Raw genomic sequence first — 57,671 nt, 5'->3', positions numbered from 1 at the left:
GGACGGTCAGAAACCCACCCGAGACCCCGGCCGGGTAGCGCGACGTCGAGGCCGCTGTTGGTACTGGTTCGCTGTAGGACATGCCGCCAGTGAAGGCGGCGCGGTGTTGCCGATGCGTATGCGGTTTCCGATACACCGACGATATGTGCCGGGCGGGGCGGACAGGGACAGTCCCGGACACCTCGTCAGTCGGCGTTCACCAGCTGATCCCGGCGGCCACCGGCAGATGGTCGCTGCCGGTGGCGGGCAGCGTCCACGAACCGGTCGGCTGCACGCCGCGCACCAGGATCTGGTCGATCCGCGCTACCGGGAACTTCGCCGGCCAGCTGAAGCCGAACCCGTCCCCGGCCGCCTCCTGGGCCGAGTCCAGCTGCGAGGTGATGCCCGCCAGCGCGCGATCGTCCAGGGTGCCGTTCAGATCGCCGAGCAGCATCACCCGCTCACTCCGGTCGGCGGCGAGAACCTCTCCGAGCGCCTGCGCGTTCCGGTCGCGGGAGCCCGTCCAGAAGCCTGCACGGGGATTGAGCCGTACGGAGCCCAGGTGGGCCACGTACACCACGAGCGGCCCCTGATCCGTGGCCACCGTGGTGCGCAGCGCCCGGTTGCCGGCCAGCTGGACGTCGGCCGGTTTGGTGTCCGCGAGCGGTCCGTAGTCCGTCGCGATGTCGACGGGCCGTGTGCCCGACAGCGGCAGCTTGCTCCACACCCCGACCGTGCCCTGCACCGTGTGGTGCGGGTACGTCTCCGCCAGCTCCTTCTCGTATACACGCCGGTCCTCGTCGGTGATCTCCTCCAGGGCCAGCACGTCCACCCCGGAGGCGGCCAGGTCGTCGGCGGTGCCGGCCGGGTCCGGATTCTCGGCGCCGACGTTGTGGGTGGCCACGGTGAGGTCGCCGCCCGGTGCGGACCTGTCGACGAGCAGCCCGCCGAAGAGGCTCAGCCACACCGTGACAGGCAGCACCAGCGCGATCACCGTGGCGACGGAACGGCGCCACAGCGCCCCAGCGGCCAGTACGGGGATGAATATCCCGAACCATGGCAGAAAGGTCTCCACCAGACTGCCGAAGGACCCGACCCGGTTCGGGATCTGGGCGTGCAGGAGCATGACCAGACCCAGTAGGAGCGCCGCTCCCGTGAGTACGGGCCCCCGCTTCCAGACCTCCGGCCGGACAGCCCTACGGAACGCTCCGCGCGGCAGCGGACTCCGCCCTGCCGCTGCTTCCGTTGTCGCCTCGGATTCGGTCTCTGCTTCTCTCCCTGTCTCTGTTCCTGTCCCCGTTGCCGCCGATGGCGCTGGTGCTGGTGATGGCGCTGGTGGTGAGATGTGGCGCATACGGTCAGTGAAGGCGAGACGGTGTTGTCGGCACGTATGCGGTTTTCGATATGCCGACGATATGGGGCGACTCGTAACCTCGACACCATGCGTGTGCTGATTGTCGAGGACGAGCCCTACCTGGCGGAGGCGATCCGCGACGGCCTGCGCCTGGAGGCCATCGCGGCCGACATCGCCGGTGACGGTGACACCGCGCTGGAACTGCTGAGCATCAACACCTATGACATCGCCGTCCTCGACCGCGACATCCCGGGCCCCTCCGGCGACGAGATCGCCGCCCGTATCGTCGACTCCGGCAGCGGCATGCCGATCCTCATGCTCACCGCGGCCGACCGCCTCGACGACAAGGCCTCCGGCTTCGGCCTCGGCGCCGACGACTACCTCACCAAGCCGTTCGAACTGCAGGAGCTGGCGCTCAGGCTCAGAGCACTCGACCGCAGGCGCGCCCACAGCAGGCCGCCCGTGCGGGAGGCCGCCGGTCTGCGCGTCGACCCGTTCCGCAGGGAGGTCTACCGGGACGGCCGCTACGTAGCGCTGACCAGGAAGCAGTTCGCGGTTCTCGAAGTGCTGGTTGCCGCCGAGGGCGGTGTCGTCAGCGCCGAGGAACTCCTGTCACGCGCGTGGGACGAGAACGCCGACCCCTTCACCAACGCCGTCCGCATCACGGTCTCGGCCCTGCGCAAGCGTCTGGGCGAACCGGGGATCATCGCCACCGTGCCGGGCGTCGGCTACCGCATCGACCCGGCACCCGTCACCGAGCAGGCGGGCGGCGACAGTGGATAGGAGACCGGGCCTGAGCGTCCGGCTGAAGCTCACCCTCAGCTACGCCGGTTTCCTCATGCTCGCGGGTGCCCTGCTGCTCGTGGCGGTAGGCGTGTTCCTCGTGCGACAGGGATGGTTGGTCACCAACGAGTGGGGGGCGGTGAGAGCTACTCCGGGCACGATCTTCCTCCGCAGTTTCGCCCCCACGGCAGCCTGGGTCATGGCGTTCCTGCTGGTGTTCGGCCTCGTGGGCGGATGGTTTCTCGCCGGACGCATGCTCGCCCCCCTGGACCGCATCACGGAGGCCACCCGCACGGCAGCGACCGGATCCCTCTCCCACCGCATCCGGCTGCCGGGCCGCAGGGACGAGTACCGCGAACTGGCCGACGCCTTCGACGAGATGCTCGCCCGCCTCGAAGCCCACGTGACCGAACAGCGGCGCTTCGCGGCCAACGCCTCGCACGAGCTGCGCACCCCGCTGGCCATTTCGAAGGCCATCCTCGACGTGGCCCGCACCGACCCGCACCAGGACCCCGGCGAGATCATCGACCGCCTTCACGCCGTCAACACCAGAGCGATCGACCTCACCGAGGCCCTGCTTCTGCTCAGCCGCGCCGGCCAACGCTCCTTCACCCGGGAACACGTCGACCTGTCCCTCCTCGCGGAGGAGGCCACCGAGACCCTGCTCCCCTTCGCGGAGAAGCACGGCGTCACCCTCGAAACAAGCGGCGACGTGACCCCCGCCCTCGGATCACCGGCCCTCCTTCTCCAACTGACCACGAACCTCGTCCACAACGCGATTGTCCACAACCTCCCCGGCCGGGGCAGGGTCTGGGTCCACACCACGCTCGGCCCCCGCACCACGCGGCTCGTCGTCGAGAACACCGGCGACCCGATCAGCCCCCACCAGGCCTCGACCCTCACCGAACCCTTTCAGCGCGGTACCGAACGTGTACACACCGACCACCCCGGCGTCGGCCTGGGCCTGGCCATCGTCAACACCATCACCCAGGCCCACGACGGCACCCTCACCCTCACCCCACGCCACAGCGGGGGCCTCCGCGTCACGGTGGAACTGCCCGCGGCCTCGGCGTACATCGGCAGGTGAGTCACGCAGACCGCACCGAGCCGCCACCGGCTCAGCCCACCGCGGCCAGACGCTCCCCGACGAGGGACTCCAGGCAGCTCCGGCATTGTCCGGGCTCCTGGGCGCGGAAGGCACGTTCACAGCCGTCGCAGGTCTGAGAGGGCAGTACTGCGGGTTGGGGAACGACAACCGGCGAGGGCGGTGCCGGTAGAGGGGTATCCCGAAACGGGAAGGCGAAGACCCCGTCAGGTCGGGCCGGAAACGGTCGAGAAGCCCGGTGGTCAGCAACTCGGTGATCTCCCTCGGCGCGACCCGGCCTCTGCCACTCGCCCACGGCGGGTGCCAGACGACACAGTTCGGGTCCGACTCCGGTGGGTGACCCACGCTGCCTCCGTGGGGCGACTGCCCGCGACCCTGCCCCTCACCCGACCCGCAGTCGAGTCCGGCCGAGGCCTGCTCCTGGTGGGCGTCTTGGCCGCGCGCTGGGGCGCGAGGCCCCGCCGTCCGCTGGGCAAGAGGCTATGGGCGGAGCTGAGCCCTGTGAATGCGGCTGGACTGCAGGCGCCGGAGCTGCGACGGCGTGGACCGGAACGGCTGGCAGGGAACGCAGGCGTGGTGGGGGCCACGCCTTGCTCCTTGGCCCTCCAGCCGACGCTGCCCTCGCTCTCCGGTGTCGTGTCGAGAACGGCGTATCCCTCGCGGCCCGACGTGCACGCACCGCCGCTCTATAGTCACCGTGGACGCAGTCAGCCGGGGGGGGGACATACATGCGACGCACCGGATCGCTGCTCGCGGTCGTTCTGCTGAGTGCTGTCGGCGTGCTGCTGCTCGGCGCGTGCGGGACGCTTCGCGCCGGTTCCGACGGCGCGGCGACTGAGACGGAGCCGACGGAGTCCGGGCGCTGGCAGACGTTCGCGCCGATCAGGGTGACCGCCGCCCGGCTCGCCGACGACCACCGCACGCTCAGCGTCGACGCCGAGGTGCCCGGCCGCGGGAAGACATGCGTGCGCGACGTGAAGGCGGTCGTCACCGACGCCTCGGATCGCACCGTGTGGGTGCAGATGACGTACTCCGCTCTGGCCGGCGGCCCCCCGCGCACCGACTGCCGTACGACCGCGACGGCGACGGCGAAGGTTCGGCTGCCGTCCCCGCTCGGAAACCGGGTACTGTCCGTGGACAACTTCACGACGTTCACGGCGGACGGCGCCGACCCGCCCCACCTGCGCCTGTGTGGCGAACTCGGTTGCCACCCCGCGCCCACGGGCTGCACCCCTGCCTCTTACGACCAGGCGGTCATGGCCCTAGACGTGCCGAACCACACCTCCCGCGGCGATGAGCGCTGCGACGGCAAGTGGCTGGTGTTCAACGTCTCCTCGCGCATGGGCCCGGCCTGCCCCGAGGGCGCCGGTCCCGGCTGTGGGGCGAGCCTCGGTGATCGCTGGTTCTTCCGGGCCGAGAAGTCGGGCTGGAAGCCGATCGCCCGCAGTACGAAGGGCGGATGCACCGATGTGCACGGCATCGAGCCCGACTTCCCGGCCGCCCTGTGCGCCGACCTCCCTCCGCTCAAACGGTCGAAGTAAGCGGAACCACCCAGGCCGCTGAGCTCTGTGGCCCGCCCCTGACCAGCCCCCTTGTCCTCAACCGCGGTTGAGCTGGTGAGGTGCTCGCGATCCCGTCTCCCGAGGAAGCGAGTAGTCGACGTGGACATCACCACACCCGAAACGGCTCTGTCCTCTCCGCGGGCCCGTCCGTCGGCCCTGACCCTTCCGGTGGTGCTGGCCGGTGTCGTCCTGGTGGCCATGTCCATATCTGGGACGGCGGTGGCCCTGCCGGGGGTCGGCCAGGACCTGGGTGCTTCCGGATCGGCCCTGAACTGGGTTGTCGCGGGATACAACCTGGCATTCGCGGCGATGACTCTGGTCGCGGGCTCGGCTGCGGACCGGGTGGGCCGACGCAGGACGTTCCTCGTCTCCGCACTGGTCTTCTCCTGCGGATTCCTGGTCACCGCCGTAAGTCCCTCGATCGTCATCACCGATGTGTCACGCATCGTCTCCGGTGCGGGAGGCGCGGGCGTCATGGCCGCGGGCGGTGCCATCCTCGCCGCCTCCTACGAAGGAGCCGCCCGCAACCGGGCGTTCGCGCTCATGGGCACCATGGCTGGCGTCGGCATCGCCGTCGGTCCTACGCTGTCCGGCCTGTTGATCTCCGCGACGGGCTGGCGGGGCAGCTTTGTGGTGTTCACGGTCGTCGGCCTGCTGATCACGTCGGGCGCGACCCGGATCCGTGAGTCCCGCGCCGCCACCGGACGGGCCGACTGGCCGGGCAGCATCCTGTTCGTGACCGCGCTCACCCTCTTCATGTTCGCCCTCCTGGAGGCGCCCGCCCTGGGGTGGACCCACGGCGCCGTCGTGGCCACGGCGGTCGGCGGCCTCGTAGCGCTCGCGGTCTTCGCCGCAACGCAGCGGCGCAGCACCGCACCCGTCCTGGACCCGGTCCTCATCGCCAACCGCGGCTTCCTGGGCTGGAGTCTGGCCACGCTGACGACCTCGGTTGGCTTCCTGGGCGTACTGGTCTTCCTGCCGACCTACCTACAAGCCGCCGCCGGCCTCACTCCCGCGGCGTCGGGCACGGCGATGCTGCTGCTGACCGCGCCCGTCCTGGTCACGCCGCTCGTTGCGGCGGCCCTCGTCGACAAGGGCGTTCCCGCACGAAAGGTGATCGTGCTCGCTCTCGGGCTGGTCACCGTCGGCAACCTCTGGCTGGCCACGCTCAGCTCTCAGCACACAGTCGTGGGGGTCGCGGGCCCGCTCCTCGCGATCGGCGTCGGCATGGGGGCTTCCTTCGGCATCACCGACGGGCAGGCCATGGCGTTGGTACCGGCCGACTCCGTAGGCATGGCCGCCGGCTTCCTCAACACACTGCGCGGCGCCGCCGAAGCCATGGTGATCGCCGCGTTCGGAGCCGCGCTGCTCGGCCTGCTCGGCAGCCGCCTGGGCGACGGTGACCAGGCGGCGTCCGTCAGTGCCGGGCAGCTGTCCGACGCCTCCCGCCACACCGAACTCGCCGCCCTCACCTGGTCATGGCGCATGACGCAGCTGGGTGTCTCCCTGCTGTGCCTGCTCCTGTCAATCACGGCCGTGGTGCTCATCCGCCATCATGGTGCGCGTCGGAAGACGGTCTGAGCGCAGTACCAGGAACGTCCGGAGGCCACTGTGCAGGTCAACCCCGACGATCTCCTCACGATCGGTGACGTGGTGCACCGCACCGGTGTGTCCGCCTCTGCCCTGCACTTCTACGAACGCAAGGGGCTGATCTTCACCGAACGCAGCGCCACCAACCAGCGCCGCTACCCGCGCCACATGCTTCGGCGCATCTCCTTGCTCATCATGGCCAAGCGCCTCGGTATCCCGCTCGGCGACGTCGCCGCCGTCTTCAGCACGCTCCCCACCGACCGGGCCCCGACCCACGAGGACTGGCAACGTCTGTCTCTCGCGTGGAAGGCTCAGTTGGAGGACCGTCGCCGTGCGATCGAAGCCCTGGAACACGAACTCACCGGCTGCATCGGATGCGGCTGTCTGTCGATGAAGGCATGCTTGCTCCTCAATCCCGACGACTCACTCGGAGAGCAGGGTCCCGGCCCGGTCCGCCTCCAGAACCCCACTCCGACGCGCCGCTCCCGGCGCACGTAGGTCCTGCTCCCGGCGGAGCGCCGGGCCGACATGAGCCGACGACCGGGTCGGCCGGCACGCTCGACGATGCCGAAAGTACCCAGCAAGAGGCTGACGCGGTCGGCGGGGTACGGCCCCCAAATGCAGGTCAGGCCCGGTGCTGATCTCTCAGCACCGGGCCTGACCTGGTGTTTCTCTGTCGGGGTGGCGGGATTTGAACCCACGACCTCTTCGTCCCGAATGAGGTTCGATTGGTGTGCCTGCCAGCTGCGATCACGTTTCCGCAGGTCGAAGGGGTGGACTCGGTTGGTTTCGCGGGGCCTGGAAGGGGTTCGGGGAGCGGGTTGGCTCCCAGGTGGCTCCCAGCCACAGTAGCTGAGGCTGCCTGTCCCGCCGTATTGGCTCACGCCGGATCCAGGGTGCGCGACGCTTGTCCGGAGGGCTCAGATCACCGTCGAGGGAGCGTGCTTGCTCAGGTAGCTCTTGAAGGTCTTCCTGATCTCCGCCTGGAGATAGCCTGCCTGGGGTGAGTGGGGCACCACGTCGGGCTCGAAGCCTCTCTTTCGGGCATCGAGGTACCGCACGATGCTCGACGATCTGGTGTTGGCGACGAAGAGTTCGTTCTGGGTGCGGATGTCGGCACGCAGTCCCTCGAAGTTCCTCGCAAGACCGATGCCGAGGTTGGAGACGTAGTACTTGCACTCGACGATGAGGACGCTCTGACTGCCTCGTGGTGCGATGCCTTGCGCCCGGCTCAGGGCGGCCTCCTCGGCTGGTAGCACCAGCACGTCGCATTCGTGCAGGACGCCCGACGAGCCGGTCACGTAGACGCCGAGGTGGACTTCAAGGGCGGGAGCCCCGTCGAACTCGATCACGGCGTGGGTGAAGGGCTGGCTGTTGCTGTACAGGTGACCAGGCCCCGTACGGAAGACGAGGTTGCTGGCCTTCGACCCGTAGACGTCTTCGTAAGTGACAACGGCGCCATGCCGACTCGCGGTCGCGACGATCAGGGAGAAGATGAAGCCCTCGTAGACGTCGGACGGCTTCGAAGCGGAGTCGTACGACACCGTCCCCGCAGCCAGAAGGCTCCTGATCTCGTTGACCAGGTGATCGACCGTGCTCAACTGGCTACCTCCCTCGTCACTTCGGCCAGTAGCTGACTGACGCGTGTACGTTGCTCAGTCGGGACCCGATCTCCCCGGAACTCAGTTCGGCTGCGGCGCGATCGAGTGCTTTCGTCCGGCTCGAATACGACACCCTCAACCATGCTCCGGCTGCCGGCGTCGCCCTCGGGCTCGGACCGGAGCGTTTTCAGCACCTCCAGTTCCATTTCAGGCAGGTCGACGAGTACGCGCTTTACCGCATCGAGGAGGAGCTGCACACGTTCTTCGTCTGTCATGGCTCGCGTGGCGATGACCAGAGTCCCTCCCTTGCGGGAGGACTCGTACTCTCCGAGGCCAAGCATGCTGCGGTCCACGACCTCGTATCGAGCCGCTGCCGCCGCCGGACTCGTGGCAGGGGAGTCATCGCCGCGGCGCTGCTGGCGTCGGCGGAGGATCTTTTCCTCAGGTACTCCTGCGGCGATTGCCGCGTCGACATCGTCGAGCACCCAACTCAGGGTGGTGTCTTGCAGCGCTTCGCGGAGCTGCTGTTCCAAACGGCGCAGTTCGAACGGGTTCATGTCCCCCTCGCATCAGTAGCCTTCGTCTGATGTAGCCGATCGCTGCTCGGTCTTCCCCGAGCTTTGTTAGAAGGAACCGCAGTCAGCCGTCGAGCAGACTCCGAAGCACCTCAACCGAAAGGCGGGCTTCCGGGACGGCAGCTCCACCGTCGAATCGGACACCCTCGCCCACCAGGACATCCGCGGGTGCGTCCGTGCGGGACGGACCGGTCCACTGGAATCCTGCGCTGACGCGACCGGACGCAGTGAGGACCCGCCACGCGTTGGGGCACTGGTCGCATGTGGCCAGGTGGGTGCCGACGGGAACGGCGTGGCTGCCGATGACGGATGCCACGTCACCGTAGGTCGTCCATCGCCCGGACGGGATGGCCCCCAGCAGGGTGTGGAGAATCGTCCAGTCCTTGCGGGCGCCACTGAGCTGCTTGGCTAGGTCCGCGAGGCTTGCCCCTGCCAGCGCCGCCCATTCATCGGGATCGACCGTACTCGGGACGTCGTTGGTGTCGACGTCCCACCAGGTCGTCCCCTGTATCCCGTCAGGTATCCGGCCGGTCACGCTTTTGAAGATGTGGTTGGCGAGTCCGGTCGGCGTGTACGGCATGCCGTCGGCACCCCAGGTCAGGGGTTTGGCGGTGTTGTTGTTCCAGACGGCCGTTGCGCGTTCCTCATCTTCGCCCACCCAGGCAACGATGGCCTCACGGATGGATTGGGGAGCGCCGTGCCTCGGCGTCAACCGCAGTCTTGTCCCGTCTGGCAACAGGCCAGCGGCGACGAGAACGTGAGCGGCGTTGCGGGCCCGGGAGCGCTCTTCCAGTTTTTTGGCGGCGGCCTTGGCCTCGACCCGGGCAGGAGCGAGGGTGAACTCCTCCACTTCCGGTGTCGGATAGACCTTGGTGAAGCCGACGACGAGGTGGCCTTCCACCTTCCACAGACCCACCTGGACGAGGTCGAAGTCGAGGTTCATCTCCGACAGCCACACCACGGTGTGAGTCACTTGCTTGGGGAAGTCAGCAGCGATGATCACCTGCCGGGGGCGCTGGAGCAGTTCTGGACTCCAGTCTCCGTCCACATGGTCGAGGAGACGCTGCCTGCACGCGTCGAATTCGACTGCCTGGCCCCTGCCGGGCAGGAAGTCGCGGTGTGCCTGTGCCAAGGTGTCGAGGTCGAACCGGGACACGAGGGCGGCGTAGGTGATCGCCTGGAGATGTACATCCCGGTCGGCCGTTCCCCGCTTGAGCTCGACCACCACGAGGCGGCCGGTGGCGTCCAGCCCGAGGACGTCCAGTCGGTCCCGTGCCGGCACACCGTCAGTGTCGGCCCACCGGTCGAACTCGGCGGTGATCACGAGTACCGAATCGCCCAAGACCTGAGGGTTGTCGATCACCCACTCCTGTAGGTGTTGCCGTTCGAGGAGCCCCTCTGCGGCTAGCCCTGTTGGTGAGATTGGTGTTGCCGACCGGCCCGCAACGGCGAAGAGATGATCCATAAGCTCCCTCTCATGCGCCCAGCAATGTCAGATCGGGCGCCCAGAGCCTATGCGCAGGTGAGCCACTTGGGCAGTCGGTTTCTTGGCATTGGACGAGGTCCCGGTTGTTCTCATGCGGCCCGGATACTTCTCGAAGGCCGGCTCCCAAGCGGCTCCACGGACAGGGGCGGTGACTTGAGTAACTGCCGCGCATCCCGAAGCCTTCCTACGTCCGACCGGAGAGGTCGTCCACCAGAAGGTCGAGGGTGACCTCCTCATGGAGTGCGACCCCGAGAGCGGTCATCGCAGGGGCGAGACCCGGGTCCCAGGCCGCGCTGACGGGCTGGCCGTCGAGCGGCAGCTGCGGGATTCCCTCGGCTTGGCTGCGAGCGGCCAGATGCTCGTAGTCCTCGGCGCCCATGCGCCATGGCTGGGCTTCGTAACGGAGGATGATCCGGTTCGCGAGAGCGATGCCCGGCCAGTCGAAGTCGCCGTGGTACGCGAAACGGCAGCCGGTGGCGGCGAGGGCGTCAAGGAGTGTGAGGACCACCGTGGCGGCGCTGCCGGAGGTACACACCACGGGCCGGACGCAACCAGCGTCCGCAGCAGCCTCCACCACGCGCGGATTCTCACAGATGTGGATCACTATCTCGGCAGGCAGTTGCAGTTGCAGCTGCAGGTCGTGCAGATCGCGCGGCGTGAGGTGGGCTTCGGCGTGATGGTCGGCGCGCTGCCGCAGGGCCTGCTCCCGCCAGCCCCCACCGACGGGCCGCAGCCCGTACGTCAGCACGGTGCTGGAGACCTCGTCCGGTGTGACGGAAACCAGACGCCACAGTGCGCGTCGGCCGACCGCGTCGCCGGGGAACTCGGTGCCGTGGGCGAGGGCGATGCCGCGTTGGACGAGGCGTGCGAGCCAGGTGCCATCGTCCAGGCCGTGTGCGGACCCGGTCGCCAGGGCGGCGAGTTCTCCTCGGCCTCGGGTGCCACCCCGTTCCGGGCCGAGCAGTACGGTGAGGACCTGCACTGCCTGCTGGAGCGTGCGTACCGCCGTTTCGGGTGTCACTACTCTCGGTACGCCGGTGCGGCGCAGCAGGTCGTACCACTGCCCGGTCCAGTCCTGTCCGGCGAGCGGAGAAGCGTCCAGCGCCGAGGCGAGCGACGACCAGACGTGCTCGCGCCGTGCCGCGATACCCGCGCGGACGGCACGGCGGTCGGTGAGCGGAGGGCCCAGTTCCTCCAGCACCTCTCTGAGACCGAGTCCGGCCGCCGAAGCGCGCAGCCGCGTGTCGAGGGCGTCGAGGCGCACAGTTACGGCAGCACCTGTGACGGGTTTGCCCAGTAGGAGCGACAGGTCGTTGCGTTCCTGGGTGCTCACCGAGGTCAGCCGGAGGGAGCCGGTGGCCTGCACGCCGTTGCTTTCAAGGCGCTTGCGTACCGCTTCCCAGAGCCTGGTGAGCCCGGGACCGGCCAGCCAGTCCCGTGTCGCCGTGGGCAGTTTGCTCATACGGACACCAGACGCCGGTGTCGGCCGTTCCAGGTGTAGTGCAGGGTGGCCACCCCGCGCACATGGGGATCGCGGAGGCACTCGTAGATGTGCAGGGATGGCACCTCCGGCCAGTTGCCCATGAGCCGTTCGCTGGTAAGGACGAAGTCGAGATCGAGATCGACGAGGATGCGTCCCAGCCTCCCGTGGGTGGGTTCGTCGACCTTGGCGAAGGCGTCGTCCAGGAGGATCAGCCGCGGGGCGTGAGGTGCCGACTCGGCGAGGCTGGTGAAGTGGGCGGCGGCTGCGGCGAAGAGCACGAGGTAGGAGAGCACTCGCTGCTCGCCCTGGCTGAGCCCGGTGCGGCCGGTCAGTTTCCGCCGCCGTCCCGGAGCGGCGTCCTCGACCACGAAGGTGTGGAAGCGGAACCAGTCGCGGTAGTCGAGAGCGGTCCGCAGGTGGGCGGCGTAACCGGCTGAGGGATCGGCCCGCCGGGCGTCCTCGATCCGGCGTTGCAGCACCTCGCGGAGCTGCTCGGTCTGCTCACGCGTGCGCAGGCTCGACGGACTGCGCAGCAAGTCCACGGCCGCCCGCACGTCCGCGTCGACGTCCTCGTCCAGCTTCCACAGCAGTTCCACGCCGAGACCGTGTGAGGTGCGTACGGTGCGCAGGGTGTCGTTGAGTGCCGCGACCAGGTTCGCCGCGGTGATGACCTGGGCCGAGAGATGGTCGCCGAGCTCGCCGGTCAGGAACCGCTGGAACACCTCGCGTTCGCGTTCGGTGAGCCGTCCCCGGGCCTCTGCCGCCTGGACGGCAATCCGCTCGCCCACGGCCGCTACGTCGTGGGAGCCGTGGTCGTCGATCAGGCGGCATACCTTGATTCCGTCGCGTTCGTCCAGTTGCGCGTCGTAACCGCCGGCCAGCTGGTCACGCAGCTCGGTGTGCCGGTTGAGCAGGGTGCTGTCCGACACCTCGCCTTTCGGGCGGCCGAGGGCCTGCTGTACCGCGTCGGCCAGCGCCTTTAGCGCGCGCAGACGGCTGCGGACGTCCGAGCCGGGATCGTCCACCACGTCCTCGGGCAGCGCGGACCGGTCCACCCCGGCGCCGCGCACCACCTCCGGCCGGCCGAGCGCGCCGCGAAGGGCGCCGCCGGTTGCGATGACCGCCGTCTCCTGGGCGGTCAGGCCCTCGCGCAGGCGTTTCTCCTCCTCTTCCGCGCGCACGCGCCGGTCGTGCAGATCGTTCCGGATACGTTGTGCTGCCGGGACGGCCTCGGCGGCGTGCGCGATGCGCTGTCTGGCTTCCTGCTCGCGGGTGAGGATCTCTTCTTCGGTCGCCCCGATGGCCTCCTCGCGGGTGCGCAGGTCCTGTTGCGCGGTACGCAGCCCGGTGAGGTGGATCCGGTAGTTCTCCTCCGCGTCCAGGCGGTCTTTCCGGGCGCGCTCGTACCGTTCGGCATCGGTGTGATGGGCGCCGAGCCGCTCGCCCGTGCTGCCGATCGCCCGTCGAAGATGCCCGATGCCGGTGAGAAGGGCGGCCAGCGCGGTGCGTACGCGTTCCAGCTCGGCGGGGTCGCTGCGCAGGTCATAAGCGGTGGCGGTGGCGTCCGCCTCGGTGCGTGCGGCTACGGCGAGGGCGCGGGCCTCCTCGGCCAGCCGCGCCGCGCTGGTGGCCTTGGCGGTCAGGTCACGCAGCGTCCTCTCGTCCGACTCGGCTCTGCTCCAGGCGTCGGCGAGACCGCGTGCCCGGGGGAAGTCCTGTTCCGCGAACCTGATAGCCCGGCGCCGGGCGTCGGCCTCGGTGAGTTCGTGACGGGCGTCGGTCAGCCGCTGCTCCGTCTGCGTGAGCTGCTTCTCCAGCTCGGCCAGGATGCGCCGCCGGGTCTCGGCGCGTACGGCGGCTCCCACGTACTCGGCGTCGCTCTTGTGGTGCCGGCCGCTGAGGATGCCCAGACGCCAGGTTCCGTCATAGTGCACCGCGTCATGTGCGGTCGTTTCCCCGGCCGGTGCGAGCGCGATGGCGGTCAGCAGGTGCTCCACCTGCTCGGACGTGACCCCGCACCCCGGTTGTGGTGCCGGGCTCAGGGCCGAGGCGAGGGTCGGCCCGTCCGGCGCCGCGGAACCGGGACGCAGCAGAGTGTCACGGGTGCCGGAATCGACAAGGGCGCCGTCCGCGCCGACCCACGCGTCCAGGATTCCGCTGGCTTCCAGCGCTGCTTCCAGACCGGCCCGGTACGCGGGGCTCAACCCATCCACGAAGTCCACCAGCCGGTAGAAGGGCGCCCCGGTGCCTGGTGTCCTTTCGGTAACGCGGTGGTAGGGGACCGGCGGCTCGGGATCAGTACGTCGCTCCCAGTCTCGCTTCTGACTCGCCAGACGACCGAGTTCCTCGTCGAGCCGGCCGACGGTGAGGGCGAGGGCGTCGCGGCGTCCGGTGAGTTCCTCGCCGTACGACTCGAGTGCGGCATGGGCGGCCTGCCACGCCTGGCCGTCGATGTCGGGCGGGAGCGTCCGGTCCGCGAACGGGGCATCGGCGGAGCTCTCGCAGGTGACCACTGCGTGGACGGGGTCCAGCGGCGGGCAGCCGGATCCGAGGGCGGCCCGCGTGTGAGTGACCCACCCGGCGACCCGGCGGGCATAGGCACCGCTCTCCTCGGCGACCTTCTCGCGGCCGGCGTCGAGACGGCCGGCGGCCTCTTCCGCCTCGCTCTCCAGCCGTTCCCGCTCGGTGTCGGCCTGCTCCGCCCGGCTTCGGGCCTTCTCGGCCTGCGCTGTGAGGCGCGTCACCTCCTGGACCATCCGGGTCCGGTTCTTCACGACCGTCTCGGCGTCCTCCAGCTGCGCCTGCCAGGACCGCAGTCCGTCCTGCACCGCGGCCGTGTCCACATGGACGACCGACCGGTGCTGCACGATGTGCCTCTCCCCGTCCGGAGCGGTCAGCTCCGTCTCGCCGGCCTGGGAGCGAACCGTGCGGGGCAGGGCGACTGCCTCGCCGAGATGGCCGGTGGGAAGCCCGGCCTTCTCCGCCTGCGTCAGTAGTTCCCGGTGTTCAGTGCCCAGTTCGGTGAGCCGGCTGCCGAGGTGGTCGACACCGTCGGCCAGGCGCTCGGCTGCGCCTTCCTCTGCGCCGTGTGCTTTGCTGAGGGCAGTGAAGGCGGCCACGGCGGCGGTGTGGAGCGCCTCGACCGTGGTGCGGCGTTCCGACAGTTCGCGCAGGCTGCGGTAGGCGTGGCTGGCGTGCAGGGCGGCGAGGTCGGTCCGGGCGGCTTCTTCCTCGTCGCGCAGGGTCTCCAGCCGGGCTTCCGCCTCCTCCTCCTGCGTCCTCAGCTCGCTGGTCCGTTGTGCGGCGTCTCCGGCCGCCCGGCGTCGCTGCGCGAGGACCTCCAGCTCCCCACTCACCGCCTGCGCGCAGGTGCGCAGGACTCCGGACAGGTATCCGCGGTAACTGGTTAGGAAGGTACGCAGCGCCGTATCGGTACGCTCCAGGCGGCCGAGTTCGTCGCGTACGGCGTCGAGGTCGTGGAGGTTGCGCGCGACCTTCTCGACCACGTCCTCGTCGAGTCCCGGCAGGGTCTCGCTCAGCATGGAGGCGAGTCCTCCGTGCTCGATGCGGTCCCCGACAGTGGGCCGCCGCAGCCGGTGGAGGAGCTGGGTGAGGTTGCGGTAGCGGGTCGCGTCGGTGATGCCGAACAGTTCCCGAGCCACCCGCGAGCGGTGGACGACCGCGCGGTCGGTGACGTTGTCGGAGCCGACGATCTCCTTGAGCCGGTCGACCGGCAGGGGCCTTCCGCTCTCGACCAGGTGCAGGTCCTCACCGACGCGCAGCGGCGTGACGAAGAACGTCGGCAGCGCCTTCTGCGTCGACTTCGAGGCGCGGATGGCGGCGCCGAGGGTGAGGTGGCGATGGTCACCGCCGTCGGTCGTGCCCCGGAACTCCACCCACAGGTAGCCGAGACGGTTGGTCTGCTCGAACCCTTCCAGCATCAGCCAGGCGAGAGTGGTCCGGCCGGTGCCCGTCGCGTCCAGCGCCCGTGAGTCGCCGTCCAGCAGATACGGGAGCAGCATTTCCAGGGCTTTGGACTTGCCCGCGCCGTTCTTGCCGCGCAGGAGCAGCCGTCCGTCGCCGAAGGCGAACTCCTGCTCGTCGTACTGCCACACGTTCTGGATGCCCGCCCGGTGCAGCCGGAAGCGGGTGCCGGCGGTCGTCGTGGGGCCGGAACGCGGCAGCGGGACGAGGCCACGCGCATCGGTGGTCACAACGGCAACTCCTCTTGAACAACCGTCCCCTTGCCGGCTGCGGTGGCCGGGCGCACGGTCACGTGGGTGGCGTAGCGCGCCGCCGCGGCCAGCAGTACCCAGCCGTCACCGCCGGGACGCACCCCGCGGACATCGGTCACGGTGCGCCCCTCCGGTGCCTCATCGGCGTACCCCTCCGGCAGGCCATAGCCCTCGGCACGCAGCCGACCGGTCCGGGCCATCAGCCGCATGCGGGCCAGCAGGTCCAGTACGGCCTCCCGCAGGGCGCGGATGTCTTCCAGGTAGTCACGCTGCCAGTTGCTGCGCTGTCCGTACTCGGCGACCAGTTCGGCCAGCAACTCGTCCACCAGGCCGTCCGGAACAGCCACGCCGATGACGAGCGTCCCTCCGGTCGCCGGGTGCCCGGGCTCCTGCGGCCGAAGGCGCTCCACGAGCCGTTCCACCAGCAGGAGCGCGGCCTGCGCGACCGTCCCGGTGCCGGGCAGGTGCAGGTCCGTCAGCTCGTCCTCTGGATCCACCAGCGCCACTCCCTCGGCGCGGATCTCCATCTCCAGGCCCAGAAGTTCGGAGAACGCCTGCGCTTCGCGGCGCTGCCGGGTGCGCAACCAGTCGCGTTCGGCGTCGGTCAGCTCGTCCAGGTAGACGACGGGTGTCTCGACGAGCATCCGGCGCACATAGGTGCGAGGACCGCCGAACCCCGGGTCCGCTGCCCGCCGGACCAGGTCGGCGCCATCACGGGCCTGGGCGAGCGGGCCGGCGACGATGACTCGGGCCAGCTCGCGGTCCACTGTGATCAGAGCCTCTCCGCCCGCATCCTGTGCGAGAGCGGCCACATGGCCCTCGGTCTCGATGAGGACACCCCACCTGACCAGCAGGCGCAGAGCTGCTACCAAGGTCCGTTTCCCGGCAGCCCTGCCTGTCTCATCCAGCTCGATCTCCGCGTCGGCCGCGGCGGCCCTGATGTCGGCCACGAGCTGTGACAGCAGCAGTTGTTCGGGCGCGGTCACCAGCACGGACAGGGCCAGCGCGAGGCAGGCGTAGGTGTGCGGGGTGAAGGGGGTGCCGGTGGAGCGTTCCAGCCGGTGTCCCGCGCCTGCTCCCAGGGCCGCCTTGAAGAGCCGGGCGTAGGAGCTGTCGACCAGCAGGCGGTAGCCGAGCACCTGCTGGAACCGTTTGCCCAGCCAGTCGGCGTGCCTGCGGATCAGCGGGAAGAGGTCGGCGTGCGGGCCGTCCGAGGTGACCAGCGGATGTGCGAGCAGCAGCCGGGCGGCGCTGCGGCGCTCGGCGGCCAGGGCCACGTCGTGTGTCGAAGGGAGGCTCATGACACGCTCACCTCCGCATCGCCGTCGGCCGTGTCGGAGGAGGTGCGGCCGACGTCCAGCTCAAGGTCGTCCAGCAGCAGGTCGCCGTCGACCGAGTGCAAGACGCATCGGGCGCCCGCCGTGCGTCGCACGGTGAGCCGGACGCCCAGCTCGGCGTCCTCGCTGTGGGCCTGGTCGAGGTCGAATTCCGTCGCGCCCGCCCCGTCCGTGCCGGCGCGACGCCTCAGCTGCGCGTTCCCGAGTGCGGTGGCCAGCAGCTCCAGGAGCAGACCGAGCGCAGCCGAGGTGAGGCGCACCTCGGCGAACCGGCCCGAGGCGCTGCGCAGTTCGTCCGCCGCCGCTGCCCTGGCGGCCGCCCGCTCACGGGCTTCATCCCGCAGCCGCCGCTTCTGCGCGGAGTGGTCCTCCACCGCGGACGTCCGGCCCCGCTGGGCGCGGCTGCCCCTTTCCCGCAGGGCCACCGGCACCTCGACCACCGGCCCGGTCCACCAGCTCGTGTAGGCAGGCACCACCTCGTCGGTGGCCGGGGGTATGCCCAGATGACGCGCGCCGTACAGCCCGAAGGCGGCGACGGCGATGTCGTGCGCGTCCTGCGGCGCCGCTTCCTCGAACCACCGGGCCAGCCGCAGCAGGTCCTTGCGCCGGGACATCTCCCCGGTGGCCGACCGCAGCATCCGCTTGGCGTTGGCGAGCAGCGACTGCAACGCGCGCAGCGTGGCATCCCGCAGTTGATCGACCTGACTGCCCTGCCCGTCGGTGTCGTTGAACCAGCCGCGCAGGCCCTCCCAGTCCGTGAGCTCGCGCCCACGGCTGCGCTGCACTCGCGTCTCCAGTCGGCCGTCGCCCTGCGGGGACAGCCCGGTGAGGCCCTGTGCATGGGCGTCCAGCCGGGCGAGCAGACCCGGGACGTACGGCCACAGCGTGTCCAGTGCTGCCGAGATCCGGGGCGCGCGGAACGCTACGTCTTCAGTGATCGCCTCGACGTAGTCCAGGAGCAGCTCCTTGAAGCCCTGGTACTCGGCGCTGTCCAGGTCGTACCGGGCCAGGACCTGGCCGAGGTAGGCGTAGAAGTCCCGGATGGAATCCGCGAACTCGGTGAACTGCACGAACAGCGTGCTGACCCGCTCCAGCCCGTCCTGCGGTTCGATGCCACCGGGCGCGGTCACGAGCTCGGCCAGCTCCCTGAGCCCGCGCTCGACCACGGCGAGCAGCTCGTTGCTCACCTCCCGGGCGGCGTCCGCCTCGGCCAGGACACCGTCGGCGTCCCGTTGGATGCGCTCGCCCAGCTTCGACAACTGGTAGCGCGCGCGGGACCGCTGGTACTCGCTGATGCTGGACGCCTTGACCGTGTGGCTGCTGCGCAGCAGGTTGCCCCACTTCACCAGCTGTTCGAGCCGGACGGTGAGGGTGTCGGCGTCGAGCCCGGCGGCAGGGCCGCCGGCCTGGCGCAGCTTCGCCAGGAGATCCGGCACGGCCAGGTCCGCCAGCAGGGTCCCGCAGAAGACCCGCATGATCGCCAGGTGCTCCAGCCGCTCGGGGGCGCTGAGGTAGGTGTAGGCGTCCAGCCGCCTGTGTGTTTCCTGGCTGGCGTCCTGACCTGAGCTGGATGTGCGTCCCACCATGCCGGTGACGTTACGTGGCGCATTCAGACGTCGCCGCTAGATGGCCTGAAATACTCCATGGATTGCCCAGCCGGGCGTCCCAGTGAGCCGATGGCTGCATGGGCGGTCACTGAATGATCGGGACGGGTTACTGCTCTGTCGTCTGGGTGAGGATCTGAGCTCGCAAGGCTCTGGGGGCGGAAGTCACGGAACCAGCCTCTGGTACTCCCCTGGGTCGGAGATACTGGCATTTCCGTGACCGCCTGGGGCCTGTCTGCAGCACGCTGTGCCTTGGTGATCACGCTCTGGCATTGATGGCGTTGGCGAAGGAGTCTGTCCAGGTGGCGACCGCGACGGAGTATCCGCAGGGACCGGCGAGCAGTACCTCGGAGGCGGCGCCTGTTCCACCGGTCCCGGAGCCGGGGCAGGTCGTTAAGGTGCGGGGGTCCACCTGGGCGGTTTCTGACATCCGGAAGCAGGGGCTTCCCCGTAGCCCTGCCGACGAGGGCGTGCCGGGCCTTACCCACGTGGTGAGCCTGCAGTCGCTGGACGAGGACCGGCTCGGGCAAGAGCTGACGGTGGTCTGGGAGCTGGAGGTCGGCCACACCGTCGCCCCGAACCAGGGGCTGCCGGAGACCGTGCGGGCGGAGGCGTTCGACGACCCGAACACCCTCGCCGCGTTCGTGGACGCGGTCCGCTGGGGTGCGGTCACCTCGGCGGACGCCAACTCCTACCAGGCCCCCTTCCGCAGCGGCGCCAACGTGGAGGCATACCAGCTGGTGCCGTTGAGCCGTGCGCTGCAGTCGTCGCGTACGAACCTGCTGCTCGCCGACGACGTCGGCCTGGGCAAGACCATCGAGGCCGGGCTTGTCGTGCAGGAGCTGCTGCTGCGGCACCGCGCGCGGTCCGTGGTGATCGTGTGCCCGCCGAGCCTGTCGCTGAAGTGGCAGGACGAGATGCGGGAGAAGTTCGGCCTCGACTTCGTCATCGTCAACAGCGAGCTGATGGCGAAGGTGCGGCGGAGCCACGGGCTGAACGCCAACCCGTTCCGGCTCTTCCCCCGCGTGATCGTGAGCATGGCGTGGCTGCCGTCACTGCGGGCGCAGCGCCTGCTGCGTGACGTGCTGGCCGATGTGCGCAGCGCGGGCACGGCCAGGCGGTACGCGTTTGATGTGCTGGTGGTCGACGAGGCGCACCATGTGGCGCCGGCCAGCCCGACGACGGCGCCGGGGCAGCGTGGCTACGCGGTGGACAGCAAGCGGACGACGGCGACGATGCGGCTCGCCGAGGCGTGCGAGCACCGGCTGTTTTTGAGCGCGACGCCGCACAACGGCTATTCGGAGTCGTTCACCGCCCTGCTGGAGATGATCGACGGCCGCCGGTTCACCCGCGGCGCGAGCATCGACGAGCAGGCCCTGAAGGAGGTGATGGTGCGGTGGCTGAAGACCGACCTGCCGGACAAGGGGTTCAAGACCCGGAAGCTGGGGACCCTCCCGTTCACGCCGTCGGAGGAGGAGCAGCAGCAGTTCGCGAGGTTGGAGCGGCTGCTGGCGGACAGTGCCCGGGCGAACGGCAAGGGCTCGGGTGGCGACATCGTCGCGATGCTGCTGAAGAAGCGTTTCCTGTCCAGCCCGTGGTCGTTCGCCCGCACCCTTGAGCTGTACGAGGGCGCTGACGGGGGCGACCGGCAGCTTCGGATGGACGACGAAGACCAGTACTACACGGAGGTGCTGGGCAGCGGTCAGTCGGACGAGGAGGAGGGCGCGGCCGAGCACCCCGAGTTCACCGCGCTGCGCCACTCCAAGGGCTCGGACCCTCTGGTCGCGGCCACCAGCAGCGAGATCGCCTCGCTCATCGAGTGGGGGCGCCGCTATGAGCACAAGCCGGACTCCCGGCTGGAAGAACTGCTGACCTTCCTCGCCGCGGTCTGCCGGCCGGACGGCACGCACTGGACCAACGAACGGGTCGTGGTGTTCACGGAGTACGCGGCCACCCTCGAATGGATCGAGCGCGTCCTGCGGCAGCGCGGCTACAACGACGTACTGGAGGTCATCCAGGGCTCGACCCCGACCGAGGAGCGGGAGAAGATCCGCGCCCGGTTCACCGAGAGCCCGGATAAGCACAAAGTCCGAGTCCTGCTCGCCACCGACTCCGCCGGCGAGGGCATCGACCTGCAGACCCACTGCCACCGCCTGGTCAACTTCGACATCCCGTTCAACCCGTCCCGCCTGGAGCAGCGCATCGGCCGGATCGACCGGTACGGGCAGACCAAGCACCCGGAGATCTTCCACTTCGTGCCGGTCTCCAGCTCCACGACGTACGACGCGGACATGAAGTTCATGGGGATCATCGCGACCAAGGTCGGGCAGGCCACCGAGGACCTCGGCAAGGTCAACCAGGTCATCGACGCCGAGGTGCAGGAACACTTCGCCCCCACCCGTACGACCCGCAAGACCCGGCTGACCGCGCCGGACGACGGCAACGAGGTGATCACCCGCGTGCTGGCCGGCGGAATGGAGCTGAACCGCCGGCTCACCAAGCTCTCCGAGACGTACCACGAGAGCAAGGCCGCCATGCACCTCACGCCCGCGAACGCCCGCAGGGTGGTGGACACCGCGCTCACGCTGACCTCGCAGCCCCCGCTCGTCGAGATCGGCGACGACCGCACCGAAGCACAGGTCTTCGAGATCCCGAACCTCAGCCGCTCCTGGCAGCCGGCCCTGCGTGGCCTGGACACCCGCCTGGAACCTGGCGTCCTGCGCCCCATCACCTTCGACGACCAGGCCGCGCAGCACCGCACCGACCTGGTCCACATCCACCTCGGGCACGCCCTCATGCAGCGCGCCACCCGCACCCTGCGCTCGGCGCTGTTCAGCACGGACTCCCCGGTCAACCGGGTCACCGCCGTCATCGCCCCCGGCCTTCCCGAGTCCTGTGTCGCCGCAGTCTCCCGGCTCGTCCTCGTCGGACGCGGCGGGCTGCGCCTGCACGAAGAGGTGTTCCTCACTGGCGTCCGGCTACGTGGCCAGGCCCTTGCCGAGTCCAAGGTCGAACAGGTCCTCGACGAAACCCTCGACTCCGCGGACCTGCTCCTCGCCGATGAGAAGGTACGTGCTCACCTCGCCGAACAGTGGAACGACGACGACTCCCGGCTGCGCACACGCCTGCTGACCGCGATGGAACGCAAGAGCGCCAGCCGCCAGGAGAAGGTCACCGAGGCACTCACCCAGCGCCGGGACGCCGACATCCAGCGCGCCCACGAGATCTTCGACGCCTTCCGGCTCAACCTGCGCGAGTCCCGAGACCGCCTGGAGCATGCCATCCGCGCCGAGGAAGAGCTGCTGTTCACCGACGACCAACAGAAGCAGCGACGCCGAGACCTACACCACATGAACGAGCGCCTCGACAGCCTGGACGACGAGGAGGCACGCGAGATCGCCTCGATCCAGGAGCGCTACAGCGACATCAGGCCCTACGTATCCGCCGCCGCGGTCGTGTTCGCCCTCACCCCCGAAGACGCGAAGAACGGAATGGTCAAGGCATGAGCCGCCGCTACCCCCCGACCGCCGCCGGCCTGCACCGCGCCTGGCTCGAACTCGTCGACGCCGACGGCCCCTTCCTCGCCGTCCCCGCCCTGGAACGCGTCTACCCCCAGGGCATCCCCCAGCCCGACTCCCGGGCGCTCGACGCCATCAAGGACGCCAAGCCCGCCTTCGAGAAGGCATGGGAGAACTGGGACGAGCACCCGGGCGACGAAGCCGCCCTCGACCTGTACCGCGAGGCCCGCGACACCTGGGTCGACCTCGTCCTGCGCCAGGGCCTGCGCTGGGGCACCTCCTACACCGTGCCCGCCCCTGCCGCCGCCGAGGTCCACTCACCCGACTACACCGTCACCGTGCGCGCCGACGGCGCCCTCGTCCACGGCGACACCACCGGCGCCCTCGTCCTGATCACCGACCCCACGGACTCCCTGCGCGACCCGATCACCGACGGCTGGTCTGCCAGCCCCATCGACCGCATGGAAGAGCTGCTGCGCGCCTCCGGCGTCCCCATCGGCGTCGTCACCGACGGCCGCTGGTGGGCGATCGTCAGCGCCCGCCCGCAGACCATGGTCGCCTCCGGCATCGTCGACGCCCAGACCTGGATCGAAGAGCCCCAGACCCGCAACGCCTTCATCGAACTCCTCCAGCGCCGCCGCCTGGTCGGCGGCAAACAGCAGGACCGGCTGACCGAACTCTTCGGCGAGTCCGTCACCGCCGCCGAGAAAATCACCGAAGCGCTCGGCACCCAGGTCCGCCGCGCCGTCGAACTCATCGTCCAAGCCCTGTCCGAAGGCGCCCTGGACGCACAGCGACGCGGCGAACCCGACCCGCTGCCCGCGGCAAGGGGCGAGGTCTACGAGGCCGCCGTCACCGTCATGATGCGCGTCATCTTCCTCCTCTTCGCCGAAGAACGCGGACTGCTGCCCCAGAGCCGCCTCTTCGCCATGGGATACGGCATCAGCGACGAACTCGACCTCCTCGACGCCCGCGAGAAGGAAGAGAGCGAACAGGCCCTCGACGCCACGTTCCTGACCTGGCACCGCCTCCTGGCCACCTCCCAGGCCCTGTACCGGGGCGCGACCTTCGAAGACCTGCGCCTGCCCGAGTACGGCGGCTCCCTCTTCGACCCGGCCCGCTTCCCCTTCCTCACCGCCTGCGACTCCCAGGACACCCTGGCCATCACGGTCAGCGACCGCGTCATGCTCGAAGTCCTGCGCGCCGTCCAGATCGCCCAGCTGCCCGGCGGAGCACGACGCATCTCCTTCCGCGACATCGACGTCGAACAGATCGGCTACATCTACGAGGGCCTGCTCGGCTACTCCTGCGAACCCGCCGAAGAGATCATCGTCGGCCTCACCGGCAGCGCGGGATCCGAACCCGAGATCCCCCTCGCCACCCTCGAAGAACTCAGCCAGGCCAAGCGCACCGAGACCGCGCTGGCCGACGCGATCCTCGCCTGGATAAAGCAACACCAGCCGGCCGCGAAGCCGTCCAGCAAGGCCGCCCTCACCAAGGCGCTGAAGACGGGCGACACCCTCGACGACACCGAGATCGCCCTGCGCGACGTCACCGACGACCCCAAGCTGCGCGACCGCCTCCGCCCGTTCATCGGCATCGTCCGCCGCGACCTGCGTAACCGACCGCTGGTGGTCGAGCCCGGAGGCGTCCTTCTGGTGGAGACCCCCTCGCGCGCCTCGGCCGGCGCGCACTACACGCCCCGCTCACTGGCCGAGGAAGTCGTCCGGTACGCGCTGGAACCCCTCGTCTACTCGCCCGGACCACACCAGACCGCCGACCAGGACGCATGGCGGCCCATCGACTCCGACCAGATCCTCGACCTGCGCATCGCCGACATCGCCTGCGGCTCGGGCGCCTTCCTCGTCGCCGCGGCGCGCTACCTCGCCGACCGGCTCGTCGAGGCATGGCAGCGCGAGGGCGTGGCGTACGGAAGGACACCGCACGACCTGCACGTCCACGCGATAAGGACCGTCGTCGCGACCTGCCTGTACGGCGCCGACATCAACGGCATGGCCGTGGAGATGTGCAAGCTGTCGCTCTGGCTGGTCTCCCTGGACCCGAAGCTCCCGTTCTCCTTCGTCGACGACAAGGTGCTCCACGGCAACGCCCTGCTCGGCTTGACCGACGCAGACCAGCTGCGCCGCCTCCACATCGACCCCGCCGCGGCCGGCAACCAGTTCAGCATCTTCGCCTTGGACGTGGACGACATCCTGGACCAGGCCAGCCGTCTGCGCCGCCAGCTCGCCACCGAGGTCGACGACAACGACCCGCAGCGCTCGGCCGCCACCAAGCGGCGGCAGTGGCGCCGGTACCAGGAGCTGACCGCGCAGCTCGCCGACGTCGCGGACGGCGTGATCGCGGCCGGGCTGCGGTGGGGTGGCAAGCCTGGGAAGCAGTTGAAGGCCGCGTATGAGGATCTGAGCATCGCAGTGGAGAAGGCGTACCCGGCCGATGGCGGGGAGGCGGATCGGACGATGCTCGACGGCATCCAGGAGGCCGGGCTCACTCCGACTGTGACAACGGACTACGAGCGGTGGAAGCCGCTGCACTGGATCCTGGCGGTGCCGGATGTCATGGAGCAAGGGGGGTTCGATGCTGTCATCGGCAACCCGCCCTTCAGGGGGTCCACTTACTTGTCGTCAGACCTGGGAAAGAACGTCTGCGACTGGCTGGCCGAGGTGGTGGCAGGCGGTGTACGAGGAAAATCCGACATGGTTGCCTACTTCTTCCTCAGGGCGTTTGAGTTGATGCACAAGTCAAGCTCGTTCGGCCTCATTGCTACGAACTCCTTGGCCCAGGGGAAGACCAGAGAAGTAGGGCTCGCCCAAATGGTGAGATCCGGCTTGTCCATCACTAGGTCGGTACAGAGCAAGCGGTGGCCCGTGAAATCTGTCAACCTGGAGTATGCGGCGGTCTGGGGGGCGAAGGGTGCTACGGCCGAGGCCATCGAACGCTTCGCCGACGGCTATCGCGTAAGGAGGATCACTTCCCTGCTGGAGCCAGAGGGAAGAGTCTCCGGAGACCCCATCAAACTTGTCGAAAACTCCGGCATCTGCTTTGAGGGCTGCAAGCCGTACGGCGAAGGTTTCTTGGTTAGCAAGGAAGAGGCAGAATCCTGGACGAAGGAAGATGCGCGGCTGAGAGAGGTCGTTCTCCCCTATCTGGTGGGGAAGGATCTTAACTCGCGCCCAGATTGCAGCGCCTCCAGATGGATCGTCGATTTCGCCGAAATGCCCATGGAGGTCGCCCGCAGTTTCGACCGGCCGTGGCGGCATGTCGAGTCCGGCGTGAAGAGTTATCGGCTCGCTCAGGATGGTGAGAAGTACCCGCGCCTGGTAAATCAGTGGTGGCAGTATTGGAATACCCGCCCTGCATTGCGTGAAGTCCTTAAGGATCTCGACCACGTGCTTGCTCTCACTTTGGTTAGCAAGACGCTAATTCCTGCAAGGGTGCCCACGGGGCAAGTGTTCAGTAATCGCCTAGCCGTCTTCGCATCCGATTCGTTTGCCCTCCAGGCCGTCCTCTCATCGTCCATTCATGTAACCTGGGCGACCCTTAGGGGGACTACTAGGACGGGCGATTCCGGCTACGCCCCGACTGCGGTATTCGATACGTTCCCCCGCCCAGTCAGTCACGCACCCCTCTCCGGGCTAGGGAAGGAACTGAACGATGTCCGTGAAGAGGTGATGCTTCGGCGGGGACTTGGATTGACCGACCTGTACGACATGATCAATTCTCCCGGAATTGAAGGCTCATCCGATGATGACGTGCGTCGTCTTCGTGAGATCCACGTTGAGCTCGACCAGGCGGTCATGACCGCCTACGGCTGGGACGACGTCCCTCTGGAGCATGGCTTCCACACCTACCGCCAGATGCAACGCTGGACGGTGAGCCCCGCCGCCCGGGTGGAGATCCTCGACCGCCTCCTCGAAGAGAACCATCGCCGCGCCGCCTCGCAGGGCGTTGTCAGTCCCCCCGGCAACAATGAGGGCATCGAGGACGAGGAGGACGACGAGTGACCACCCCACGGCGCACCAGCGATCAGCCCGCAGGCGGCGCTCCTCAGGCCCCGGCCTACCGTCTCGCCCTCGAACCCGACGACCGTTCCTGGACCGCCCGGGAGAACCTGGTCGACATCCTGGAACGTGAGCTCCTGGGCCCGGCCAACGGCCCGGACGAGACCCTCGACGGTGTTCCTGACTCGGCGTACCTGATCGGCCGGATCGCGCCCGTGCGGCTCACCGCTGGCCAGGACGACCCCGGCGAGGCCGGATCGGACGACGCCGCGACCGACGTGGGCGACGCTGTGGATGCCGCAGAGAGCCGGGGCGTGCCGCTCACCGCCGTTGACGACAGCAGCGCGAGTTCGGACGAGGACGAGGTCGAGGACCAGCCGCAGAAGCGTGGACTGATGATCCCGGCGTCGATGGGGCTGCGTTTCCAGATCCCCGACGATCTCGACGAGTTCACGGTGACCGCCTCGTGGGGCACGTACGAGCCGGTGAAGGAGAAGCGTGGCGAGGACACCGGAGACGGCGGGGGCGAGGGCGCGGCATCCGCTTCAGCTATCCGTCGTTTCCAGCGCACCCCGCACGCCATAGCTAAGGCGATCAAGGTTGCCGACCTGAAGCCGTCCCGTACGACCGAGGTCGTGCTCAAAGACAAGGTCTTGCTTCGGGTGGATCGTTACGACGATGCCGAGCGTGGCTGTCGGCTGATCGAGGTGGCGTTGTGCAACGACCGGGAGACCCCCCGCAAGATCCCGGTCGAGGCGTGGCTGTACCAGACCAAGCTGTCGGTGTCGGCCGGTGGAGCTGAGGTGTTCCTGCCGGTCAATGACGTACTCCTGGACACGCGCGAGGAGCCGGACGACGAGCTGCGGCGGCTGCGGCTTCAGTACCGCAACCGTCTGGAGTTCGCCCATGGCCGGACCTGCTCGGTGGACTGGGAGGTAGCTGAGGGAGCGCGCAGGGCCAGTGAGGTCTGGACGACGTGGCTGCCGGTGAGTGAGACGCCGCAGACGGCCGCTGAGGAGATCGGTGCGGCCCTGCTGGACATGCGCAGGCTCCAGGAGGCGTCGATCGACGAGCTGCGTACGGGTCTTGAGCCGATCGTCGCGGGTTACACGGCCTGGCTGGACGGCGAGGAGCGGCGGGCCGAGGCTCTTCCGGAGCATCTGAGGTCCGAGGGTCTGGACGCGGTCGCCGAGGCGCGTCGGGTGCAGCGCCAGCTTGAGGAGGGTCTGAAGCATCTCCTCGGGGACGAGGAGGCGTTGCGCTGTTTCCGGTTCATGAACCGGGTGATGGCTGATCAGCGTGTGCAGTCGCAGGTCGCGGAGCGGCGGGCGAGTCGGCCGGAGGAGAGCATCGACGAGGCTCGCGAGGCGATCCTCGCGGAGAAGGGGGCCTTGGCGCATTCGTGGCGTACCTTCCAGCTGGCCTTCGTGCTCATGCAGTTGCCGTTGCTGTCCGACCCGGCGGCCGAGAAGCGGTCGGGGGATCTGGCCAAGGCGCAGCTGTTGTTCTTCCCGACTGGTGGTGGCAAGACGGAGGCGTATCTGGGTCTGGCCGCCTACACGTTCGCGATTCGTCGCCGCCAGGGTGTCGTGGATGCCTTCGATGGTCCGCTGGACGGGCGGTCTGGGGTGGCCGTCCTCATGCGGTACACGCTGCGCCTGCTCACCGCTCAGCAGTTCCAGCGCGCCACCGCCCTGGTGTGCGCGGCGGAGCTGGCCCGGCGCGATGATGTGGCGACGTGGGGGGAGGAGCCGTTCCGGATCGGGCTGTGGGTCGGTACCGATGTGAGCCCGAAGCGGTACGACGAGGCCGCCGAGCAGTTGCAGAAGGCCCATGGGGGCCGTGGCTATCGGCTGACGGTGCTGCAGATCCAGCGCTGCCCGTGGTGTGGGACGCGGGTCGAGGCGCGCGATGTGCGCACGGAGCCCGCGCTGCGCCGGGTGTACGTGTACTGCGGGGACGAGCTGGCTGACTGTCCGTTCGCTGACGGCGGCGAGGTCCCGGACGGGCTGCCGGTGCTCACGGTGGACGAGGAGATCTACCGGCTCGCGCCGGCGTTCGTCATCGCCACCGTGGACAAGTTCGCTCGCCTGGCGCGGGAGGGCGAGGCCGCCTCGCTGTTCGGGCACGTCTCGCGGCGCTGTGAGCGGCACGGCTTCGTGCATCCCGACTATCAGCAGTGCGACATCAAGGACGGCAGCAAGCATCCCAAGAAGGACGGCTGGCCGGCGGCCCCCGTTCACCCGGCCACGCGGCTGCGGCCCCCGGACCTGGTCATCCAGGACGAGCTGCACCTGATCACCGGGGCACTCGGCACGACGGTGGGCCTGTTCGAGGTGGCCATCGACGTGATGACCGACTGGCGGACGAAGGACGGGCGCCCGGTGCGTCCGCTGCTCGTCGCCTCCACAGCCACCGCACGTAACGCGTCGGAGCAGGTGCGTGCGCTGTACGGGCGCGACGTCACCATCTTCCCGCCGCAGGTCCTGGACGCCGGCAACACCTACTTCTCCAAGGAGATCCCGGTCTCCGAGAAGCACCCGGGGCGCCGGTACGTCGGGATCAGCACGACCGGGGTGCGCTTGACCACGGCGGAGATCCGGGTCGCCGAGGTGCTCCTGGCCGGCGGGCAGCTGCTCCTCGACCGCTCCGGACGCGCGGCCGATCCGTACATGAGCCTGGTCGGCTACTTCAGCGCCACCCGTGAACTCGCCGGCATGGCCCGGTACATGAGCGACGACATCCAGACCGCCCTCGCCAAGGGCCGCCCCTGGTCGAAGCTCCCCCGCCGCACCGGCACCGATTACGGTTCGCTGCACGTCGCCGAGCTGACCTCGCGCGTGGCCAGCGCGGACATCACCGCGACCCTGGACCAGATGGCGACGGCGTTCGACCCGGGCTTCGACTCCACCGCAGGCAAGCGCAACCGGCGCGCGCTGCGCGAGGCAAAGAAGCCGGATCCCACGCGTGAGGTCAATCCGTACGACGTGGTCCTGGCCACCTCGATGCTCCAGGTGGGCGTGGACGTGACCCGCCTTGGGCTGATGCTCGTGGTGGGGCAGCCGAAGAACACCGCGGAGTACATCCAGGCGTCCTCCCGTGTCGGCCGTACCGCGGACCGGCCGGGCCTGGTGGTCGCGCTCGGGAACTGGGCGCGGCCGAGGGACCTCGCCCATTTCGAGCAGTTCCGCCACTACCACGAGACGTTCTACGCCCAGGTGGAGGCGCTGTCGGTGACCCCGTTCTCGGTGACCTCGCTGGAGCGCGGCCTGGACGGCGTGCTGGTCAGCGCCGCCCGTGTCCTGCAGGCCGCCAAGGCCGGCCAAGGGCTGTCCCCGGAGGACGGGGCGGCCCGTATCGAGGCCGAGCAGCACTTCGCGGGCGAACTCGTCGACGCCCTCGTGCGTCGCGTCGCGCGGGCCGGCGACGAGGATGCCGCCACCCGCGCCCGCCTGCGCCTGGAGAACCGGCTCGACCAATGGGGCAAGCGCCGTAAGAGCCTCATGGAGGACCGCAAGTCGCTGGTGTACGAGAGGGTTCTGGACGACGGTCGGCACGACGCGCTGATGATGAGCGCGGAGAACGCCAAGGCGGGCATCGACACCCGGGACGCTGCGCCGTTCATCGTGGCGAACTCGATGCGCGAGGTGCAGCCGGAGATCAACCTCCTGGTGAGCCCGATCAAGGAGCGCCTGGTGTACCGCGCACCCGACCATGCCCCTCAGTGGAAGATGCCGGAGGACAACTCGTGAGTGACGAGACGCGCTTCGTCTACGACGTCGCCCGCGCCGTCGACCCGCTGGGCGACCTGGAACAGGAGGCGGAGAAGGCGACCAAGCACAACCGTGCCAAGGTCGGCTCGGCCCGCCCCTCCTCCCTGCTGTACACCTACGGCCCCGGCGCGATCATGGACTTGCCGCAGTTCACGATCATGCCCACCGGCCTGGACGACTGGGACCGCATCTGGCGGCGCCGCGACTCCGCGCCCCCGCAGATCCACGCCCCGCGCCTGCGCGACGTGGTCCGGATGATGCTGCGTTCGCCCGACGTGCAGCTGCGGCCGTACCCCTGGCAGCCGAAGAAGCACAGCCGGTCCGCCGAAGGCAACGACCTCGGAGTCCCCTCCCGGGTCTTCCCGCAGTGGCTGCGATGCACGGGCTGCGACATGCTCGGACTACTCACTCAGTTCGACTACCGCAACACGCACCCTTTCCGCACCGACTTGGCCGTTTTCGAGCACGCCAGGTGCACGGGCCGCGCGGGCGCCGGCACCCGCAAGCCGATGCGCCGCACCGCCATCCCGGCCCGGTATCTGCTGGCCTGCGTCGACGGGCACCTGGACGAGTTCCCGTACGACCTGTGGGTGCACCGCGGACAGCCTTGCAGCCAGGCGCAGCTGCCCGCTCTGAAGATGGTCGACCGGACCGCCGGCAAGGGCGCCTCGGCCGTCATCCACTGCGCGTCCTGCGACATGCGGCGGCCAATGACCGAGGCCCAGGGCGAGGCCGGCAGGGCGAAACTCCCGCAGTGCCGAGGCCGCCACCCCCACCTGGACGCCTTCGAGCCCAAGGGCTGCCGCAACGAGACCCGACTGATGCTCGTCGGCGCATCCAACCTGTGGTTCCCCGCCACCCAGTCCATCATCGTGATGCCGGAGTCCCAGGAGGAGCAGGCCAGCGACCTGGCCGACCGGGTCCGCACCGCACTGGGCGACAAGCTCGCCAAGTACCGCGCCAACCTCGACCTGATCCGGGACCTCCTCGGCATGGACGGCGGCGTCGACGTCACCGGCCTGTCCGACCACAACCTGGAGCAGGTCCTGCAGGCCGCCTCCGCCCCCACCGACACCCCGGAGGAACAGGAGGAGAAGCTCCGCGAGTGGGACCCCGTCGACCTCCTCGTCCCCGAATGGCGGTACCTGCTGCGTGACATCGTCGGCACCCGCGTCGAGGACCCCAAGAGCGGACTCACCCTAGCCACCCGCGACCGGGGCGACGCCCTGCAGCCGGAGATCACCCGTGTGCTCGCGGTCGAACGCCTCCGCAAGGTGAATGCCCTGGTCGGCTTCACCCGCATCGACGACATGGACCGCGTCGGCGACCTCCCACGCCGCCTGGCCCCACTGACGCGTACGTCCCGCCCGAGCTGGACCGTGGCCACCGAGGACCGCGGCGAAGGCATCTTCCTCCAACTCGACGAGAACGCCGTCGCCGCGTGGGAGAAGCGCGTCCTGGACACCGACCTGTGGAAACTCCACCGCGAGGCACACCGCAGGAACTTCGAGCGCCGCTTCTCCGACACGGCGGGCCAGATCGACCCCGACAGCCGCCTGAAGCCCCCGCGCTACTGGCTCGTCCACACCCTCACCCACATCCTCATCCGCGAACTCGCCCTGACCTGCGGCTACTCGGCCGCCAGCCTCAGCGAACGCCTCTACGCATGGCCCGCCGCCGAAGGACGCGACCCCGCGGCCGGCCTTCTCATCTGCACCACCGCCTCAGACAGCGACGGCACCCTCGGCGGCCTCGTACAGCTCAGCGAGCCCACACGCCTTCAACGGGTCCTCGGCAGCGCACTGCGCAAGGCCACACGCTGCTCCTCCGACCCCATCTGCTCCAAGCGCACCCCCCAGGACCCCGAGGACTTCCTCCACGGCGCCGCCTGCCACTGCTGCGTCATGGCCTCGGAAACCTCCTGCGAGCGCGCCAACCGCTTCCTCGACCGCCGCTTCCTCCTCGACCTGCCCGGCAGCGACCTCGGCTTCTTCCAGGCCCATGAGTGACGCGGACGCGCCACGCCAGCTCGGCCGGCTCCTGACCGGAACCGAGGCCAAGGACATAGCGGACCGACTGGCCGACGGCGACACCTTGACCACCGCACTCAAGGTCGTCGCAGTCGGCCAGCGGGCAGAGGTCCGGCACCTGCTGGAGGCCGTCGGCAGCGGTCCCGGAGCGGCACCCCAACAGATCCTGGTCCTGAGGGCCATCGAGGGGGCACGGGCACTTCCGACCACACTGTCACCGCTGTGGACCATGCCCGGACACCTCGCCCAGAGCGGACCGCTCACCACCTCGGTCACCCGCCTCGTCGACAGCGCCCGCCACGCGATCACCTGCTCGACCTTCAACTTCCAGCGCAGCTCAGCACTCTGGACGTCACTTCGGACAGCCGCACAGCGCGACGGCGTCGCCGTCGGTGTCTACATGGACACCCGGGCCGCCGACGGCAGCGGACAACACTGGACCCCGTCGACCACAGAGGTAGCCGCGCACCTGGCTCCGGCCGAGGTATGGCGGACCAAAAAGTTCGACGGCGGGCACGTCCGCAATCACGCCAAGTTCCTCGCCATCGACCACCACCTCCTCCTGGTCACCAGCGCGAACTTCTCCTGGAGCGCAGAGAACAACAACGTTGAGTTCGGCGTCCTCATCGACAACCCGAACCTCACCGAAGCCGTCGAGCGCGAGCTGCGGGAGGCAGAGAGGGCCTTGTACGAGCGGATCCCCTAACGAGGCAATCGCTTATAGATGCCCAGCAGGCTCTCCAGATGCTAGTCCGGGGGGCTCGGCGAGGGCCGTGGGTGTTCTGGCCTGCGGCGTAGCGTTCGGGGTTGCCCCCTCCGGACGGGTGGGCTGAATGAGACCAGCACCGCTGGCTGTCACTGCAGCATGAGCTCGGCGAGCCGTTCCCAGAGGCCCGCTCACCATGCGGTTCTGAGTAGGTTGCCCGCTCCCCTTAGCCGCTGGGAGCGGCCTTGCCTGGCTGTCAGGTCGGCAGTCTTCGGGTCGTCTCAAACTCCCTTTGTGGGTGCGGCAGATGATGTTTACTGCCTGTCAGATGCGCTGATCACGCGCCTTGAGACTGAGCGGGGGCAGCAGTGGAGCAAGTAGGGGGCGGAGAGGGGGCCTCCCCGGAACCGTCTGATGTCAGAAACGAGCTCTCTGGGCAGGTGGCTGGTCCGGCCATCCAAGCAGGGGCGATCCATGGCGACGTCAGTATCACAATGACGGGCCCGTTGCCGGTAGCCGAGGATACCGACGAGGCCCTCGCCGAGGAATTGCGCAGGTCGTCACAGATTTGGCGAGCCCGGTTCTCCAGTGTCGACTTGGTCAACCTGCCACGGGTGGCGATGCTCACGCAGGGCAACGCGGTGGCGGCTGCGGCACGGAGAGCCGGACTCGACAGCACGAGACCATTTGGTGGGCAGGGGATGGCGCCGGGGGAGTTCGTCCGGATTGTTCGCCCCTTGTTCGAGACGTGGGACGCGGAGGCGGTGACGCTCTGCGAGCGCACGGCGGAGAAGGTGCATCGCGGCCTTCTGGTCTCCTTCGAAAGCGCTATGCGCTGCAGCAACCCGCCCGAGGTTCCGCTGAAAGGGCCGACTGGAGTCCTGGCCAAGGATCCCCACCTCATCTTCTCTATTGGCGCAAGGAAGGTGGTCATCACCTTCGACCCGCGTTGGCTGACGACAGCGACGTCGAATACCACGCTCCACGAAGCTGCTCGGGAGCCGCTGGTCTTCTCGGGTATTGGAACTGTGGCGTCGCTATCGGAAGAGGGGCATATTCGAGTCTCCGCGCTTGTGTTCGGACAGCCGGAGACCTTGGTGCAGGCTCAGTTTAATTATCTAAGGAAATCTGTTTTGCCGGAGCCGCCCGGCTTGACGTTGGCGGACTTTCGTAATGAACTGTCAGGGTCGGAGCTATCGCAGCTCTACGGGGATCAATCGCAGGGAAGGGGAGCCGTGAGTCGAAAAAGTGTCGCTCTGCTATTTGATGAAGATGAGGTGCTGCCAGGGCAGATTGACCGAGACGTGTTGACCCAGGTATCGCGGGTTGTCCCCGAGTATCGGCGCGATCTGGGCATGGCCGTCGCGAGTCTACTATTCGACGGGAATGGCGTTGCGGCCGCTGACCTTGCTGCCCATTTCCTCGCCCGGGAGCCCGCACTCTGGAAGTCCCTCACGGTGCCTAGTCTCACTACTCTGATTCGGTCCTGCAACCTCGCCGTCGCTACTGTTTCTGGGCTCAGTGAAGAGCAGGCGGCGGATCTGCACGAGGCGATGCGTGAAGCGGTTTCCAGTTATCTTGGATATGTCGAGGTAGACAGGAACTTGCCCTTGCATGAGCGGCTTCTTTCGAAACACGATGAATACCATGTCGTCGGGGCCGAATTGCGGTTGGTCTACAGTGCGGCAAGGCGCGCTCTCGACGAGGCCAATGGTGAGGACCTCGAAGCGCCGTTGGACGAATGGCGGCAGAGAGGTTTGTTTAGGTGCGTGGAATGGGAAGAAGATCTGGAACAGTCTGCAGCCGAGCGCAAGGAGGCGTCGATGATTATGGAGGCTTGGATGAACGCACAGTCTGAATAATCCCCACGGTGATCGATTAAGAACCCCTCCCCCGCTGTGACGCGCGGATTCCCGGGTTGAAGGGGAGCCGACGCGGACATCGACACCGGCTGCAAGAAGGGTACTTCGTGTTCTCGGGGACATCTGTGTAACAAGTCGAGCGCGTGATCACGGCCGTCGTGGTAGCCCCGGACAAGGACGGCCCCCAGTCCTAGGCAGCAGCTAACTGACACGCCCTGGTGTTTTCGGGCGGCCTGATTCAGCTGACTCGCCCAGCCCGGTGAGCGCCGCTGCGAGTTTTGCCCGGGCTTTTTCCGATTAGTCCCTGTCGGAAGAGGCTTTGGTGTGCGTCATGTTGAAGGTGAGGCTTGAGAAGTCCCGGCCTTGGAGCACAGGGCCATTCTGGATGCCACCGCTGATGCTGTTGTGCACGTCGCCGCCCGAGGAACTGGCCTGTGCCCGCTGCCACCACTCATCGAGCAGTACGCGAAATTCTCCATCCAGAGCTGCTCGTACGCCGAGGGCGGTGGCCAGTGCCTGCGCACGCATCGGGTCGGTAGGGTCTCCTGCCAGCGCGGCGACTTCCGGTTCGCCGGAGCTGACCTGGGGTGTCCCGTCGTCTTGTGTTCCCTGTGCCTGGGCTCGCCCGAATGGGCGCCGCACTAGAGCGGTGAGTCCTTGCCATGCCTGACGTCCGGCTTCGCCGCCAAGACCGCCAGCCAGCGCGGCGAGGGCCGCTGCGGTGATCGTGTCCATGCTGGAGCTCCCTCGTTCGGCGACGGATCCCACCTTAACTTCCTCAATGTCATTGTGCCGCCGGTGTGTTCGCGACTAATGGCCCTGCCTGTTCCAAGCGGTGCGTGAACCTTCCCTCACTTCTTGATCGGCTTCTCCGGCACCTCGGTCGGCATCCTCGCCGTTCCTCGCGATCACCTCGGTCTATGAACAACGGAACCTCGCTGCTGTCGCAGGGCGCGGTGAACGGCCTGGGGTAAGGGGACCGGCAACACCGAGAGCGGTGGAATGAGACGTATGAGTAGTGGCGAGGACGGCCGAAAGGCGTCGCTGTGCGGGCAGGGCGAGTGGTCCGGAGTGGAGGCTCCGCGTCGGTACCCTGGAGCGCATGTCTACTGCCCCGGTTCGCGTTCGTTTCGCCCCGTCCCCGACCGGCATGTTCCATGTCGGTGGTGCACGGTCCGCTCTCTACAACTGGGCGGTGGCACGACAGTCCGGCGGCAGGTTCGTCCTACGGATCGAGGACACCGACGCAGCCCGGAACAAGCCGGAGTGGACCGAGGGCATCATCAGCGCGCTCGCGGCGATCGGCATCCATGGCGAGGACCCGGCCTTCGAGGGGCCGTACTTCCAGTCGCACAACGCCGACCGGCACCGGGAAGCGGCTCAGCAGCTCTTCGCGGCCGGCCGGGCGTACTACTGCGACTGCACCCGGGAGCAGCTGAAGGAGCGCACGGGGTCGGAGCACCTCGGGTATGACGGGTTCTGCCGGGACCGGGGGCTGGCCTTCGAGGAGGGGCGGGCGCTGCGGTTCCGGACGCCGGACGAGGGTGAGACCGTCGTGGTCGACCTGGTCCGCGGGGAGCCGGCGTTCCCGAACAGCGCGATCGAGGACTTCGTGATCGCCCGCGGCGACGGATCCCCGGTCTTTCTCATCGCCAACGTCGTGGACGACCTGGATGAGGGAATCACGCAGGTCATCCGTGGTGAGGAGCACCTGTCGAACACGCCGAAGCAGCAGCTGCTGTGGGAGGCGCTCGGTGCCAAGCCGCCCGTGTGGGCGCATCTGCCGGTGATCGTGAACGAGAAGCGGCAGAAGCTGTCCAAGCGCCGGGACAAGGTGGCGCTGGAGGACTACCTCGCCGAGGGCTTCCTGCCCGAGGCGATGGTGAACTACCTCATGCTGCTCGGCTGGGGCCCGGGTGACGACCGGGAGATCAGGCCGTACGAGGAGCTGGAGCAGCTCTTCCGGATCGAGGACGTCAACACCGCGCCGGCCTTCTTCGACGTGAAGAAGCTGACGGCGTTCAACGGCGAGTACATCCGCGCCCTGTCACCGGAGCAGTTCGCCGCCGCCTGCGCGCCGTGGCTCGTCGCCCCGTACGCGCCGTGGCGGCCGGAGGCGTTCGACAAGGACGTCTTCGAGGCGGCGGCTTCCCTGGCCCAGACCCGGCTGGCGCTGCTTTCCGAGATCACCAGCTATGTGGACTTCCTGTTCCTCGACGAGCCGGTCGAGGACGAGGCGTCTTGGAACAAGGCGATGAAGGCAGGTGCTGGCGACATCCTGTCGGACGCCCGCGCCGAGCTGGCCGGCGTCGCGGACTGGGAGGCGGACGACCTGAAGGCCGTCCTGCTCGCCGTCGGCGAGAAGCACGGGCTGAAGCTGGGCAAGGCCCAGGCACCCATCCGGGTCGCGGTCACCGGCCGGACGATCGGACTCCCGCTGTTCGAGTCCATGGAGCTGCTCGGCCGGGACCGCGTGCTGGCCCGTCTGGACACCGCCAGCAAGAAGCTGGCCGCGCAGGCTTAGCCGCTGGTCAGGCGACCTGCGCCAGGAGGTTGCCCCACGCGTCGCCGAAGTAGTTCAGGTCGAATCGGGCCAGGGCCTCGTACGCGGCCTTGGCCTCGGTGTGGCGTGCCGCCGCGCGCTGCCGGACCTGTGCCGGGAGGCGGCGGAGGTCCGGGGCCGGCTGGCCAGCCAGCGCGGCGAGGTCGCCCAGGCCGGCCACCGTGCGGATGAGGCAGGGCAGGCCGAGGAGTAAAGCCTCGGCGGCGCAGCGGCTCCAGCCCTCCCGCATCCGCGGGAGGAAGACACCGACGTCACAGGCGCGCAGCAGACGCAGGTACCGCTCGCGCTCGACGTCGTAGTGCGCGCTGTCGAGGCCGATGGTGTTGCTGCCGCTGGTGATCACCCGCAGTCCGGGAACGCCAGCCAGGGCCGCTGAGACTTCCTCGGCCCCCTTCCAGTGCACGGCCTTGCCCGCGTAGACGCCGATCACGTCGGGTGGCAGGCCGAACTCGGCGCGGCACTCGGCCCGGTCGTAACCGCGTGCCTGCTCTACTTCGGCCATGTCGAAGGCGTTGTAGATCACCCGTACGTTGCGGACGCCGCGGGCGCGAAGCTGGTCGGCCCAGTACGGGGCGACGCACACCACGGCGGCGCACTGCGGCAGAACGCGGAACAGCCGCTCCCAGAGCATGGCCTCGATGGGGGCGGAGTCATGTTGGAGCGGTTCGTAGTGGTGCAGGAGAAACACCGTGCGGGCGCGCATCTCGGGCGTGAACAGCAGCAGGCTCAGGTCGTCCCACACGAAGGTGCCGGTGGTGCCGTGCAGCGCCCGTATGGAAGGGGCCAGGCGGGCGAGGTGGCGGAGCTTGCGCCAGCGGCGGACCCGGTAGGTCCGCTTGTGGTCCGGGACGGTGCGCCATTCCACGTCGTCGGCCGTCACCTCGTGGAGCATCCGTAGGTAGACCCGGCCGCCGGTCTGGCCCACCGGCTCCATCGAGTAGACGACCCGTTTCACGGACGTACCTCCTGTATGTGGTGGACGTACTCGTCGTGCAGGCGCGCGTGCATGGTCTCCAGATGGGGGCCGAGGCCGCGGGCGGCGTCGGCGAGGGGGAGGTGGAAATCGCCCAGGGTTTGGAGGAACCGTCGGCGCCGGTCGAGGTTCGGGGACGCGGCGAGGTCGCGCAGGTTGTGCAGGCGGTCGGCGAGCCGGACGAGGAGGCCCTCGGGCGGGAGCGCAGCCTGCTTCGCGCGCCAGCGGGTCTCGTCGCCGACGGACTTCGTGCGCTGTTCGAGGCGGTGGTCGGCCGTCATGGCACGCAGGCGTGCGGTGAACGGGCCGCCGAGGTGATGGACGAGCAGTGCCTCCGACTCAGGGGACACCTCTAAGGCGTCATGGAGGAGAGCGAGGAGGAGCGTCTCGGGGTGACGGACGCCGATCTCCGTTCGCAGGAGCCTGACGACTGCCAGCGGGTGCTCCAGGTATGGGGTGCCCTGGTCACGGGTGCGGCCGTCGTAGACCGTGAGCGCGAGGCCGGCGGCCACGCGGGCGCGGGACTGCTCGTCCGGGCTCCACGCGGCAGCACCGAGCACGGTCAGGACGTGGTCGAGATCGATGGGGTCCATCCGCCTCACCTCGTACGAAGGGACGCGGCACGGGGATCGGGGACGTGATCGGCGAGCAGCAGGGTGTCCCCGACGGCGAGGGCGTCAAGGCGCAGGTCCACCGCCGCCGCCACGGCTTGCTCAGAGGTCCTCAGGATCGGGGTGCCTTTGCGGTTGAAGGATGTGTTCAGCAGCAGCGGCAGTCCGGTGAGGTCGCGGAACTGCTCAAGGAGGTCGCGCAGGCCCTGGTGGTCGGCGGCGACGGACTGGACGCGGGCGGTGCCGTCGTGGTGGGTGACTGCGACGATGCGGTCGGCTCGGCACCGTCGGACTGTGGCGACGCGGTTCATGAAGGGGTCGCCCGCCGACATGAACCATTCCGTGGCGTGCTCGGCGAGGACGGCCGGCGCGAACGGGCGGTACGCGGCTCGCTTCTTGATCGCGTTGAGTCGGTCCCTCGTGGCGGCGTGACCGGGGTGGGCGAGGATCGAGCGATGGCCGAGGGCACGCGGCCCGAATTCGAGCTGCCCCTGCACCCAGCCGACGATGCGGTGCTCGGCGAGCAGTGCCGCCACTGTGGCTGGCAGTCCGAGCCCGAGGTGGGGCAAGGTGTGATAGCCGGGCGGCACCGTTGTCGTTGGCAGCGCGCCTGGGTTGGGTCCCCACGCCGCGTCGGTGGGAACCGGCAGGCGTTCCTGCCCGAGCTGGTAGTGCCAGCCGTAGAGCGCGGCGCCCACGGCTGTGCCAGCGTCGTGCGGGGCCGGTGCGACGAAGAGGGTGTCAAAGCCGCTGTCGGCGGCCAGCTGGCCGTTGAGGTGGGAGTTCAGGGCGCATCCGCCGGAGAACACCAACGTTGAGGCCCGAGTGAGGCGCTGCAGGTGACGGGCGATGTGGACGACCGATTCGGCGAAGACCTCCTGGACGGCGGCGGCCAGGTCGGCACGCTTGTGTTCCGGCTGTTCCGCGACGTTGTCGGCGGTCCACGCCCGTCCACCCAGGAGCAGCGGTGTGCTGCTGTCCGCGGAACCCCACGGGTGGTCGATGCGGACCTCGCCCTCGTCGCCGAGCCGGACCAGTTCGCGGATGTGTGTTCCGTAGCGCTGGGGATCGCCGAAGGCCGCGAGCGCCATCATGCTGCCTTCGGGCTCGTCGCCGGGCGGGATCACCCGCCGGGCGAGGTTCCGGTAGAAGTGCCCGAGGGAGGAGTGGACCCGCCGGGGCCCGACCGGGCCCGGCACGACGGCGGGCATGCCCTGGTGGAGGCGGTCGATGCGATCGGGCCACAGGTGGTACCCGGTGATGCGCTCCCGGCCCGGGCCGAAGTCGGAGCCCAGGGAGGAGCCGCCGGCGTCGATGACGAGACCCGCGGCGTGCTCGTGCCCGGAGAGCAGGTAGCCGGAGAGCACGTGGGCCGTGTGGTGGGAGAGGAGGCGGAGGTGTTCGCCGAGTGGGGCGGGCAGGAGGGCGGCGAGTTCCTCCCGCTCCTCGGCCAGCCACCAGCCGGCCGCGGGGTTGGGACGCATGGAGGCGGCCCAGACGGCGTCCACGTCCTCCGGTTCGAGGCCGGCGGCCTCCAGGCACCACTGGAGCGCGCGGGTCGGGGCCGTGAGCGTGCCTTTGCGGGTGGGGTGGTTGTGCTTGACGCCGCTCCAGCGCTCCTCTTCGGCTGCGTAGAGGCGGCCGTCTACGACAAACGCGGCGGCCGTGTCGTGGTGGAAGTTCAGTCCGAGGACTGCGGGCATGGCGGTGTACCTCCCGGTCAGACGGTGAGGGCGGGGACGAGTGCGGCGCCGGAGTCGGTGTACTCGTGGCAGCGCAGGCAGAACCGGAAGTGGTGCCCGCGGGGCGCGAACACCTTGGCCGCGAAGTCCTCGTCCCAGATGCTGAATTCGCTGTCGTCCTTCGCCATGGCGTTGAAGCAGCGGTAGCAGGACCCGTCCATCTCGATCATCAGGTGCTTGTCGAGGTATCGGTCGCAGAGGTCGCGCAGCTCGTTCGCCGGCTGGCCCACGTCGACGTGGTGCACGTGGTTGGTGACATGAATGGCGCCGTACTGCTCACACAGCGCCCCGAGCTGCGTGAGCCGGGTGGAACTGATGCCTTCCAGGACACTGTTGACGACCACGGTCTTGCCGGCTTCGCGGAGGCGGGGCACGACGGCGTGCACCTCGTCGTAGTTCCCGTGTTCGTCGTCGCAGCCGATGAGGATTTGGTCGTAGGAGCGGAGGGTCGCGTCCATGATCGGCTGGTTGCGGGCCAGGGTGATGGCGTTCGTGCCCAGGACCATGACTTTGTCCGGCAGCCGCTTGCGCGCGGCGTCGCTGAGCGCCGGGAAGTCCCGGTGCACGGTGGGTTCGCCGCCGTTGATGTGCAGCTGCTGGAAGGGGATGGTCTCCAGCCGGGTCAGGATGGTGAAGAACAGATCCAGGGACATGTTCTCGCCCTGGGCGCCGTCGGCGAAGATGCAGAAGTCGCAGTGCCGGTTGCACTTCGTGGTGATCTTGACCTTCGCCGTTTTGAGGATGCGGGGAACCGGCGCATGCGCGGTCATCGCGAGACTCCTTCGGTCAGAGGTGGACGTCGTCGGGCGTTAGGCTGAGGAAGTCCTGGACAGTGGTTCTCTGCTGGTGCCAGCGCGCGATGGTTGCGCGCAGGGTGTCGACGGTGGTCGGTCCGGTGGGGATCAACGCCGCCATCCGGGCGGCCAGCCGCTGGGCGGCAGTCGCCTCGTCTGCCGCGAGCACGGTCAGGGTGTGCGCGGCGGATCGAAGTTCCTTCGCCTCCCGCCGGATCAGGTACTCGGTCGCCACGCCGGGCGGCGGGTCGAGGTAGTACAGCCAGCGGGCGACGCGTACGCGGAGCACGCCGGCCGTCATCACCCAGTCAGTACGAGCGTGCTCCCGGCCCTGGCCGTCTGGGCGGCCCTGGTCAGGAACGCGGCGCATGGCCGCCTCCAGGGCGACATGGGCCGCGCGGAGCAGGTGGCGCGGGCGCCGTGGTCGGACATCGGCGCGGTTCTCTGAGTGCCGGAGGAACAGCTCGGCGTATCCGTCCAGTCCCTCTGGCCACCACTGGGTGAGGGCCGCCGTCTTTCCGGGGCAGCGGGTACGGGTCGCGAGTGCGGCGGCAGCGAACCAGCACGGGGCGAGGTAGTGCCACGCCACGCAGTGGCGTCGGTACGCGGCGATGTCCTCGACCACGTTGTCCGTGCTGTCCGCAGCCAGCTGGTATCGGCCGCCCATCCGAGCCTGGAGGATCCCCCGATAGAACCGCTCATCGACCTCGCACCAGGGCGCCATCTGGGCCCGTGACTTCCACCGCTGGAAGTCACGGGAGCTCCCGCTGATCAGTGACCAGGTCGCGAGTTCGGGCGCGGACACGAGCCGCCCGTCCGCCTCTGTCACGGTGAACGCGAAGCCGGGCGGGTGCTCCAGGAGACGTCGATGGGAGACCTCCCGGCCGACCGCGGCGGCGTGTGCGGCGGCCAGGTGGTGATTCCACTCTTCCCAGTCCGCAGGTGCCTGGCGCAGGAGGACCCGTACGTCGATGTCGGAGTGTGGAGCCAGCAGGTCGGCCGGCTGCCACTTGTGGGTGAGCATCACGGCCCCGACGCCGTGAGCGTCCAGCTCGCCTTCGTACAGAGCGCCGAGCTCCTGGTAGAGAGGCGGCGCGTCGACCACGACCATCACCGCTCCCCGGTGGAGGCGCGGGCGCAGGAGGGGCCGGCTGCCCCCGTGGGGAGGACGGGCAGCAGGGGCAGGACCGGGGTGCCTTCCGGGCGCTCCATCCGGTCCCAGCGCAGGTCGTAGTCGACGTAGTGGAAGCCCTGCCAGGCGTCGTTGGTGCTGCGGTCGAGCATGGCCTGGAAGAGGTGGGCGAAGGCGTCGCCGAGGGTGCCGTCGGCGAGGTGGGGCTTCAGGGGGATGTCGCGGTTGTGCAGGATGCAGGGTCGCGCCACTCCGGTGGGCGTGATCTTGATCCGGTTGGCGTCGGAGCAGGTGGCGCAGCTGGAATTGGAGATGAAGCCGATCGACCCTGCCCACCCGTCGGGACGGAGGTACTGACCGGGGCTGCGGACGCCCAGCTGGTTCCGGGGGACTTCGCCGGCGTTGGCGAACCACTCGTGGAGGCGGTCGCGGACCTCTGCCTCGGTGATGAATTCGGTGTCGAACAGCGCCTGGGCGGGACCGATGTTCTGGAGTTCGATCAGGCGGACGGCGACGGGCAGGTCACGGGCGAGTTCGGCCACGGCGAAGGCGTCGTCCAGGTAGGTGCGCTGAAGAACGCAGTTGATCTTCACTCGCAGGCCGAGGGAGAGGGCGGCGTCGAGGGTGCTCCGGGTGGTGTGCGGGTCGCCGCCGCCCATGATCGCGGCGGACCGCGCCGGGTCGAGGCTGTGGAGGCTGAGGTTGAGGTAGGTCATGCCGGCGTGGTGAAGCTGTTCGACGCTCAGCCCCCGGCGCAGGTTGCCGTGGCTGGTCATGCCGATCGCGGCGTCGGGCCCGAGGCCGTCGGCGAGGCCCGCGATGACGTCGAGGATGTCGGCTCGGAGGGTCGGTTCACCACCGGAGCAGTGTGCCTTCCTGATCTTCCAGGCCCCGGCCTCGGTGGCGATGGCCGCGTAGTCGGAGGCGGTCAGGGGCCGGTTCTTGTGCCCGTAGTCCGGCATGCACCGGGGCTTGCAGAACACGCAGTCCAGATTGCACAGCGAGTTCAGGGTGAAGGCCAGGTAGGGGTGGTTGCGGCCTCCGGCGGCGAAGGCGGCGGCCAGGTCGTCGTGGTCTGCGGTGGGCATTGGTCAGCCTCCTACGAGCGGAGAGCGGGTGGCGGGCGCCTCGGCCAGGCCGTTGAGGGGCAGGCCCGAGAGGTAGCGGTGCAGGTTGTCGGCGAAGAACGCCACCGCCTCGTCCATGTACGCGCGGCAGAACACCGAGCTTTTCGGGGTGAGTACGACCCGAGGGTGGAGCCGCAGCGGATGGCGGGCGGGTAGCGGTTTCGGATCGAAAACGTCCAGGGCCGCGCCGCGCAGGTGGCCGGTGTCGAGGGAGGCCAGTACGGCCGACTGGTCGACGGTTGCCGCGCGGCCGAGGTTGAGGAAGAGAGAGCGGGGCTTGCACGCAGAGAAGAGGTCGTGGTCGAAGTAGCGGTGCGTGTCAGGGGTCGCGGGCAGCAGATTGACCACGACGTCGGCGACGGACACCGCCTGGTGCACCGCCGTCGTGTGCACCCACGTGATCCCGCTTTCAGAAGCCGCAGGTGGTGTCCGGCGTACTCCGATGACGTTCATGCCGAAGGCCCGAGCAGCCTGGGCGAGGTGGCGTCCGACGCTGCCGCAGCCGACGATGGTCATCGTCGCCCCCGCCAGGTCGAAGAACTCCTCGGCCAGGTCGTCCTTCCACCAGGCACGGTTCCGCTGGACACGCTGGCTGGTGAACAGCCCGCGGGAGAAGCCCAGGACCAGGCCCATGGCGTGCTCGGCCATGGGCCTGCCGTGGAAGCCGTACGAGCGGGTCAGGGCCACCCCGACGGAGTGCGCCTCGGCGACGGGCAGATGGTCGGTGCCGGCGGCCGGGGAAGCGATCCACTTCAGATGTGGCGCGGCGAACAGCCACGAGGGCGCGAATCGCCACCCGAAGTAGACGTGTGCGTCGGCCAGCTGGTGCGGCACGGCCTCCTCGGTCGCCCTGCGGAACTCGACGCCGGGGAAGGCGGCGGACAGCGCACGCTCGTGCTCGGAGGACAGCCGCCAGAAGGAGTGCGGGGACTCCAGGCTGATCAGCACCACCGGCTGGTTCATCGCGCGCGGCCCTCCACGGTGGCTGACCGCGCCAGCGCCAAAGGGGCGATGCGGTCCATGACGGAACCGACGCTGGCCTCGTAGTCGTGGCGGGAGCGCACCAGGGTCGCCCCGGCGCTGCGGAGTCGATCGCGTTCTCGGGGCAGGACGGTCAGGGCCCGGTGCAGGGCGGATGCCAGGGATCTGGGGTCGTGCGGTGCGGCCGTGAAGCCGGTCTCGCCGTCGATGACGGTCTGAGCCAGGCCGCCGGCCGTGGTCGCGACCACCGGGCCCGCACCGGCTGCGAACGCCTCCAGGGGTATCCGGCCGAAGGGCTCCTCTCGAGAGGGAACGATGACCGCGCGCAGGGCCGGGCTGTGCAACCAGGCACGGATCGCGGGGGTGAAGCGAGTGATCAGAGTCGCGTCCAGATCGTGCGCGCGGATGTGTGCCGCCAGGTCCTGCTGGTACGAGGAGGGGTGCTTGTGTTCCTCCGAGGTCACGGCGGCCAGCAGCAGGTGAGGAACGGGGACACCGCGTTCCTTCAGCAGGCGCAACGCCTCTAGGAGATCTTCGAAGCCTTTCGTCGGGACTGCGCGGCCCATGGCGAGAAGGAATCCGGCGCGGGCCTTGAAAGGCAGCGGCAGAGCCGTGGTCGGCCTGACCATCTCCTCACGGATCAGTCCGTTCGGGATGCTCACGATGCTCGACCGAGGGACGGCGTAGTTGACGACGAGGTGGCCTCGCATGTGGGAGGAGATAGCCCCGACGCGCGCACCTCGGAGTGTCGCCGCTCGCAGGGCGTCCCGCTCCCAGCGGACGCGGGAGACGTCCTTGGGCCGCGTCAGCGCGGTGGTGGAGCGGGGCACGAGCAGCAGGTCCGTGGTCGGCGACGTGTAGGGCGCGAGCCCGAGGAACGGGATGTCGAGGCCGACGAGGAGGCACCGGCTCGCCCGCGCGGCGATGCGTATGGCCGCCTCGCCCGCCAGGTCGCACAGCTGAACCGAGCCGCGGACCGAGTCCGGCGGCGCGTTGACCTTCGGGATCGTGATGACCTCGGCCGCGGCCTGTCGCAGCATCTGCCGCACCTCGCCGGCCCACCGCTGATCGTGCGCTCCCGCGGTCTCGGGCACGTGCGGGGTGATCACTGAGAGGCGGCCTGCCGGCAGGAGCCGGGCCAGTGCCGTGAGGAAGGCACGGTTGCTGAAGCCGGTGCCCGACTCCGCACCGTAGAAGCCCTCGTGGAGAGCGACGACGACCCTGGGCTGGCGAGCGGCCTCCGGTACAGCCGTGGGTGAGGGTGGGGCAGTCGCATGGTCGATGCGCACTGTGTGGTGCCTCCTTGGAGGACGGGTTTGGGCAGGCTTGGACATCAGGCGCCGGCAGACGAAGGGCAGGGCCTGTGGGTGAGTCGGCACCAGGCACGAGAGCCGCTGGTGCCAGTTGTCAGCGACCAGGCATCGGCCAAGGCATCGACGATGAGCAGTCCCCGACCTGATTCGGCCTGCTCGTCGGGAGCGGTAGGAGAAGCGGGTGCGGGTCGGGAACAGCCGCCGTCGGTGACGGTGATCTCGATCTCCAGGCCGCCGCTGGCCAGACTCCTGCGGTCGACGCACAGAACCAACGGCGGACTGCCCGAGACGAAGGCGTTCGTCGCGAGCTCCGACCCGATCAGGCGGGCGTCAGCAAGTACGTCCGTCTCAGTGCCACGCAGCGCCAGCGTTACGGCGCTCCGGGCGACCTCGGCCGCTTCCGGTCCGTACGGCAGATCCGTGATCAGGGTGGTTGTGCCATCGCCAGCGACGAGCCCGCGTCCGGGGGCGGAGGTCGGTCGTTCGGCGTCACGGTCCAGCACATCGCCCGGTCGGCCTGGGGAGGTGCTCGTGTGCTGTCTCAAGACCCACCTCTTTCTCCGTCGGCTCGGAAGACAGGCGCCTCCGCCGAGATCCAAGAACACAGGAGGGGGATGGTCAGGCAGGACCCGATCAGTGGGTCAACTCGGTCAATTTCCATGTGACGGTGGTGAATCGTCCGCCCAGGGGCATCACCATGGGGGCTGCGAAGTGATGGACGAACCACTGGAGCGAAGGGTGGTCGCACGTGGCACCGCAGACAGGCGAGCCCAACGTCGTACTGGCGGGGTGCCTCGACGAACTCGGGTGGAGCCCGAAGGCGTTCGCTCGCAAGCTCAACCGAGTGTTCGGCGCGGGGACGGTGGCCGAGTCGGCGCCGTACCACTGGCGGGACGCCGGCGCCCTGCCGCGCTCGCCGTTGCCGATGATGGCCGCCTACGTGCTCTCCCAGGAGCTGGGTAGGAATGTCTCGGTGGCCGAACTGTGGCAGGGCCGTGTGGGCGACTCGTCAGCGCTGGTCCCTGCGGACACAGATCTCGCGCGGCCTTGGACCGCGCAGGGCATGGAGGCGATCGTGGAGGACTGGGTGATGGGAGGGCTTGTCGACCGTCGCCGGTTCCTCGCGATCTCGGGCGCGGGACTCCTCGCGATCGTCGCCCAGTACCTCGACGGCACCGCGGGACGCGGTCAGTACACGCCTCGAATGACGTCGTCGCTCGGCACCGATCCGCTCGTGGACCAAGTGGAGCAGCATCTCCCCATGCTCCAGTTGCTCGATGACGAGCACGGAGGGGCACGTCATCTGCCCTACGTTGGAGCGCAGTTCCGGGCTGTCGGACTGCTGATTCGCGAAGGCGGCCACCCTCCGGCTGTCGCGAGCCGTCTGATCCGCGCGCTCGCGGAGATCGGTCAGCTGGCCGGCTGGATGGCCTTCGACGCGGCCGACCACGGACTGGCGCAGCGCTACTTCGTCACGGCGCTTCGGGCCGCCCATCAGGTCAATGATCTTCCCCTGTGTGCCCACATCCTGGGCGACCTGTCCTTCCAGGCGGCGAGTCGCGGACACCCCGCGGACGCCATCGCCCTCGGAGAGGCCGCCCGCCGTGCGAGCGATGCCGCTCCGCTGGCTGTCCGGGCGTCCGTCCTGTCCCGGCTCGCCTACGCGTACGCCGCCGCCGGCCGTGACAACGACTTCGCCCACACTCGTGGCGCTGCCCGCGAACTGATCGCAAGCCGGGACGGCCGCCAAGAAGAGCCCCGCTGGATGTACTTCCTCACCGACAACCACCTGGACTGCCAGGCTGGTTACGGCCTCATCCAGATGGGTCGTGCACAGCAGAAGGCGGAGAGCGGAAAGAAGAGCCGCCGCTTCCTCGCCCAAGGGACCGAGATGCTCAGATCCGGGGCGTACGACGTCCCGCGCGGCGACCCCAGCCAGCGCCGAGCCATGTTCGAGGGAGCCTGGCTGGCCCTGGGCCACAGCGCCCACGGAGACCTGGAGGCAGCCTGCGAGATCGGCCAGATCGCCGCCGACCGCCTCGATGTCGTCCGCTCGCCTCGCAGCGCGGCGCTGCTCCACCAGCTTGCCGCCGACCTCCGCCGCCGACAGCGCAACCCTCACGTGCGCGGCTTCCTGCCAGCCCTGGAGGACGCCCTCGCCCAACACGCCCCATCGACGCAACCCGGCCGTTAGGGTCAGACACATGACCGCAGGGGAGCGCGTTGTCGTTGTCGGGGCTGGGGTGGCTGGGCTCACCACGGCCGTTGTTCTCGCCGAGGCCGGGGCTTCGGTGCACGTGATCGCCGAGCAGGTGCCGGGGGGCACGTCGCTGGCGGCCGGGGCGATGTGGGGGCCTTACCTGGTCGAGCCGAAGGACAAGGTCGACCAGTGGGGACAACGGTCCCTGGAGATCTTCCGCGAGCTGGCCCAGGACCCGGCGACGGGCGTCCGGCTCACCAGTGGCATCGAAGCGTCCCGCACGGCCGAGGCCGCGCCGGACTGGGCCACCACTTTGCCGGGTTTCCGACCGTGCGAGCGGGCCGAACTTCCGGCCGGGTTCACGGCGGGTTACCGGTTCACCGTGCCACTGATCGACATGCCCACCTACCTCGACTACCTCCTGCGTCGGCTCCGCGATGTCGGGGGTGTGGTCGAGCGGCGACGGCTGACCTCGCTCTCGGACGCCGGTCCAGCCTCAGCGATCGTCAACTGCGCGGGCCTTGGTGCACGCGACCTGGTTCCGGACCCTGACCTCCGGCCCATCCGCGGCCAGCACGTCGTCGTCACCAACCCCGGGCTGACCGAGTTCTTCTCCGAGGACACCGGTCTCTCGCCCGATCTGCTGTGCTTCTATCCTCACGGCGACACCGTCGTCCTGGGCGGCACAGCGATCGACGGTGAGGGCGATCTGGCCCCCGATGACAAGGCGGCGGCCGGTATCCTCGCGCGCTGTGCCGAGGTCGAGCCCCGACTCGCCCAGGTTCGTGTCCTGGAGCACCGGGTCGGCGCTCGACCGACCCGCGCCACGGTCCGTGTGGAGGAAGAGGTGGGGGAGGACGGCACCGTGGTCGTGCACAACTACGGGCACGGAGGTGCTGGCGTCACGCTGTCGTGGGGGTGCGCCGAGGAGACTCGGGATTTGCTGTCGATCGCGTGATCTGCACGTGGAGGAACAGACGTTGCGACGTCCGCAGCGCGGGATCGCTCAGGGCGCCCCGACACGCTTGTAGCCGAACCACAACCGGCCGCCGGTCTGCCCGAGCACCTCGTCCACGACGGCCACGAGGGTCTCGACTCTCCCGTCCAGTACCTCCTGTAGGCCGTGGTGGAGGCGTGTGCTGAGCCCTGGCGCGGTTGTCTCAAGGCGGCGTGCCAGCCACTTCCCACCGCCACCCCACGAACCGCCAACGGCCAGTGCCAGCTCACCGGTGCGTCGCACCAGTTCGGTCGCGATGAACAGGCGCTCGCTCTGGTCGTCGCTTCCCGCGAGGTCGTCGAGGAGGTCGGTGATCGCGTAGCGGCGGTCGTCGATCTCTTCCGACGACACCGGGGGTGGTCCGGCGGCGGTCAGCTTCCGGGCCTGTGCGGCGAGGCGGGTTTCGAGTCCATCGGTGTCGAAGAGCAGCAGCCCGTCGGCACACATCCACAGCAGCGGTGACCGGCGCTTGCGCAGCTCCCTTTCGACGTAGGCGTGCCATGTCGCCTCGGTGTGCACAAACATCTCCACTGGCCAGTCGGCGTACTGGAGGCTTGCCCGGTAGGGGGCTGGGGCGCCGTGGAGCAGGACCACGACGTCGAGGTCCGAAGTGGCCGTTCGGCGGCCGGTCACGACGCTGCCGCCCAGGAACGCGGGTCGTGCTTCGGGGTGATGTTCCTCTACGACGGCGCGTGCGGCCTCGATCGCATCCATGCGGCAACTATCAGCACTGTCCCCGCCGCGCGCACGCTCTTTCTCTGTGTGACTGCGATGTCTCGCCCTCTGCTTCTCAGTTCGCCGGGGGCAGACAGCGAAGATCCACGAATGACTGGCCAACGCGGCAGCGGCATGTGAACCTGGACGACCTTCTCGCGAAGCACCAGGTCAGAGAGATGATTGTCTGTGACTGCGGCGCCCCAGGGGCCCGGATTTTCCACCACTGGCGAGGCCCTGCGGCTGCGCGAGTGGCTGCTCGGCCCGGGCCAGGCCACGCTCGTAATGGATCAGTTCTCTGCCGACGACTTCCACCTGGTCGTGGACGACCGCGCGGACGTACACGTCAATTCGAAGGACGGTCGCTTCTACCTTGGATGGTTCCCGCTCGGGCGCCCTGGCACCGACGGCGAGGGATGGAAGATCGTCGTCACCGGTACGGCCAAGGTGCGCGGCTACCAGATGTCCTTCGACACCGAGACGCCGGCCGATGTCGTCGCCGCCGCTGTTGCTCGCGTTCTGGAGACGTCCCAGCAGCTGTGACTGCCAGAGGCTCCAGCCCCTCGGGCACCCTCGACGTCCGCGCTAGCGGCATCAAAATCACCAAGCTCTTGGAGGGGTACCTGCATCCCGACTTCCCGATCGGCCCACCTAGCCCGGTGAACGTCCCGTCCGCGTACTGGGTCGGTCCACGGCACCTGGCCGGTGACGACGGACGCCTGTACGACGCTGTCGCCGATACGCTCGCTGGCCTGGGCTGGACGAGCCTGACGATCGTCCGCGGGCGCCAGCAGCCGGACGAGGCGCTGGAGGACCGACAGGTCTTGCGCAGCACCGTCCTGCACATCAGTCCCGACTCCCTGCGGTGGGCGCAGTGGGTCTTGCCGGACGAGCCGTTCCACCTGGGGAACCTGCCGATCGCCTGGCAGGTGTCCGCTCGTTCGGACCCGAGCAGCCCGCTCGCCCAGTGGTCGGCCTACTTCACCCCCGAGGTCCCCGGAGAGGTCCTCGGCACCTTCCTCGCCGCGCTCGACGCCCGCGATCAGCCGGCCATGCCGCTCGGTGGCCCCGAGCTGGTCCTCGACGCGGTTACGGCGCACGGGTGGCTGCGTGACGTAGACCAGCCCGGCACGGGAGCGGTGGACCCGACGTTCGCCTCCCACGTCCGCCTCGGCGAGGTGCCGCCCCTCATCCAGGATGGCGACACACTCGCGCTGGTGGCTGAGGCGGACGAGGCGGCCCTGGCCGGGTGGCAGGCGTGGGCGGAGCCGGTGCTCGGAGCGGGCTACCTGTGGGCGGCGTCCTTCGGCCCCAGCGTGCCGCACGACCTCGTCGCCGCCTTCGCCGATTCCCTCAGTTCCAGCGCACCGGTGCTGCGTCGGGTGGTGCCGGAGAGCACCCATGACCGGCTCCTGCGCGCTCCAGCCGGCTGAGGGCCATCCAACGCATAGAAGCCGGGCCTCCCCTCGGGGAGGCCCGGCTTCATGCTGCTGTGCCCTGGTCGGCGTCCTCGTGCGTCACGGTCTGAGATTGTTGAGAGCGGTCCGCCTCCACGCCTGGTGCTTCGTTCGGCGTGACGAGTCCTACCGGCTATCGCATGGGACGCACACGCCTCTGTGTCAGATGCCGGATCGGTCTTTGGAGCCGGTCACCAGCGCGTTGGGTACGTATCGGCGCGGGGGCCAGGGTCAGAAGGCGTAGGGGGTGAAGGGGCGGATTGGGTCGACGATGAGCCCGAGGAGGCGATCGAGCTCGGCTCGCTCGTCCTCATTCATGAGCTCGACGGCGTTGCCGAGCCTCTTCACGTCGAGTCGCTCCCAGAACGGGGCCAGGAACTGGTCGAGGGCATCCGGAGCTTGGTCCATCGTGCGCCGGTAGTCCTCGTATCGCTTGTGCTGCTTCCTGATCTCGTCGAACTCGGCGCGAGTGGCCCTGCGGAGGAGGCTCAGCTCGTCCTTGCTGAACGGGCGTCCGTCGAGGTGGTACCACTTGCTGGTCTCACGCTGGCGCTCGACGTCCGTGTCGCAGAGCAGGACGACGATCTCCGGTCGTGCTTGGGTGTTGGGCATACGGGAGTTCCTCCTGGGAGTGGGCGGGTGAGACATAAATGGTCCGGAGAACCGCCGGTTTGCCCAACCGGCGATCGTCGGCTATGTTGCGTCGCTTTCCGGTCAGCGGCGGCGGCCGGAATAGTTCGCGGTGTCCTGCCTCAGCGGCGTGTTGGGCACTGAGGGCTTCTGGCGGTGACTGCCTTGGGCGAGTGCCTCGTGGGAGCTTTCGGGTAGGGCGGGCAGGTGGGCGCTGCGGCGCAGGCGCCAGACGAGGACGTCGCTGATGGAGGTGGCGGTGCCGAGCTCGCGCCGCCGGGCAGCGTCAGCCAGCAGAGCTGCCGGGTCGTGGCCAGCCCTCCGGGCGTCGTCGAGGGTGGTGGCCAGTGCGGACCAACCGTCCTCGGCCCGGATCCGTTCTGCCAGCTCCGGTAGCACGTGGCGAACAAGGTCGGCCTGCCGCTGCCGGACGCGCGGGGCCAGGCGCTGGCCTCGCTGGCCCAGTGCGGCCATGGGCTCCCCCGCGGCGGCCTGGTAGGCGGCGCGCAGATGCTCGGCGGTTTGTCGGGCGGCTGCGGCCTGCTGGCTGTGGTGCTTCTTCGCGTGCCAGTTCGCGGTGGCGATGGCGAGGAAGAAGGCCATGTCGATGAGCATCGCGGTGGTGGCGCCGTCTTCGCCGCGACCGAGGGCTGGGCCGCTGTGGACGAGGTCGCGGGCGGCCTGGCGCAGGGCGCGGTCATGCCCGCGTACGGCCCTCACGTGGGAGCGGCTGGCCCGCTCGAATGCGAAGGCCGCTTCGCGGAGTTCAGCGCGGGTGTGGGCGGCGGAGGTCTTGGCGAGCGCGTCCAGGACTTCACCCGCTGCGGCGATCTGGGCAGCTGCCGCGCCGTCATCTCCGTGATCGATGATCACGAGGGCCTGCCAGGTGGCGGCGGAGGCTCGGCGCCGCGCGAACGCGGGACCGGTCACGTCCGGCAGGACCGGCTGCTCCCGCCCTGAGCCGTCCGCCGAAGCGGCCTCCGCGGGCAGCGCCCAGCGTTCACGGATGCGGGGCAGGGACAGATCGGGCGCGAGCGTGGAGCCCGCGTAGAACACCGGCTCCTTCTCACCGTTGCGGTCGTCGGCCAGGGCGACCTTGTAGCCGAGCAGGTCGCCGGAGGGCGCGACGCGCTTGCGGATCAGCAGGCCGGCGGCGGCCAGGCGGTCGAAGAACTCCTCCGTGGAGGTGGTGCCGGCGACGGCGCGGCGTACGGTCTCGCGCAGTTCCTCACGCGCGGTGCGCTTGCGGTCTTCCCGTTGGGCTTTGTGGCGTTCGGCGCTGGTGGGCCGCTGGGCGGCGGTGCCGTCGCCGGCGTGGAGGCGGCGCAGCCCGTAGTCGTTTTCGATCTTGCGGGCTTCGGCCTGGGAGCGTTTGCCGTCCTGGCGAAGGCGGGCCTGGCGGCCGTCCTCGCGGACGATGGTGGCGATGATGTGGATGTGGTCGTCGGCGTGCCGGACGGCCGCCCAGCGGCAGGCGGCGTCGTCGCCGTCGGGGGCGATACCGGTGGCGGCGACCATCCTGCGGGCCATCTCGCCCCACTGCTCGTCCGACAGGATCGGGTCCTCGGGGGCGGCGCGTACCGACAGGTGCCACACGTGCTCGGCGGGCCGCCGGCTCTCGGGCATGGCCATGACCGGCTGGTCGAGCAACCGCTGGAGATCGCCGTACGTGGCGTCGGGGTCTCGGCCGGGATCGGGGGCAAGGCCGTCCCAGGCGGCCACCAGGTGCGGGTCGATGTGCTCCTCGTGCGTGCCGGGCCCGTACAGGTAGTGGAGCAGGCCGATGGTACGCCTGCCCCTGGTGTGGACGCGCGGGATCACGCAGCCGCCTGGTTTTCCAGGTGCTGCTGGGTGAAGGCGTCGACTCGCTTGGCGGCACGCTGGACGGCGGCGAGGACGGCCGCGGCCTGCGGGGCGTCGGCTCCGGAGTTCAGCGCTTTGGCTACCTGGTTGAGGTTGTTGCCGATCTGCCCGAGGTGCCGCCGCAGCGCGAACAGCTCCTGCAGCATCTCTTTCTCACCCGCGATGTCCGCCGCGGTGCGGTTGAGGTCGCGGGCAGCGTTGAGAGCCGCGCGGGCAAGGAACCCGGCGACGCTCATATGGCACTCGGCGGCTGCGCGGACGAGGAGTTGGTACTCGTCGTCGTTCATGCGGCAGCTGGGCTGGCGCACGCGCTTCTTCTCGTCGCGCAGACGCTCACGCTGCTGCACACGGGGCTTCGACGGAGCAGCGTGAGCGCAGTCGGTGCTGTGGCACGTGCGCGGTTCCTCCCTCTCAGGATGCGATCCGCCCTCGGTCGCATCCTCAACGATCGGCGCCCCCCGGTGCCGATCCGCTCCTGCCACTCCCGGGGCGGGAGAGGCAGGAGCATTGCTCCCGACGGGAGCGATGCTCCTGCACCAACTTGCTCCCGATGGGGCAGGGGTGATCAGCAGGGATTCCTCGCGGGGCATGGGGTCTTCGTGGTGCGGGGCGTGCATGGGGCCCTTCGGGTAGGGGTCTGGTTGGGAGTGCTGGTGCTGCGGGGATCAGCGGAGTGGATCGCCGGCTGCTGCCTTGAGCTGGGCCTTGAACTCGCGGACGACTCGTCCGACGCCGTCGCTGGAGACGGTGTAGCCGGCGGCGCGCAGGGCGTCCTCGACCCGGTCGCGGCCGACGCTGCCGGTCTCCTCGTAGATGCGGCGAGCGTGCTTGAGGATGACCTCGTCGGAGGCACGGGCTTTGCCGGCGTCGCGCTTCTTCCGGGCAGCCCCCTTCCGTTCGCGCTTGCCCGACACGCTGCCCGGGCTGTTGCCCGTCGGCGCCGGGCTGTCTTCGGCTTCTGCCCGTGCGGACAGCCCGGGCACCGGGCGGGCAGTCTCCGGGCGGGCAGCCGGAGGCACCTCGTCGTCACCCGCGTCCGATGGGTGTGGGCGGGCAGCTTCCTCTGCCCGCGGCAGTGGTGCCGGGCGGCTGTAGCGCGGGCGGCTGTGCCCGGATTCACGGAGAGGGTTGGAGGCCGGAATCTGCCAGCGCGGCGGCAGCGTGATGGAGGCGAGGTCGAGGGCCTGCTTGCGGGTTGCGAGCTTGCGCAGCAGCAGCTCGTCCTGGAGCGGGTCGCCGTCGACGCCGGCCCGCTCCAGCGCTTCGCGCAGACGTTCCGTCAGGCGTCGTTGCCGCCGCCTGCCGCGCTTGCGGTCGGTCATCGACTCGGCGCGCAGGATCAGGGCGACGGCTTCACTCAGCGCGCGCTCACGGATGAGGCGGGTGGCATCGGCGTCTTGGTCGGCGATCCCGAGCCGCGCTAGGAGGCGTTCGCGTGCCTGGCGGACGAGGACGGCGGCCAGGCCGCGTGAGGCGGCGTCGGGGGTGCGGTGGCGCAGCTCGATGCCCATGGCCAGGTGCCACAGCATCGCGGCCATGACCGGGCCGACGAAGGCTCGCACGGTGCCGCCGACCAGCCCGGACTCGGCGTAGGCGGGCAGGATCTGGACGGTGGTGATGACCCAGGTGAGGGTGCCGGGCAGGCCGGGTGTTTGCTTCGGGCCGTTGAGGTTCTGCCGGGCCATCAGGGCGGTGGCGAACAGGGCCAGCTCGGCGGCGGCGAACATCGCGACGCGCTCGGCGGTGCCGCCCATGTCGAGGTAGTCGGCGGCGAACCGCCAGCTGGTGTCCGCGCTGTAGGCGGTGCAGCCGAGCGCGGCCATGGCCGCGACGGGCACAGCGAGGGTCCCGCGCCAGTTTTTGCTGCCGGGCGGCCGGCGGCGCTGTTGGCGGATCAGCCATCCGGCGAGCAGACCCAGCAGCACGAGCGGGATGAGGAGCGCCAGGGTTGTCACCGGGGAGGTGACCCAGTCCGGGCGGATCAGCGTGCCGCTGTTCCGGGTGGCCAGGGAAACGAGGGTCAGAGAAGGCAGGAGGGTCTCCAAGGTGTAGAGGAACCGGGGAGGGCCGGACGATCACGACGGAGCGTTGAGCGGTCCTGCTGCGCGGGCCGGCGCAGGCCAGGCGTGAGCGCGCGCGGCGAGGCAGGAGGGGAGGCCGGTCAGGCGGAGGGCGCGGTGCGGCGTCGTCGGTCGGGGCCTTTGAGGATGACGCGCTCGGTCATCTCGGCGAGGCGGGAGGCGACGCGGTCACCGAGGGCGACGCGTAGCTGCTCCGTCGGGAGGTTGGTGGTGATGAGCGTGGGGAGCATGTGCTCGTACCGGTGATTGATGAGCCGGTAGGTGAGCTCCTCGGTCCACTCGCTGGTCTTGGCCGCACCGAGGTCGTCCAGGAACAGCAACGGGCAGCGTGCCAGGGTCTGCAGTTCGCGTTCGGCGTCATGGCCGGCGCGGGGACGCAGGCGAGCGTGGAAGTCGGCGGTGGTGGTCGCCTCCCAGCGCAGGCGGACGCCACGGGCGAGCAGGGTGCGGATGGCGCCGTACGCCTGGTACGTCTTGCCCGTGCCCGTGGGGCCGGCGATCAGCAGCGACGGGCCTTCGGCGATGCCCGGCCCCCCGGGGCCGGGGCGTCCGGCGCGGGCGATCTCGTCGGCCCAGGCGGTGACCTTCGGGTGGTCGGCCAGGGCTCGGCGGTATCGGGCGGGGATCCTGGCGTCGGCGAGTTCCAGCGCGGTGACGGGCTCGGCGTGCCCTTCCTCGACGGCCGCGCTGGCGAGGTCGATGCCGCGACTGGCAAGGATGCCGTTGAGCCGGTCGGCGAGCGGGCCGACCCGGTGGGGCTCGCGGGTGAGGGTGGCGGTCAGAGGTCACCTCCGTAGGCGGCTTCGACATCGGCGGGGTTTGTCCACGCCCTGTGGACAACCGGCGCGGCGGGGGCCGCGTTCATGGCTTCGTGCACGAGGCTCGGCAACGTGCTGGGGTGCAGGCCCTTGGCGCGGTGCAGTCCGAGTCCGGCCCGGATGTGATCGGGGGCTATGCCCTCGTCGAGCAGCTTGCGCACCTGCTGGCCGAGATGGCCCAGGACGTCCTTGGGTGGCCGGTGTGTGCAAGCGGCGGCGTACTCGGCGATGAGCTGGTCGGCCGAGACGGTGCGAGGTGCGGGGGCGCTCGCGCCCCCCGAAGGGGTATCTCCTAGATCCATGATCCTAGGTCCTAGATCCGGACCGTGAGGCGTCACCGCTCCCTCACCGAGCCCTCCCTGCTTCCTCACGGAGGACTCCGTGAAATCGTCCTGACCTGCAGGTTCGCCATTCGGAGCGGGATGCACCGCAGGGTTGCGTACTTGCCCGGAGCCCTCACGGAGCGCTCCGGGAGACAGCGGTGCGGGCTCCGTGACGCCAGTCCCCGCAGCCGGCGTGCCGACGCCGGACGCGGGGGCTGGCGTGTCGTGGCGCGGGCAGGCTGGCAGGCGGCTCGCGCTGGGGCGGTTGATCTTCTGATGCTGCCGCCAGGTGACGATGTGCAGGTAGCGCTTGTCATCCGGGCCCTTGTAGCGGCATATCAGCCCGGAGTCGGCGAGCTGGGCGAGGTCCTGCTCGACGGCGGAGGGCGTGTGTTCCGGGCGCAGGACCCACAGTTGCCCGGCGATGATCGCGGCGTGGTCACGGTGGCGGCCCTGGTCGTCAGCCTGGGTGAGCAGGCCGAAGAAGGTGCGCTCGGCGGTCAGGGAGACGGCTGCCAGCGACTCGGAGACGAAGGCTTCGGGCTTGATGGTGCGGATTCGTGCCAAGAGGGGCGGTCCTCACTCGGTGGCCGGTGGGCTGGGTGCCCACGGTTCACCGTCGGTCGGGGGCGGGGACGGGTGTGAAGGGCGGGAATGTACGGCCGTTGACGCGGGAGCGTTGATGGCCGCTCGCACTTTCCGGGGTGTCGTCAACATAGCCACACCCAGGTCGCGCAAGTCCAGCCCTAT

At 69.2% G+C, this 57,671-nt stretch carries 42 protein-coding genes (1 of these 42 running past the window's edge); 16 read left to right on the top strand and 26 right to left on the bottom strand.

Annotation, left to right across the window (positions count from 1 at the left end):
* Together B9W62_RS17960 and B9W62_RS17955 are read right to left on the bottom strand one after the other, a co-directional pair.
* Positions 1-82, bottom strand: partial view of a lipid II:glycine glycyltransferase FemX gene (locus B9W62_RS17960; RefSeq protein ID WP_087808089.1) — the beginning only. Its footprint begins 1,247 nt before the window's first position; the window shows 82 of its 1,329 coding nt (coding positions 1-82); its start codon is at positions 80-82; its stop codon lies beyond the left edge, outside the window.
* Positions 83-196: 114 nt separating this feature from the next.
* A complete protein-coding gene (locus B9W62_RS17955; protein ID WP_087808088.1) occupies positions 197-1,333 on the bottom strand; it encodes an endonuclease/exonuclease/phosphatase family protein in 1,137 nt (378 codons plus the stop codon).
* 87 nt (positions 1,334-1,420) lie between these two features.
* Here B9W62_RS17955 and vanR-Sc point away from each other — a divergent pair, with 87 nt between their 5' ends.
* From vanR-Sc to soxR, 5 genes are all read left to right on the top strand, one after another.
* A complete protein-coding gene (gene vanR-Sc, locus B9W62_RS17950; protein ID WP_087808087.1) occupies positions 1,421-2,116 on the top strand; it encodes a VanSc-type vancomycin resistance response regulator transcription factor VanR in 696 nt (231 codons plus the stop codon).
* Positions 2,109-3,203 carry a VanSc-type vancomycin resistance histidine kinase VanS gene (vanS-Sc, locus tag B9W62_RS17945; RefSeq protein ID WP_087808086.1) on the top strand — a complete coding sequence of 365 codons (1,095 nt, stop codon included), beginning with the start codon at positions 2,109-2,111 and terminating at the stop codon, positions 3,201-3,203. The genes vanR-Sc and vanS-Sc overlap by 8 nt, the downstream gene beginning before the upstream one ends.
* 746 nt (positions 3,204-3,949) lie before the next feature.
* On the top strand, positions 3,950-4,762 hold the full coding sequence (locus B9W62_RS17935; protein WP_179235541.1) for a hypothetical protein: 813 nt from the start codon (positions 3,950-3,952) through the stop codon (positions 4,760-4,762).
* A gap of 120 nt (positions 4,763-4,882) precedes the next feature.
* Entirely contained in the window at positions 4,883-6,364 is a 1,482-nt protein-coding gene (locus B9W62_RS17930) for an MFS transporter (protein ID WP_218781989.1), read from the top strand.
* 30 nt (positions 6,365-6,394) lie between these two features.
* Positions 6,395-6,871, top strand: a complete 477-nt coding sequence (gene soxR / locus B9W62_RS17925) for a redox-sensitive transcriptional activator SoxR (RefSeq protein ID WP_087808084.1) — start codon at positions 6,395-6,397, stop codon at positions 6,869-6,871.
* Between the two features lie 422 nt (positions 6,872-7,293).
* On the opposite strand, the gene B9W62_RS17920 is transcribed toward soxR, so the two are convergent.
* The 7 genes from B9W62_RS17920 to B9W62_RS17890 form a co-directional block, all read right to left on the bottom strand.
* Positions 7,294-7,974, bottom strand: a complete 681-nt coding sequence (locus B9W62_RS17920) for a hypothetical protein (protein WP_053637939.1) — start codon at positions 7,972-7,974, stop codon at positions 7,294-7,296.
* The gene (locus B9W62_RS39965; protein ID WP_143665466.1) at positions 7,971-8,531 is read right to left on the bottom strand and encodes a hypothetical protein; all 561 of its coding nucleotides are present in this window, start codon (positions 8,529-8,531) and stop codon (positions 7,971-7,973) included. Before B9W62_RS39965 ends, B9W62_RS17920 begins: the two co-directional genes overlap by 4 nt.
* An 82-nt stretch (positions 8,532-8,613) precedes the next feature.
* Positions 8,614-9,912 (bottom strand): MGMT family protein, encoded by a 1,299-nt coding sequence (locus B9W62_RS17910; RefSeq protein WP_256976470.1) that lies wholly within the window; start codon positions 9,910-9,912, stop codon positions 8,614-8,616.
* A 307-nt stretch (positions 9,913-10,219) separates the two neighbouring features.
* A complete protein-coding gene (locus tag B9W62_RS17905; RefSeq protein WP_087808081.1) occupies positions 10,220-11,497 on the bottom strand; it encodes a TIGR02679 family protein in 1,278 nt (425 codons plus the stop codon).
* A complete protein-coding gene (locus B9W62_RS17900) occupies positions 11,494-15,732 on the bottom strand; it encodes a TIGR02680 family protein (protein ID WP_087808080.1) in 4,239 nt (1,412 codons plus the stop codon). Before B9W62_RS17900 ends, B9W62_RS17905 begins: the two co-directional genes overlap by 4 nt.
* The gene (locus B9W62_RS17895; RefSeq protein ID WP_087808079.1) at positions 15,729-17,054 is read right to left on the bottom strand and encodes a TIGR02678 family protein; all 1,326 of its coding nucleotides are present in this window, start codon (positions 17,052-17,054) and stop codon (positions 15,729-15,731) included. Before B9W62_RS17895 ends, B9W62_RS17900 begins: the two co-directional genes overlap by 4 nt.
* Positions 17,051-18,676 (bottom strand): TIGR02677 family protein, encoded by a 1,626-nt coding sequence (locus B9W62_RS17890; protein WP_053637933.1) that lies wholly within the window; start codon positions 18,674-18,676, stop codon positions 17,051-17,053. The genes B9W62_RS17895 and B9W62_RS17890 overlap by 4 nt, the downstream gene beginning before the upstream one ends.
* Positions 18,677-18,969: 293 nt before the next feature.
* Here B9W62_RS17890 and drmD point away from each other — a divergent pair, with 293 nt between their 5' ends.
* The 6 genes from drmD (at position 18,970) to B9W62_RS17860 (ending at position 34,602) form a co-directional block, all read left to right on the top strand.
* Positions 18,970-22,200: a DISARM system SNF2-like helicase DrmD gene (drmD, locus tag B9W62_RS17885; RefSeq protein ID WP_256976469.1), complete on the top strand. Its 3,231-nt coding sequence runs from the start codon at positions 18,970-18,972 to the stop codon at positions 22,198-22,200.
* A complete protein-coding gene (locus B9W62_RS17880; RefSeq protein WP_087808077.1) occupies positions 22,197-26,234 on the top strand; it encodes a DNA methyltransferase in 4,038 nt (1,345 codons plus the stop codon). The genes drmD and B9W62_RS17880 overlap by 4 nt, the downstream gene beginning before the upstream one ends.
* Complete coding sequence (gene drmA, locus B9W62_RS17875) at positions 26,231-29,983, top strand: DISARM system helicase DrmA (protein ID WP_087808076.1); 3,753 nt, start codon at positions 26,231-26,233, stop codon at positions 29,981-29,983. The genes B9W62_RS17880 and drmA overlap by 4 nt, the downstream gene beginning before the upstream one ends.
* Positions 29,980-32,013, top strand: a complete 2,034-nt coding sequence (gene drmB / locus B9W62_RS17870; protein ID WP_087808075.1) for a DUF1998 domain-containing protein — start codon at positions 29,980-29,982, stop codon at positions 32,011-32,013. The genes drmA and drmB overlap by 4 nt, the downstream gene beginning before the upstream one ends.
* On the top strand, positions 32,006-32,740 hold the full coding sequence (drmC, locus tag B9W62_RS17865; protein ID WP_087808074.1) for a DISARM system phospholipase D-like protein DrmC: 735 nt from the start codon (positions 32,006-32,008) through the stop codon (positions 32,738-32,740). The genes drmB and drmC overlap by 8 nt, the downstream gene beginning before the upstream one ends.
* Before the next feature lie 614 nt (positions 32,741-33,354).
* Positions 33,355-34,602 (top strand): hypothetical protein, encoded by a 1,248-nt coding sequence (locus B9W62_RS17860; protein WP_143665465.1) that lies wholly within the window; start codon positions 33,355-33,357, stop codon positions 34,600-34,602.
* Between the two features lie 297 nt (positions 34,603-34,899).
* On the opposite strand, the gene B9W62_RS17855 is transcribed toward B9W62_RS17860, so the two are convergent.
* Entirely contained in the window at positions 34,900-35,337 is a 438-nt protein-coding gene (locus B9W62_RS17855) for a hypothetical protein (RefSeq protein WP_087808072.1), read from the bottom strand.
* A gap of 415 nt (positions 35,338-35,752) precedes the next feature.
* Between B9W62_RS17855 and gltX the strand changes: the two genes are divergently transcribed.
* On the top strand, positions 35,753-37,126 hold the full coding sequence (gene gltX, locus B9W62_RS17850) for a glutamate--tRNA ligase (RefSeq protein WP_234341943.1): 1,374 nt from the start codon (positions 35,753-35,755) through the stop codon (positions 37,124-37,126).
* Between the two features lie 7 nt (positions 37,127-37,133).
* Here gltX and B9W62_RS17845 read toward each other — a convergent pair whose 3' ends face one another.
* The 9 genes from B9W62_RS17845 to B9W62_RS17805 are packed head-to-tail and all read right to left on the bottom strand — an operon-like array spanning position 37,134 to position 46,383.
* The gene (locus B9W62_RS17845; RefSeq protein ID WP_087808071.1) at positions 37,134-38,120 is read right to left on the bottom strand and encodes a glycosyltransferase; all 987 of its coding nucleotides are present in this window, start codon (positions 38,118-38,120) and stop codon (positions 37,134-37,136) included.
* The gene (locus B9W62_RS17840) at positions 38,117-38,731 is read right to left on the bottom strand and encodes an HD domain-containing protein (RefSeq protein ID WP_087808070.1); all 615 of its coding nucleotides are present in this window, start codon (positions 38,729-38,731) and stop codon (positions 38,117-38,119) included. The genes B9W62_RS17845 and B9W62_RS17840 overlap by 4 nt, the downstream gene beginning before the upstream one ends.
* Positions 38,732-38,736: 5 nt before the next feature.
* Positions 38,737-40,452 carry a carbamoyltransferase family protein gene (locus B9W62_RS17835; protein WP_087808069.1) on the bottom strand — a complete coding sequence of 572 codons (1,716 nt, stop codon included), beginning with the start codon at positions 40,450-40,452 and terminating at the stop codon, positions 38,737-38,739.
* Between the two features lie 17 nt (positions 40,453-40,469).
* Positions 40,470-41,261 carry a radical SAM protein gene (locus B9W62_RS17830; protein WP_087808068.1) on the bottom strand — a complete coding sequence of 264 codons (792 nt, stop codon included), beginning with the start codon at positions 41,259-41,261 and terminating at the stop codon, positions 40,470-40,472.
* A 16-nt stretch (positions 41,262-41,277) separates the two neighbouring features.
* Positions 41,278-42,396, bottom strand: a complete 1,119-nt coding sequence (locus B9W62_RS17825; RefSeq protein ID WP_087808067.1) for a hypothetical protein — start codon at positions 42,394-42,396, stop codon at positions 41,278-41,280.
* Positions 42,396-43,505: a radical SAM protein gene (locus B9W62_RS17820; protein WP_087808066.1), complete on the bottom strand. Its 1,110-nt coding sequence runs from the start codon at positions 43,503-43,505 to the stop codon at positions 42,396-42,398. Before B9W62_RS17820 ends, B9W62_RS17825 begins: the two co-directional genes overlap by 1 nt.
* Before the next feature lie 3 nt (positions 43,506-43,508).
* Positions 43,509-44,507, bottom strand: coding sequence for a D-2-hydroxyacid dehydrogenase (locus B9W62_RS17815; protein WP_087808065.1), 999 nt, complete (start codon positions 44,505-44,507; stop codon positions 43,509-43,511).
* Positions 44,504-45,814 carry a glycosyltransferase family 4 protein gene (locus B9W62_RS17810; RefSeq protein ID WP_087808064.1) on the bottom strand — a complete coding sequence of 437 codons (1,311 nt, stop codon included), beginning with the start codon at positions 45,812-45,814 and terminating at the stop codon, positions 44,504-44,506. Before B9W62_RS17810 ends, B9W62_RS17815 begins: the two co-directional genes overlap by 4 nt.
* A gap of 44 nt (positions 45,815-45,858) precedes the next feature.
* Positions 45,859-46,383 (bottom strand): ATP-binding protein, encoded by a 525-nt coding sequence (locus B9W62_RS17805; RefSeq protein WP_087808063.1) that lies wholly within the window; start codon positions 46,381-46,383, stop codon positions 45,859-45,861.
* A gap of 203 nt (positions 46,384-46,586) precedes the next feature.
* On the opposite strand from B9W62_RS17805, the gene B9W62_RS17800 reads away from it, so the two are divergent.
* Both B9W62_RS17800 and B9W62_RS17795 read left to right on the top strand, forming a co-directional pair.
* Positions 46,587-48,032 (top strand): NsdA family TPR-like regulatory protein, encoded by a 1,446-nt coding sequence (locus tag B9W62_RS17800; RefSeq protein WP_087808062.1) that lies wholly within the window; start codon positions 46,587-46,589, stop codon positions 48,030-48,032.
* Between the two features lie 10 nt (positions 48,033-48,042).
* Positions 48,043-48,996 carry an FAD-dependent oxidoreductase gene (locus B9W62_RS17795; RefSeq protein WP_053637914.1) on the top strand — a complete coding sequence of 318 codons (954 nt, stop codon included), beginning with the start codon at positions 48,043-48,045 and terminating at the stop codon, positions 48,994-48,996.
* Between the two features lie 48 nt (positions 48,997-49,044).
* On the opposite strand, the gene B9W62_RS40200 is transcribed toward B9W62_RS17795, so the two are convergent.
* Positions 49,045-49,749, bottom strand: coding sequence for a nucleotidyltransferase domain-containing protein (locus B9W62_RS40200; RefSeq protein WP_179235540.1), 705 nt, complete (start codon positions 49,747-49,749; stop codon positions 49,045-49,047).
* Positions 49,750-49,938: 189 nt separating this feature from the next.
* Here B9W62_RS40200 and B9W62_RS17785 point away from each other — a divergent pair, with 189 nt between their 5' ends.
* Together B9W62_RS17785 and B9W62_RS17780 are read left to right on the top strand one after the other, a co-directional pair.
* On the top strand, positions 49,939-50,292 hold the full coding sequence (locus B9W62_RS17785; RefSeq protein ID WP_087808061.1) for an SPDY domain-containing protein: 354 nt from the start codon (positions 49,939-49,941) through the stop codon (positions 50,290-50,292).
* A 68-nt stretch (positions 50,293-50,360) separates the two neighbouring features.
* Positions 50,361-51,182 (top strand): SPDY domain-containing protein, encoded by an 822-nt coding sequence (locus B9W62_RS17780; protein ID WP_053637949.1) that lies wholly within the window; start codon positions 50,361-50,363, stop codon positions 51,180-51,182.
* A 255-nt stretch (positions 51,183-51,437) separates the two neighbouring features.
* On the opposite strand, the gene B9W62_RS17775 is transcribed toward B9W62_RS17780, so the two are convergent.
* From B9W62_RS17775 to B9W62_RS17750, 6 genes are all read right to left on the bottom strand, one after another.
* Entirely contained in the window at positions 51,438-51,818 is a 381-nt protein-coding gene (locus B9W62_RS17775; protein ID WP_053637911.1) for a hypothetical protein, read from the bottom strand.
* Between the two features lie 102 nt (positions 51,819-51,920).
* Complete coding sequence (locus tag B9W62_RS17770) at positions 51,921-53,657, bottom strand: relaxase/mobilization nuclease domain-containing protein (protein WP_087808060.1); 1,737 nt, start codon at positions 53,655-53,657, stop codon at positions 51,921-51,923.
* The gene (gene mobC, locus B9W62_RS40745) at positions 53,654-54,046 is read right to left on the bottom strand and encodes a plasmid mobilization protein (protein WP_007492055.1); all 393 of its coding nucleotides are present in this window, start codon (positions 54,044-54,046) and stop codon (positions 53,654-53,656) included. Before mobC ends, B9W62_RS17770 begins: the two co-directional genes overlap by 4 nt.
* Positions 54,047-54,364: 318 nt before the next feature.
* The gene (locus B9W62_RS17760) at positions 54,365-55,654 is read right to left on the bottom strand and encodes a hypothetical protein (protein ID WP_087811964.1); all 1,290 of its coding nucleotides are present in this window, start codon (positions 55,652-55,654) and stop codon (positions 54,365-54,367) included.
* Between the two features lie 206 nt (positions 55,655-55,860).
* Positions 55,861-56,562, bottom strand: coding sequence for an ATP-binding protein (locus B9W62_RS17755; RefSeq protein ID WP_079007754.1), 702 nt, complete (start codon positions 56,560-56,562; stop codon positions 55,861-55,863).
* A complete protein-coding gene (locus B9W62_RS17750) occupies positions 56,559-57,488 on the bottom strand; it encodes a hypothetical protein (RefSeq protein ID WP_087808059.1) in 930 nt (309 codons plus the stop codon). The genes B9W62_RS17755 and B9W62_RS17750 overlap by 4 nt, the downstream gene beginning before the upstream one ends.
* Between the last annotated feature and the right edge of the window lie 183 nt (positions 57,489-57,671).

The organism is Streptomyces sp. CS113 (genome assembly GCF_002188365.1).
Classification (GTDB): Bacteria; Actinomycetota; Actinomycetes; order Streptomycetales; family Streptomycetaceae; genus Streptomyces; species Streptomyces tendae.
The sequence above is the reverse complement of the archived record's forward strand: the minus strand, read 5'-3'. Positions and strand labels throughout refer to the sequence as shown.

Coding starts and splice junctions, on each gene's coding strand:
- B9W62_RS17815 (WP_087808065.1), bottom strand. CDS start 44,507: ATGAACCAGCCGGTGGTGCTGATCAGCCTGGAGTCCCCGCACTCCTTC.
- B9W62_RS17840 (WP_087808070.1), bottom strand. CDS start 38,731: ATGGACCCCATCGATCTCGACCACGTCCTGACCGTGCTCGGTGCTGCC.
- B9W62_RS17795 (WP_053637914.1), top strand. CDS start 48,043: ATGACCGCAGGGGAGCGCGTTGTCGTTGTCGGGGCTGGGGTGGCTGGG.
- B9W62_RS17830 (WP_087808068.1), bottom strand. CDS start 41,261: ATGACCGCGCATGCGCCGGTTCCCCGCATCCTCAAAACGGCGAAGGTC.
- B9W62_RS17855 (WP_087808072.1), bottom strand. CDS start 35,337: ATGGACACGATCACCGCAGCGGCCCTCGCCGCGCTGGCTGGCGGTCTT.
- B9W62_RS17775 (WP_053637911.1), bottom strand. CDS start 51,818: ATGCCCAACACCCAAGCACGACCGGAGATCGTCGTCCTGCTCTGCGAC.
- B9W62_RS17905 (WP_087808081.1), bottom strand. CDS start 11,497: ATGAGCAAACTGCCCACGGCGACACGGGACTGGCTGGCCGGTCCCGGG.
- B9W62_RS17820 (WP_087808066.1), bottom strand. CDS start 43,505: ATGCCCACCGCAGACCACGACGACCTGGCCGCCGCCTTCGCCGCCGGA.
- B9W62_RS17935 (WP_179235541.1), top strand. CDS start 3,950: ATGCGACGCACCGGATCGCTGCTCGCGGTCGTTCTGCTGAGTGCTGTC.
- B9W62_RS17895 (WP_087808079.1), bottom strand. CDS start 17,054: ATGAGCCTCCCTTCGACACACGACGTGGCCCTGGCCGCCGAGCGCCGC.
- B9W62_RS17955 (WP_087808088.1), bottom strand. CDS start 1,333: ATGCGCCACATCTCACCACCAGCGCCATCACCAGCACCAGCGCCATCG.
- gltX (WP_234341943.1), top strand. CDS start 35,753: ATGTTCCATGTCGGTGGTGCACGGTCCGCTCTCTACAACTGGGCGGTG.
- B9W62_RS17835 (WP_087808069.1), bottom strand. CDS start 40,452: ATGCCCGCAGTCCTCGGACTGAACTTCCACCACGACACGGCCGCCGCG.
- drmD (WP_256976469.1), top strand. CDS start 18,970: ATGGCGTTGGCGAAGGAGTCTGTCCAGGTGGCGACCGCGACGGAGTAT.
- B9W62_RS17890 (WP_053637933.1), bottom strand. CDS start 18,676: ATGGTGGGACGCACATCCAGCTCAGGTCAGGACGCCAGCCAGGAAACA.
- B9W62_RS39965 (WP_143665466.1), bottom strand. CDS start 8,531: ATGAACCCGTTCGAACTGCGCCGTTTGGAACAGCAGCTCCGCGAAGCG.
- vanR-Sc (WP_087808087.1), top strand. CDS start 1,421: ATGCGTGTGCTGATTGTCGAGGACGAGCCCTACCTGGCGGAGGCGATC.
- B9W62_RS40200 (WP_179235540.1), bottom strand. CDS start 49,749: ATGGATGCGATCGAGGCCGCACGCGCCGTCGTAGAGGAACATCACCCC.
- B9W62_RS17880 (WP_087808077.1), top strand. CDS start 22,197: ATGAGCCGCCGCTACCCCCCGACCGCCGCCGGCCTGCACCGCGCCTGG.
- drmC (WP_087808074.1), top strand. CDS start 32,006: ATGAGTGACGCGGACGCGCCACGCCAGCTCGGCCGGCTCCTGACCGGA.
- B9W62_RS17825 (WP_087808067.1), bottom strand. CDS start 42,396: ATGGTCGTGGTCGACGCGCCGCCTCTCTACCAGGAGCTCGGCGCTCTG.